This is a genomic window from Micromonospora globispora (genome assembly GCF_003857015.1).
In the GTDB taxonomy this organism is placed as follows: domain Bacteria; phylum Actinomycetota; class Actinomycetes; order Mycobacteriales; family Micromonosporaceae; genus Micromonospora; species Micromonospora globispora.
The window spans coordinates 1-54,565 of record NZ_QGGF01000496.1 but is presented as its reverse complement, the minus strand read 5'-3'; the positions used below and the strand labels follow the sequence as shown (position 1 = coordinate 54,565).

Sequence of the window (54,565 nt, the reverse complement as noted above, 5' to 3'; positions counted from 1 at the left end):
TACAACGCCACCGCGTCGGCCTTGAACTCCGCGGGGTAGTGCTTGTTCACCATCTGTCAGGGACTCCTGATCTCCCCGGACCATCACGATCCAAGGTTCAAGTGTCCAGGACCAGGGGGCAACTCCCGGGATCGTCGGACTGGCCGTTTTGGGGGTGCTCGCCTGGGCAGTTCGACGGCGAGCGCGGCGGTCTCGCGGTGGTGTATGGCTGGCTGCCGGGGTGCTGTCTTTTGGGCTGATGGGTGGGGCGGCTGTCAGTGTGAATGTGGACGCAGCCGTCTCCCCGGACGCTTCCCAGCCAGCGCCGTTTCGAGCCGATCTGCAACAGCTAATACCGACCTGGTACTCCCCAACGCACAGTCTCATCATCGGTGCGGTGATCGTAGGTCTCGCCGTGGCGGTGTTCCTGTTGGCGCGCACCAGCGACCTTGACTTCTATCAGTAGACGGATATCGGACCAACCATGGGGCCGCGGTAACGCCAGGCTTGCTTTGGAGGACAACCAGTTGTGCATCGAGCAACTGCGCAACAGGGGGCGGCAACGGCCAATGGCAGTGTGGGGGTCACGCTTCGCCTGACATCCGCAGCTGACATCAACGGAGCCGAACGCCGGCGAACACTAGCGGACGGATGAGGGGGAGGTCGCGGACGTCCCGAACGACGGCGGACGCCGTGACGATCGCCGGACGCGCCTTACAAGCGAGGGGTCAGAGCGCCGGCTCGGGGCGGGTCGACGAGGACCAGGTCTAGGCCGTCACCGGGCCGTCGGAGGCCGATCGTGAGCGACCAACGACGACCACTGGTGACGACGTCTGCGCAGGTGGCGAGGCGCGCTCGGCCCGATGGCCAGGTCGGCCGGGCCTCCTTACCAGTAGCTGGTGAACTGCATTGATGAGGCCACCCCCAACCCTCGGTTCGCTAGCCGAGCGGCGATCCATTGGCGAGATCGCGGGCGGTTTGCCGGTAGTGGTGGGCCAGGTTCTCATCGATACGCCTGTTGTCGGTGTGGTCGAGAGTCAGCGCGGGCGGGGTGTCGGGTCGGGAGGCGAGCATGCTCGCCCGCAACCCAAGCGGCAGCCGGGTGCCAAGCGGTGAGATCTCCCGTCGTGCGCTCGACCGGCGACGGTGGACACGCTCGTCACCGTCGGCGAGGATCTGCCCTGTGGCGTCCGGCCAGGCGCTCGTCGGCTGATTGGCTCGGGCCAATGCGCGCAGCCGTGGCACCAGCACCTCAGCGGACAGCATCGCGTCGAGCACGTCGATGGTGGAGGCGGTGCCGGCGACCGCCGCAGCTACGGCGTCGGAGAAGTACTCGGTGCGATGCGCGGTTGGTCGCACCAGTGCAGCGCCACACAGCCGCAGCACGGTGAGACCGCTCCGCAGCACTGTGGCCACTGGCATCCAGACGAGTTCGCTTATCCATACCAGGCCGCCGTTGAGATTCAGGCCGAGACCGCCTGTGCCTATGCTCGCTCCCATGCTCGCGGCGACAATTCTCGTGTCGTGAGCGGCGCGTGGCGTACGGGCCGGGCCGGGCGTCAGGACAGCGGTCAGCGCCTCCAGGGTGGCGTCGGTCCCGCCGATGAATGGCCCGTGCAGCAGGTCGCGGGTACGGAACCGGGCGAGCTGGACGGCGAGTAGCGCAACGCGGTGCGGCGGGGTGAGGGCGGCGAGCAGCGGGATGCCGAGAATGAGGTGGCGCCGCCGAAGGGGCCCGTGTGTCACGACGTCCGCGCCGAACCGGTCGTCGACGTGGATGACGTGCGGCGCGGGCGCGCCGAGAGCTGCCGCGATCCGGCCGGCCAGGGCGTACAGGTCGGGTGCCTCCGCACGGTCCAGCGCTGCGGCATACCGGGAGATCCGGGGCGCACGCGGCCATAAGAACACCGCCCCGCCGCACAGGACCAGGCCGGGAATCACATTCAGGCTCGGGAAGTGGCGGGTGCACAGCCAGCCGCCCAGCGTCAGGCACACAGCGAGCCCGAGTCGTACCGCCAGTCCGAACACGGCGGCGGCCACGCAGCCCACGACCCATTCGGGCGCGGCGGGTGGTCCGGCGGCGTAGCGATCGTAGAGCGCGATGGCTTGCCGGTAGCTGCGCCTGCACAGCCAGCCGTCAAGGCGTCGCCATCCGGTGCCAAGTGCCGGTACTTGCTCGGCCATCGCGGCTCTCCCGCTGTTACGTAGGCTGACGCTGGCTCGCTGCTCGCAGCCGACGGGACGAGGACCACGACCTCGGCTGGCCTGCACAGTACAAGCAACGATCTCGCGGCCAGGTACTCTGCCTGGTTGCAATCGTGTGGGTAGACGATGCCGCGAACGCCTGAGCGGTGGCGCCTTCCCTGTGTCCCGGCTAAGCAGCCGACGGGGCAGCCAAGCCGGCGAACAACGGCGGATGTAGGTGGACCCAAGCGTAGGTCGACGAGGACCAGGAGCACGCCGACCAGCAGGCTGCGGCCGACTCGCAATGAGCAGGTCAGCGGCCGATGCGGAGCGGACCGACGGGGTAGAGGTCGTGCGAGTCGCGCGGCCTGGCTGAGGGCCAGGTCGATGCAGGCGGGGTCTGGTCGGAACCGTCGCCGCTGATCTGGGTGTGTCGCATGAGGTCGGTGGCGGTGACGGGTAGGTCAGTGGTGGTCCATGTGCAGTCGTAGATGATGACGCCCTGGGCGCGGCGGGGGTGGGTCATGGTGGGGACTGGTCGACGAGCGCGCCGGCCGGCGCGCCGAGGGCCGGGTGCTGTCGTCTACGCGCAGGTGTCGGCAACCCGTCACCGCTGCTGCTGTTTCGGCCCAGTGACCATCGGCAATGCATCATGCAAACGTGAGTAATGAGCACGAGCGCGTCCGTTCTAGTCATCATCAGTGTTGCGATCGGGTTTCTGGCCGGGCGTGCCTATCAGGTCGCTCACCGGGCCTGGTCGGACTACAAGAAGGCGAAGGCGCTCGTGCCGCAGCTGTTGAAGGCGTTCTGGGCGGCTGTGCGGGGGGCTATCGTGATTCTTGCCGTCGCCCTAGCATGGATGGTTGGTTCCGCATGGGCGGCCGCATCCAGCAACTCGACGGAGGGCCCGTCGCCATCGCCGTCGCCGTCATCGCCAGCTCCGTCGCATGGTCGGTAGAGCGCGGGTGACGCCGCCGACGTGTCGTGCTCCGACATGGGTGGGTGACAGCCGGTTACCCGACCGCGGCCTGCCCGGCGTCTGGCCTGTGCTCTGAGTATTTGGCGGCAGGCAGCGAGACCGCCAGCAGCAGCTGGCCTAACACGTCGACAGGCGGCATCGTGAAGGTAGTCAGGGCCGGCGGTGTTTGCGTCGTGCCCATCGCAGGAACCGGTCCAGGGCGTAGCTGGCCAGGTCGGCGAAGGTAGCGGCGGCCACGCCGGGTCTGAAGTGGGCGCACCAGCCCGCAGCGCCGGGTTGAGGTGGCGGATGAGGGTCTGGAGCGGCTGGTTGACGTTGCGCCGGCAGATCGTCTTCACCTTGACCGTCACCGCTCTGATCGCTTTGCGGGACGGGTATATGTAGATGTGGCCCGGTTGGTGCCTCGTTTGCGGTGGCGCTGGATGCGCCAGCCGAGGAATTCGACCTTCGTCGATGTGGGTGGTCTTCGTTTCCTCCGCCGACAGGCGTAATCCCATCGGGGCCAGGACCGCCGCCGCGTGCTCGCACATCTGCTGCGCGTGCTCGCGGGTTCCCGAGACCATGAGCAGCCAGTCGTCGGCGTAGCGGACGAGCCGATAGTTGCCCAGGGCTTTGCGTCGGCGGGTGGCCCGCTGGCCTTGGGGTGCTGCCCGGCTCGCCGGGAGTCTGGGCGATGTACTCGTCCAGCACCGACAGGGCCAGGTTGCCAGCACGGGGGAGGGGATCCCACCTTGCGGCACGCCGGTGTTGCTGTCGCGCAGCGTCCCGTCCTGGCCGAGGGCGCCGGCCTTGAGGAACGCCGTTACGTCGTTCTGGTCGCCTCGCCGGCGGCCATGACGAACCGGCTCCGCCCGTGGGGACGGGCGGTGGACGCCGCCCACCTTGCTGGCTCGGATGATCTCTGGGACCGGAGGATCGCGAACGCGAGCCGGTGCGCTCGGTGCGCGACGGCGATGGTCGCGACCATCGGCTTCTTGCCGGCGCCGATGAGGCGGCGCTTGGAGGCGGCGAAGTCGGGGTGCAGGGCGATCCCGACGCCTAGGGCGATGATCGCCTGGCGCAGCTCGACCGAGCCGATCTTGCTGATGTAGACCTTGCCGGAGCGTCGCCCGGCCGACTCGTAGCTGGTCGGGGCCAGGCCGTATTGGCGGCCGGGCAACTGGCGCAGGCGAAATGGGACTGGGTGTTTCTGTTCTCTCTTCCGCTCGCGCCGCCCTCCTCTAGGCTTCGTTCAGTTGCCGCAGGTGATAGGCGTGTTGCTGCCCACCGACACCAGCGCGGCGCGGCCTGATGGCCAAGACGATTCACATTGGCCGACCCCGATCCGAGCGGCCGATGGCCACGAACTACGGGGTAGAGGTGTACGCCATGAGCCACCAACCGCGGTCTGCCAAGCTCATCTCCCGCCGCATTGTCCTGGCGGGCATTGGAGCCGCCGCCGCCGTCGCGGGACGAGCCCCACGTGCCGCAGCGGCGACCCGCGATCGGCATCCTGAGGACTTCGATGCGTCCGTTCCGCTCGCCTGGTTCGACCTGGCGCTGGCGCTGACGCGGACGACGCCTGGCTTCACGCCGCCGGTGACGGCGCGCGCGTTGGGCTACGCGGGTGTGACGCTGTACGAGGCCGTCGTTCCCGGATCCCGGCAGTACCGATCGCTCGCCGGGCAGTGGCCGGGTCTACGCGGGCTGCCTCGTGACGAGCGGGGCGGCAACTGGCCGGTCGTGGCCAATGCCGCGCTCGCCGGCATCCTGCGCTCGCTGTACGACAACACGAGTGCGGCCAACCTCGCCGCGATCGACGCATTGGAGGCCGAGCTCAGCGAGCGTGCACGCGGCCGCTCCTCCCATTCGGAGGTCGCCGCGTCGGCGCGGCGCGGTGCGCAGGTGGCGCGCGCGGTGTTCGACTGGTCTCGCGGGGACGGCGGCCACGAGGGCTATCTGCGCAACTTCCCGCCGGACTACGTGCCGCCCTCCGGCCGTGGCCTTTGGGTCCCCACCCCACCGGCGTTCCAGCCCGCGCTGCAGCCGAGATGGGGCGACAACCGCCCTCTGGTGTTGCCCGACGGCCGCAGCTGCGCACCCGACGATCCCACCCTCTACTCCGAGCAGCGACAGTCTGCCTTCTTCGGAGAGGCGCGGGAGGTGTACGACGCGGTCAACAACCGCACGCCGGAGCAGGAGGCGATCGCGCTCTTCTGGTCCGACGACCCGGGTGTGACGGCCAGTCCGCCAGGTCACTCGATCTCGGTAGCGACGCAGGTGCTGCGCCTCGAGGACGCGTCGCTGATGCTCGCCGCGGAGACTTATGCCAAGGTCGGCATGGCCGTGTGCGACGCATTCATCGCCTGCTGGAAGACGAAGTACATCTACAACCTGCTCCGCCCCGTCACATACATCCAGCGGCTCATCGACCCGACCTGGTTGCCGCTGCTGAACACGCCGCCCTTCCCGGAGTACACGTCGGGCCACTCCGTACAGTCCGCCGCCGCGTTCGGTGTGCTCGCCGACCTGTTCGGTGACTCGTACTCTTTCGACGACCACACGCACGACAACCGGGGACTCGCGCCGCGGCGTTTCGACTCGTTCAGTGCGGCCGCTGAAGAGGCGGCGTTATCCCGGTTGTACGGCGGCATTCATTTGCGCCCGGCGATCGAGCGAGGGCTCACGCAGGGACGATGCCTCGCCGAGGCAGTCAACGGGCTGCCCGTGCGCCGCCTGAAGCGGCACGGACTCCGGTTGGGCACCCTGGGAACGCGGCGCGATCGAGCGTAATGGCCGTGAGCGTCTCCGGCGACCATCCGAACCGCCCGATCCCGCAACTCACGCGGATAGGGGACTTCCATGGCATGACTCATCCTCTCAATCGAGTCTCCACCGGGGGTGGTTCACCCAGATGGGGGACCGCCACCTCAACTTCCACGATGACCGGGACACGCTCCACCGGCAGTGCCTATCGTCTGATGGTCGATGAGGGAGGCAGCCATTGGCGGCCACCACGCCGTCCGCTGCAACACCGAAATCGTCCGTGAGTACGCGCAAAAGCTCTACGAACCCCATCTGCACTTTCCCACCACAACGATCGAAGAAGGTAATATGAACATCCGCAGGAAATCGGCTCGCGCGTTCATCTCCATCCCTCTTGCGTTGCTGCTCTCCATTTTGGGCACAGGGGTGGCGCACGCAGCAAGCATGAACGGTGCTGCTGGTCAGATGCCCGCTTTCTACGACGGTACGCAGTTCACCGTCAATATGAAAGAGATGCCGCTCAATGCCTCAGCCGCACTGATCGCGCACAACCCGAGCATCAACATGATCTTTGCATCGAACGACCTGGACGAGGAACAGGATTTCATTCCTGTGATCGATGCCATCCAGGGTGACGGGTTCAACCCCCTGTGGCAGCAAGTCCTCATCGTTTTCAACGCGGGATTCACGCCTCACCAGTTCACCTCCGACGAGGCGGTCCTGGCGGCTGCGGCCGGAGCCCATCCGGAAATCCATCTCGTCGTGACGGACGAGGTGTATCGCTGTTCAGTTGTTGGTCCTGGCCCGAAGAGGCCCTAATAGCGTCGCACAATGAACCTGCCCGCCTCGCAAGCGGCGGGCAGGTTCTGCGGCTCCTTCAGCCTTTGGACGCCACGCCCGTTCCGGCCTTAGGGGATCCAAGGCCCGGAACAGAGGTGTCTCGTTGGTCAGAAACAGTCACCTTGCCGCCGACGTCACCGGCTTCTTCGGCACGGGATTGGAGCACCAGGGAACTGTGGACGAGCCCTCTCCCGTACAGCAGCCGAGTACAGCAACCAACCGCACCGAGCCAGGCCGCGAGCGACCGCAAGGAACCGTGTTGCCTCGCACGAGACCGCATCCGACCCGGTTGCCGGTAGTTCACACCGAAGAGGTCACTGGTTCGATCCCAGTATCGCCCACCATCGATATAGCGCAGAAGAGCCACCCTCGCGCGAGGGTGGCTCTTGCCGATTCCATCGTCAGTTGTCGTTGGGCGTCAGCGAGGCGTCCCGGGCCCTCGTGGTCAGCTCATCGTTGCGGGACCCACGCCACCGCTCCGCGTACCTCCCGAACAGCAGGCGACCGGCGTGCGGATCGACGTACCCACCGCGGGCGATGGCGGCTTCCGTCTCGGCCAGGAAGGACGCTGCCTGCCGGCGGGTCGGAAAGGTCTTGGCCTTTTGCCGGCCGCTGGCGTCACGCCAATTCGCGCGGAAGGTACCCGCTGGCGCCTTGACGATGTGTCCTATCAGGCCCAGCCCTCCGGGCCATGGCGGCTGGGATGATTTCCGGCAATTGTCCACTTTGACGGCCGATGCGGGTTCGATCGTCGCCGGCGTGGTAAATCTTTCTTCAGTCTTGACGATCGCACCGGCATTCTGTTACAGCCGACTTTAGGGCTGTTCAGGAGGCTTGGCGGGCGCTTTCCCATTGTGGTCGGTGTTGGCGGAGTACGAAGAACACGCGCATTCGGCGGGCCCGCCTCATCATCGCGAGCAACGACGATCCGAGACCCTGCGCAGCGAAGCGGAGGAGGTGCAGAGGCGTCACGGGGGAGGGGCTGTGGAGTTTCGGCTCTTGGGAGCGGTGGAGGCCTGGGCGGGGGACCGACAGATCGATCTTGGACCACGCCAACAGCGGCTCGTGCTGGCGATCCTCGCGTTGAACGTGAATCAGCTGGTCCCGCTCGACCGCCTGGTCGACCTGACGTGGCCTGAATCGCCACCCCACACCGCCCGTCATGCGATCCACGTCCGCGTCTCGCAACTGCGCACCATCCTGGCCACGGCCGGCGCGGACCATGGCAACGTGAAGATCAGTACGCGCGGCCCGACCTACGTCCTGCAAGCCGACCCGATGTCGGTGGATGCCCACCGCTTCCGAGCTCTCCTTGCCACGGCCCGCCTTGAGCCGGACGACCTGGAAAGGGCTTCGATGCTGCGGCGCGCGCTCGACCTGTGGCATGGACCCCCGCTGGCCGACGTGGCGACGCCGCGAGTCGAGGAGCTGTGCTGGGGGCTGGAGGAGACGCGGTTGACCGCCCTGGAGGAGTTGTCGGACGCGCAGTTGCGGCTCGGGCGGCACGAGGAGGTTGTCGACGAACTCGCCGAGTACGCCCGGCAGCATCCGTACCGCCAACGACTGCTCGCGCAGCTCATGCTGGCCCTCTACCGCGCCGGCCGCCCCGCCGACGCGCTGATCGCCTACCGGCATGCGCGGAGCCGGCTCGTCGACGAACTCGGGCTCGACCCCTCACCGCAGCTGCAGCAGCTGGAACGAGCGATCCTTCGCGGCGACCCTTCGCTGGACCTGCCATGACTCGCCGGCCCGTGGACCGTGACCGCCGACCCGGCCCCCTGCCGCAGCCCGACCAGGTCAACGACGTGGAGTCGCTGTCGGTCAGCGGTGGGTGGCAGCTTCTCGGCCGGCCCGGGCGGCACGAGAGTGTGCCGGTGTCCGGCGCCGCCCACCTCGCGTACGACACCTTCCGGGTGCCGGCCGGCGCGGTGGCCGTGTTCGAAGTCGGGATGCGGGCCGGGTGGGGCGGGTACGACGGTGGCGGGTTCGCGGACTTCCAGTCCGGCGACTTCCGGGTGGTCTGCTCGCATGTGCAGTTGGAATCCTGACCGCCCCACCGGTGGTGAGTCCCTGACGGTGGGGCGGTCGGCGGCCGGTACGGCTCAGCGCAGGCCGGCGGCGACGAGCTGATTGCCCTCCGGCAGGGCGGGCAGCGCCCGACCGAGGGCCATTGACCTTTGCCGGGAATGTGCGGGGGGCTGGTCGCTGTGGTGATTGGGGCTCTGGTCGTGGGTGCCCACGGTACCCGGACACAGTGAAGGGCCCTCAGAAACGTTCTGAGGGCCCCTACACGGGTGGGCTAGCCGAGCTGCGATACCCCGGCCCCTTGCGCCCCTGGCTCAGTGCTCGCCCATGGTTGTGGTGGTGGGAATTGGGCTGGTTGTGGTCTAGGCGGTTGGTGGCGGGGGACCAGTCAAAACTGTGAAAGGCCCGTTGTCAATGATGGGGTACTCGGATTCGCCTGCCTCCAGACAGTCCGTGCTAAGGCCCGGGGCGGGCCCGCGGCCGGTGCATACCTTCTCGTTCATGTCCACGAAGAGGGTGCTGGTGTGAGTGCCGGGGCGAAGCGGATGAAAGACAGGAGACACGGGTACGACGAAGGGCAGCCCGCGGGTTGCCGGCGGCTGCACATCATCGGGAACGATCCCGGATCGCAAGATTTCCGGGCCCGCCGTGACGGACTGCTCTTGGGGGGTCCCGGCGTCGATCACATAGCGGGCGCTCTTAAAGTTGGTGATGAAAGCTTCCTGTTCGGTCTCCGTCGCCGTGATCCAGGGCGGGACGGCCCGGACCCACTGGTCCCCGACCAGCGCCGTGCGGCAGCCAGGCCCCCCGGGGGGGTCAGCTATATCGTCGGTCGCGGGCGCAGGAGGGCCGATGATCCGTTCGCTGACGCCGTAGCGCTGGTTTAGATCCCGCCATTGCTCGCTCCCTCCAAGGAAAATGGGGCTGATGCACTGGTGGTTGCGGGGTGGCCCTGCCTCCGCGACGCCGGTCACAAGACCCACGCTTAAAAACAGCGTCGTCAGGATTGCCCCCGCTTTTGCGGACCGCAAGACAGCAGTAGTCATGGTTTTACCCCCTGTAACTCGTACGTTGTTTCCCTGTGGTCGTGCGCCTCGGCTGGCGCGTGAGGCACCGGGGGCGGGACCTGGCTTACGCCCGCGCCGCCCGGTTTAGGTGTCTTTGCCCGAAGCTAGCCTGCTGCCGCCTTCCCGCCGAGGATTTCGGGGGCATTCACTCCCGCGAACCGACTCGGATGGCCGCCGCCGAGGCGAGGTGGACAGCGGCCTGGACCTGTCCACCTCACCCTCGCCTGCCTAGGGAATGGTGCCGTCCTGGGTGTCGCCTTCGGCGGCAGTCAGGTCGGTCGCGGTGTCTGTTCCCTTCCCGCCGCTGAAATGGTCCGCGCCGGCGCCGCCGGAGAGCACGTCGTCGCCGTTCGCGCCGTACATCGTGTCGTCGCCGGCGTTGCCGATGAGCTTGTCGTTGCCACTCCCGCCGCACAGCAGGTCGTTTCCGGCTTGGCCGGAGATGGTGTCGTCTCCTTTCTTGCCGAAAATCATGTCGGCGCCGGTCGTGCCGCTGATCGTGTTCGGTTGGTTGCCTCCGGCAGTGACAGTGATGTCAACGGTGCTGGTGGCGAAGCCATCGCTGACCTGCGCGGTCACGATCGCGGTTCCAGTCTGGGCCGGGACCGTGGCGACCGTCAGCGTGCGGTTAGCGTCGGAACCGCCGACGGTGATGTTGGCATCCGGAACCAGTGCCTGGTTCGATGACGTCGCAGTCACGACGAGATCCCCAGGTGGGCTTTCCGCATCGCCCACGGTGAGGTTGATGCTGCCGGACGTGTCAGTCACGCATTGCCCGCCGGCCGCGACGGTGATGGTGGGCGGGGTGTTGGGCGTCGTGGTGTTCAACAACACCGAAACCGTGTTAGCGGTGCGGTTGGCGGTTGCCAGGTCGGGGCGGCCGTCGCTGTTGAAGTCCCCCACCGCCACTGATCTGGGGCCTGCATCGACGGGGAAGTCGGTGCGGTTGGTGAGATTACCATAAACATCGTCCAGCAACACCGACACGGTATTCGCGACATTGTTTCCGGTTACCGCGTCTGGGCGGCCGTCGCTGTTGAAGTCCCCGACCGCGATCGACTGCGGGCTATCGCCGACCGTGTTGCTGGACTGGGTATAGAAGAATCCGCCGCCGAAAGTGAACTGGAGTAACGTCGTCACCGTATTCCTTGGGAAGCTGGCGGTTGCCAGGTCAGGGAGGCCGTCGCTGTTGAAGTCCCCCACCGCCACCGAGTACTGGTCGGAGACGGAGGCGCCGATGTGGTTGGCGAAGCTACCAGAACCGTCGTTGAGCATCACCGTCACCCGATCGATTCCATTGGGGGCTACCAGGTCGGGGTGGCCGTCGCTGTTGAAATCCGCTACTGCCAAGGAGAGCGCGGAAGTGCCGACGCTGATGTCGGTGCGGTTGGCGAAACCACCAGAACCATCGTTCAGAAACACCGACAACACCGAACCAAATGAAGCATAGTTTGTTGCCAGGTCGGGGTGGCCGTCGCCGTTGAAATCCCCCACCACCACCGAGTCCGGGACGCCGCCGAAGGCGGAGAAGTCAGTGCGGTTGGCGAAACCACCAGAACCGTCGTTCAGCAAGACCGACAGTCCCTGGAACCCAAAGGAGACAGCCAGGTCGACGTGGCCGTCGCCGTTGAAATCCCCCACCGCCACGGAGCTTGGGCTGGTGCCGACCGGGAAGTCGGTGCCGTTGGTGAAACCACCAGAACCGTCGTTGGACAACACCGACACAGTATTCGCGGCCTTGTTAGCCGTTACCAGGTCGGGGTGGCCGTCGCCGTTGAAATCCCCCACCGCCACCGAGCGCGGGTCGCCGCCGACGGGGAAGTCGGTCGACGGACTGAAACTCACCCCATCCGATTGTGCCATCGCCACCGACGGCACCATCACCATTAGGCCAGCGAGCACGGCGGACGCCGCACCGCCAGCCCCGCCACACACCAAGCGCTTCCTTAGCATGTGCCACATCCTTTCTACTAGCGAAACGGTGGCCCCGGCCCATGCCCACCCAGCAAATTTCCGATCTTCACGCGGGCGTGATCTCGCCCCCTTCGTCCACCACCGAGCCGCCATTGGTCTGGTCGTCAATGGCCTAGCGCTTGAGCCAGCGCTGTGACAGCTTGGGTAGGACCTCCGCCTACCGTTTCCAAATAATCGACTGCCCGGCGCACGCGTAGTAACGGTCGTCGGTGGCACGGTTGCCACCAATCGCTATCCGTTGCGGGCCGTATTCCCCTCCCAAATCAGGCTCGTCCTGCTATCGGCGTTGCCGCCCGTGCCGCCCGTTGGTTTCCACAAGGCACTGACGAGGATGGCATCCCGCGCTCACAGCTGGCTCATCCCGCGCTCACGCGGGCGCATGGTCGGCTCAAGATTCAGGGGCTTCAGCGGCGGGACTGTGGATTTAACGGTGTTTCCGGCCTGACCGCTGGGCGTGGTGCTTGGCGAGGAGGGTGCCGTGATGACCGCGACACTGAACGATGTGACCCCACGGAAGAGGAAGCCTGAGCCGCCGGCGGAGGAGCAGGCCGCCGCCGAGCTGGGCCGGTTGGCCAAGGAACAGGGCTTGTCGCTGACCCGCCCGGACGGGCTGCTCAAGCAGTTGACCAAGACGGTGCTCGAGACCGCGCTGAATGAGGAGATGACCGAGCACCTGGGCTATGAGAAGTACGATCCGGCCGGCGCGGGGTCGGGCACCATCCGCAACGGCACCCGGTCCAAGACGGTGCTGACCGAGGCGAGTGATCATGTCGAGATCGACGTGCCGCGTAATCGAGCTGGGACGTTCACCCCGCGCGGTCAGGCCGCTACGTCAGCGAGAAGTCAGCAATTGGTTCCCCTTCATGCCTCCCTGGCCGACGTCAAACGCTGGCCGGATCGCACCCGACGGCATTAGATCGCATCGCTTGAAGCACCTCGACGGACGAGATCAACATTCACACCGAAGAGGTCACTGGTTCGATCCCAGTATCGCCCACCACCGATATGGCCAGAAAAGGCACCCTCAGGTGAGGATGCCTTTTGCTGATTGCATCGCTAGTCGTCGCTGGAAGTCAGCGGATCGTCAGCGAACGCCTCGCGGATGCGTTGATCCCGGCCGTCCGATCGGTGCGTGTAGAGGTTGAGGGTGGTCGACGGCTTCTCGTGGCCCATCACCGCCTGGACGTCGTTGACCGGGACGCCGCGCGACACCAACTCCGTCGCGTACGAGTGCCGAAGGTCTGCGACGTCTGGGAAGACTCGATCTCCGGCCGCCGCTGCGGCCGGAGAGATGGTGTCGAGCGTGAGGAATCCGTGGACCATCCCGGCCTCGCACCGGTGCCTGGCAGGAACGTCCGCGGCGGCCAGCCGGGCCGCATACGCGTCGCCCTCATCCCGCAACGGATCGTGCTCCGCGGTGACGACAACGGTGGGCGGCAGACCGCCGAGGTCCGCGGCGAACACCGGACTGACCTCGGGCTCGGCGCGCCGGGACGGGTCCGGAACCCACTGTTCAGCGCCCCACTCGGCATCGTCGGTGGTCAAGCCCCAGCCCGTGGCCTTCGTCTGCGTACTGGGATAGGAGTGCGTCAGATCGGTGTTGGGATACACAAGGACCTGGGCGGCCGGCAGCGGCCCACCCCTCGTCGCATAGGCGCAGGCAGGTGAGCGTGGCAAGGTTCCCGCCAGAGCTGTCGCCCATGACGACGGTAGGTCCTGCGATGCCGAGGCTCGAACCACCGCCGGTTGCCGCCCACCGGACGACGTCCACGCAATCATCGACGGCTGTCGGCCATGGGTGCTCAGCAGCCCGGCGGAAGTCGACGCTCAGCACGACCGTGTCGGTCGTGAGCGCCAATCGGCGGCACGCCCGGTCGTACGACTCAAGGTCGCTGATCGTCCACATCCCACCGTGGAGGAACACCACCAGCGGCCCGGCCGCAGCCGACGGCCGGTAGAGGCGGGCTCCGACGGCTGCCGAAACCGACCGTCAGATCCTCGGCCCAGGCGATCTCCGGGCCCGGGGGGCGGGCTTCGGCACGCAACCGTTGGGCACGCCGTAGCTCTGCTGCTCCCACAGCGCGGGCAGGAGCTCCGGGAGCCTGCCGAGCGGCCTGGATGCAGGCGGGCAGCTCGGCGTCAGCAAGCGAGGGATCGGTCTGTTCGACCATGCGGGCAAGGATGCCATGATCCCTCGCTCCGGACGATTCAGTCTGGAGGTGGGTTCCAAGCTCGGGGGCTTCGTGGCCGTGCCTACCCGACTCCCGCCGATCCACAACATTTGACGATCTCTCTCGTGAAGATCCTGCGCCGCGGCATCCCGCCGAATCGGCTACCCTCCGCCCCGGGGCTGCTGAAGAAGTCAGACGGCACCCCGGATGTCGGCGTACTCGTACGTGCCGAGGTAGGTACGCATGCGCTGACGCCGGCGGGGTCCATTCCGCGCGGCACTTGCTGCTGAAGTCAACGGGCCATGTTGGCATTACGCAGGAAGGCAGTCCGCACAGGACTTCCTTCCCGCAGTGCTACGCGACGCGGGTGGCGACCCGGCCGGCCAGGTCGACGCCGACCACCACGCCGTGCTCGTCGCGGGTGAAGAAGCCGCGCTGCCCCTTCATGCCGCCCTCGGTGATGATGTACTCATCCCCGTCACCGGGCAGCCGGCCGATGGCGGCCGGCGCGTAGCCCGGCGGCAGTTCGGTTACGGCCGCGGCACGGATCTCCGGCTTGATGTCGACCTCCAGCGTCAGTCCCGTCCCGTCGCCGGCGATGGTGACGTACATGGAGTCCATGTCATAGTCCCCGACGACCTCGCGGGCCCACGCGGCGTCGTGCGGGATCGGCTGCGGGTCCCGATCGACGACCCCCACGTGGTGCTCCAGCGCCCACTGGACGACGGCCTGGTTGAAGGGGATGCCGTTGGGGCCGGCGTTGGACAGCGAGACGACGGCGAAGTCACGCTCCGGTACGAGGAGCAGTTCGGCGAACTGGCCGTTGGTCGACCCGCCGTGCCCGACGGTGCGTACGCCGTCCACATCACGCAGGAACCACGCGATGCCGAACGCGTCACCGAGCGAGCTGCCGCGCAGCTCGACGGTCGGCTCCTTCATCCGCTGCAACATCTCGGCGGGCATAACCTCCTCGCCGCTTTCCGTGCGGCCGTCGCCGAGGTGAAACCGGGCCCAGCGCAGCAGGTCGGCCGCCGAGGATTCCAGGCCGCCGCCCGGGTTGTCGCCGCGCCATCGCTTGCGCAGCCGCGCGACGGCCAGCGCGCCATCCTCACCGGGGTTGTGCCCCACCGCGAACCGGCGGCTGAGGACGTCGCTGGCCGGATAGAAGCTGTGTTCCAGGCCGAGCGGCTCGAACAGCAGCGAGGCGACGGCACGTTCGTAGGTCAGGCCGGTGACCTTCTCGATGATCCGCCCGATCAGGTTGAACCCGGCCTGGCTGTAGGAGGCCCGCGCACCGGGCGGGCCGATCAGCTCCAGCTCGGGCAGCTGCGCCACATAACGGGCCAGGGCGTCGTCGCCCTCACCGGTGTCGGCGATGAACCCCAGTCCGAGACCGCCGGTGTGGTTGAGCAGGTTCATCACCGTGATGCTCGCCGCGGTCTGCTCTTCGGCGAGCCGCAGCTCCGGCACGTAGCGGCGTACCGGCGCATCCAGGTCGACCCGCCCCTGCGCGACCAGGCACATCAGCGCGGTCGCCGTGAAGGTCTTCGTGACCGAGCCGAGCACGAACATCGTGTCCCGGTCGACCGGCAGCGGGTTGTCGACGCTCGTCACGCCGTAGCAGGCGTACATCTCCTGGCCGTTGACCCATACCCCGACGGCGACGCCGGGGATTCCGAACTTCGTAGCGGTGGCCTCGACGAACTCGGCCAGCGTGTTCTGTGACATTCCGTTCCCTCCGTGGAACGACTTGAACTGTGTGCAAGTGGAACCTAGCCCACGACCTGAACGCTGTGCAAGTGATTCTTGAACTAAGTTCAAGACCTCGCTATCTTGGACGTATGCCGCGCGACACGCTGAACCGCGACCAGATCGTCAAGACCGCGACCGATCTGCTCGACGCCGAGGGCCTGGACGGCCTGAACATGCGCGCCCTGGGCAAGCGACTCGGCTCGGCGGCCACCGCGGTCTACTGGCACGTGGGCAGCAAGGAGAACCTCATCGCACTCGCCGGCGACCAGGCCTGGAACGAGATCACGCTGCCCGACCTGGCCACGACCGACTGGCGTACGGCCGCCACACAGATGGCCACCGAACTGCACGCGATGTTGACCCGCCACCCCTGGCTGGTGCAGGCTTTCGGCTCCTTCGTGGTGTTCGGCCCCGGCAAGGCCCGCCACGACGACCGCAGCCTCGCCGTCTTCGAAGCGGCCGGCTTCACCGAAGCGCAGGCCGACCAGGCGGCAGCCAGCGTCTTCACCTTCGTGCTCGGCAACGCCCTCGGCCCGGCCGCGGCCGACTCGCTCGCCAAGAGGCTCAGCCGCGACAGCGGCAACGCCGAGGAACTGATGCGCGCCAGCATGGCAAAGGCCCACGAGATCGCGGCGCAGTACCCGCGCTTGCGGGCGCGCCTGGAAACCGCCTCCGCCGAGTACGCCGCGGCACCCGCCGAAACGTTCGAGTTCGGCCTCGCGGCCCTCCTCGATGGCCTCGAAGCCCGGCTCGCCCCGAGCACTTCGGTCCGACCGGGAACCTCCGCAGCCCGCGAAGAATCGTAGACATGTGAACATGTCCCGAAGCCCCACGATCACCCTGGCCGGGGCCGCACTGGCGGCGACCTGCACAGCTGCCTCGGCGCCCACGTCCCCGGCGCAATCGGCCGGACCGGCCTGCGCGCCGCAACCCACCACGATCAGCTGCCCGAGCGGGCGCGCAGTGGTCAGTGTCGGCGGTGTCGGGACGTAGGGGCCGCCAGATCGACTGACCTCACCTTATCCGCATGTGGATCTTGCGCGTTGCCACGTACCTGGCTATGTACGTTGGGCTGTACGCCGACAAGCATCTTCGGTTGCGCCGAAACACGTCTCAAGGCAGGTCCTGACCTCCTCCGAACGCGCCGGGGCCAGCTCGCCGGCAATCATTACAAGTCGTGCACGGATCTGGTAGCCGCGATGAGTGCGGTCATAGTCGATGAGCGGACACCAGTCACGCCTTGGTTTGGGGCGCATCGGGAAGGTTGGCCCAGATCGTGATGGTGGGTGTACGGACAGGTGGTGCTCCCGAGCGCTTGCCGGTGGGGCGGAACCTCGGGCGTCGGCTGGCCCAGCTTCGCTGCTCCTCGGCCGCGTCGAGGGCAGGCGGGAGGCTCGCCGGAAGACGAGCCCCAGGTCGGGTTGTTGATGATGCAGATTGGCTTCCACTGTGGAGTTTTCAACGAACCGCTGCCAAGCGGGATGTACCGGGCACGTCAGGGCCGATTGGTGGGTAGGTGGCATGGCGTGCGGCGCAGCGACGACGCACAGCGGTGTGACAAAGGGAAACGCGAAGGTTCAGCTGCGGCGCGACCCTCCACGGGTGCGCCGCTGACAACTCCACACAGCGGGGCCGCTGACTATGGCGCGTGTCCGCCGCCGACCTGCCTCAACGGGCTCGGTGGGCACCCATACGGACGTCTGGTGCGCCAAGCAAACGACGCGGCAGGCTCGCTGTCCGGTGAGGCGTCGTCGCCGACCGGCCCTCAGGCGGGTGGGCACCCATGCAACGCTGATCCATCAGACGCACAAACCCTGTGTGGGTGTGCAAGGTATTGCTGGTGATGCAAAAGCATCCTTGGATGTAGCGCACCGGAGGATCGCGCCATAGCCGACTGCAGGTTGTGCACGATCGGGCAAAGCCGCGCTAGCTTTGGGAATCCGGCCAAGCCCGAGCTTGAGCGAATCTGTCCGGAGGATTGGGTAATCCGGATGCCGCATCGGACGACGCCACTCGGCAGCCCAAGATCCCCGCCTTCGTCAGTGTCGGGCGAGCCGAGGCAGGTAGGTAGCCCGGGTGACCATGCGCGAACGGCGTTTTCAGCATGCGCCTGACGGCACGAGAATCGGAGGCTTCGGTCACCGGAGTCGGCGTTGCGTAGCCGCGGTTGGTGCCGGCGCCGCACTCAGGGTGCAGGCGTGAATCATGACTGCCGCTGTGTCCGGCGTGGTGGAGTCGGTGTCGATGCGGCGGGAGAAAACGTCATCGGCGGCTCGGAGGCCTGCAAGAGTTTCGTCCCAAACGGTGAGCCGCGCGTCAATGTCGGTCGACCCGCGGGCATGGGCGCGCTGGGCGGTCGACTCTCGGGAACACCAGAGGAGAACGGTGGTCCATGCCACGGGAAACCGGGTAACTGCCGTGACTCCGGCGATCTGGCCCAGGTGAAGGACCGGTACCTGTCCGGTGTCAATAATCGAGGTCAGGTGCGGCACGTCGATGACGTAGGTGTTGCCGTACCGGAGGTTCTCGTACAACACCTGACGTGATGCGCGAAGTCGGATGAGCTGTTCCGGTGTGCCGATGCGGTAGCCGTCGGTCTTGCCTGCGCCGATCTTTAGGCGGCGGAAGGGTGTGTACCGCGCGGCGAGGCGGGTGAGCGCGGCGGTGATGGTGTCCTTGCCGGGGGCTGGCGGGCCGTAGAGGATGACGCCGGTCGGGTTCACTTGCCGATCCACTCCGAGATCCGGCGAGCTTCGTCGGCCAGCCGGACTGCACTGCCCAGCGAGTTGTCGATGAAGAAGTGCGGCAGCGCAGGACGCAGGTCCAGGTTGATCGAGGCGAGGTACTCTTGCCAGTGATTGAGCTTCCAAGCGTCCCGAGCCGCGTCGCGCATCTGAAGGTAGGTGTGCATGGTCTCGACATCAGCGCTGACCCAGACGATTTCCGGGTGGGCGCCTGCGGTGTCGCAGCGGTGGAGCAGCCAGCGTAGCCAGTGCAGGTCGGAGACCTCGGCCAGGAATGGCGCGGTGACCACCGTGGAGATGCCGTTGTCGATGTTGGCAAAGGTGGCGTTGAGCAGGCTTCGGTATTCGACGGGGCGTACCTCAGCCCGGTACAGCTCGCTGTGCCGGTCATTGGGATCGCTCTTGAGGGCAACGAGCATACTCTCAACCATTGGCCGGGTGAGGACGTCCTTGTCCAGCAACGCCCAGCCGGTAACCGCACTGAGGAACTTGGCGAACTCGGTCTTGCCGGAACCGGCGAGCCCTGCGACCAGGATGAGGTTAGTCTCTCGCTGGCCGGTGTGTCGGCGATCCGCCCAGGCCTGACTCACCTGTGACTCGAAGCGGTCCAGGTCGGGCTTGCCGTGATCGGCTACCTCGGCCGGGGTGGCGCGTTCGATGGCGTTCTTCAGCGTCACGGTCATCTCGCCCGGAACGTCGTGGGTGCCGCGGCCGACAACAGAGCCAACCGCGACGGTGGGCTCGTCGATCGGACGTAGGCCGACGCCGATGTAGTCCCGTGGGATGTTGAGGCCGACTGCGACGCGCACGTAGACGTCGTAGTTCTCGATCCTGCGTTTCCCGTTGGCGATTTCACGTACGCGTTGTTCCCCGATGTCGGTGGCTTGCGCGATGGCGCCCCAGCTCCAGCCACGTCTGCGCAGGAACTGGAGGAGCGCCTTGATGTCCCGCTCGGCGAGGACCTGCCGCATGGGCACGCCATCGCTCTGCTCGGTGTCCCACCAAGCCGGATCGATCGCCTGTCGCGTAGCCATGCGGTCCACGTCCTGTAGGTGTCGCTGGCTGATTTCGGGCCATCCTATCGAGGAACGTACCGCCAGCCGAGCATTTTGGACCGTCGGCACATCTACCGATAGCCCGTCCGGCGGCAGTGCGGACCGAAACGAGTGGTCGCCGGACGCGCGGCACTGCCAGCGTGTCGCAGGGCCGCTGTGGGCTTGCTTCGCCGGCGCCATCAGCGGACCTCAATTAGAGAGCGACCGCACTTAAGAAACGTGCGTGCGGCGGGCTGGCTGACGAGGGGCGCATGGGCAGCTACAAGATCAGCAAGGGAGGTGTTGGCGTCCGCCAGGGGCACGGCCACCTGGTCTTTGCCGGGAACCTCAACGACTAACCGCAGGCCGCCGCCGCTGGCGACGCGTCGGACCTGGTTCAGGCTGGGCACGGTCTTGGTGGTCTTCGCGAAGAGTTCGCCCACAGAGGACGCGCCGTGCTCGGCGCGGTCGACCACGGGCAGGTCCGGCGTGTCGGAGAACCGTTTCTGCGAGAACTGGGCCCGGAAGGCGGCGCGGCTGGCGGCGGCGGTGTCGAGGCCGTGAATCGTGCTGGTCACATCCGAGGCGAGCAGCGTCGACGCTTGCGCCGACTCCGGCGAGGAAGGCGGCGCCGACCAGCGCACCGGGCGTCCCGCGCGCTTGTCGTCCAACATCGCGGTCGATGCGACAATCAGCATCCCGTCGACCGAGATCGGCAGCACGTAGGCAACCTCCGGACGGTCGCCGAATTTCAGCGCGACGTGGACCATGTGGCGCCAGGACGACCACGCTGCGATGGACGCCACCGCCACCGTGCTGGCATCCCGTGCGAAGCGAGTCGGGTTCATAGGTTCACCTCCTCTCCGATCCGCTGGCGGATGGTTCGGACCTCGTCCGGGTCGAGCAGGGGACGTCCGCCGATGACCACGCGGGTCTGGACATCGGTCCATCGCTCCCATCGGTGGACTACCTCGTCGGTGTCCAGTCCGGTCGCGGCGGCGATGTCCGCGACGGCAGCACCTACTCGCAGCGCAGTGTGGATCATGGATGGCTGCCACCGACTCCACCACGCCACCACGGCGGCGGACAGCGCCAAATCAGTCAGCGCCTCGTCGCGGGACGGCCGCAGCGGATGCCCTGTCGCGTGGTCGTGGAGGTCGATGAGGGCTTGGAAGGCATTGATCTTCTCGGCGTCGTCGAACCGGGTCGGCGGAGCCGAGGCGAGGGTTACCGGATCTTCCGGCCGGCGGCGGATGGTGTTCATCGGGCACCACCTCGCGCCCGTGACCTGGTCAAATGCGCCGGCAGCGGATCACCGGTGACCGTGATGGGCGGTGTTCGCGGCGACGCGTCCGGCCCACCATGACTCATGAGCTAAGCGGTCCGGCGCTGCGAGGAGGGCTAGCTGCCGCGCTGCCACCAGCGGCGCTTCCTGGGCGGCGGGGCCGGCTCCTCGTCGTCGTCGTCCTGGGCGGCCCGGGCCAACACTGCCGTCGCCAGCGCTCGGTCGTCCGCCCTGCATCCGGGCGTGACGATCATCAGTTGTGCCAGTGACTCCTCGATCGTGACCAGCCGGTTCGCCGCCACAGCCGCGTCGAGCCGGGCCCGGACGAGCTGGCGTACCTCCTCCCGTAGGTCCGGTTCCCGGTACGCGGCGGTGACGAGTGCGAATAGTGCAGCGTCGGCGACCCAGTCCTCGACGCCGAAGGCGAGGTCCACCAGTACCTGGCGCCGGGTCGAGGTTGGCCACGGCTCGTCCTTGGCATGGTGCAGGATGCCGAGGCACACCCACGGCTGCATGAGTCGATACCAGTACGTCGGCGTCGACTTGGCCAGGTGCTGCCAGCGCGCGGTGTCCGGAGGGCCTGGCAGGTGCGCGAGGAGCCCGAGCAGGTCGTCCAGCGGCAGCTCGCCCAGGGGGTCGGCCTTTACGTACCCCGAGAGCGGCGACTGCCACGGCTCGTCCGCGACGTCCTGCAGTAGCCGGACCGCGGCGGCCGACGGCGCTGGCCCTGCGGGCAGGGGCTCCGTGCCGTCGTACCGCCAGACCGCGTACCGGCCGGGCCGTACGGGCGCCCGGATGTCGGGGGGTGGGAACTCGGCGATGCCGATGTCGACTGGGCCGGCGATCCTGCGGCAGGCGGTCATGGCGCTGGCCGGCTCCGCCGAGGACAGCCCGAGACGGGTGACCTTGAGCTGCTCACCGCGAGCGCGGCGGCCGCCGATCTCGTTGGCGACGTTGCTAATCGCCTCGCTCGGCATCGGCACCCAGTTGAGCCAGGGCCGCTTCGATCCCGCCATGGCGAACACCACTTCCGTCATTCCGCACGGGTGCGGATCGTCGTGTACCGCGATCAGTTCCGCCACGTCGCCGGAGGCCCGGAACCGCACCGCGTGCCGGGCGGCATCGTGGTGCGGAAAGGTGGGGTCGTCGGCCAGCTGCCGCAGGTCAGCATCCGCATCGCCGGAGAACATGGCGCGGAGCCTAACAATCAAGACAGTCAGGCAGGGGGCAGAGATCATCGGCCGAGGCCGCCGTTCGGCGACACCTACCCCTTCTCGGGTCTGACTCTCATTGCTTGTACCGGTAGACCTCGAGATCGTCGATCCTGTTGGCGAGGACGTAGACGTGTTCGAGCGCGGGCGCAGGAACTCGCACCCATGTAGCAGCCAGTCTGAGGCAGCCTGACCACAGATGGCGGACACCGTCAGCGGCACCCTCCCTGGTTGACATCCATCGCCGACATCAACTGCCGCAGCCGAGGATGGACGCCCTCGTACATATCAGGAGAGCGACGCCCACGGTACGAACGTCTGCGGACGCAGCCTCATGCTGGGCACGCCTTGTAAGCGAGACGTCTGGGCGAGAGAGGGGTGAAGGAGCGGCCGTCACGGGGGGAACGGCCGCTCTGTCGCGAGAGCTTATTGGACCCGATGCGGCGATGCAGGGCCAGGGCGACGTCCCGCCCTGGCTAGCCCTGCTTGGCGTGGTCGAGCAGTCGGTGAAGGGCGTAGCGGAGGACGCGCGCCTGGCCGAGGTCCAGCAGGCACTGGCACTGTTCCTCGCCCATCCTGATGTCGAGGCCGATACCGATGAGTGGCTCGCCGGGTAGGTCCTGCTGCCACAAGAACGCCTCGACGTCGACCGAGTGGTGGCCTGGCCGTGAGGTGGCCCAGAAGCGAGAGCGGTGGATGCCGTTGCTGTGGCTGACGCACCAGGAGGGATGTCCGGCGGCCATCGGCCCACATGCCTTTCTGGTCATCGTCCGACTTGGACCGGTCGAGCTGCGCGAGGTGGCCGGGGTGGGTTGGGGTGACCCGTTCGGGGAAGCGCCCACCCCGGCCGGTGACCGGCCCGGCAAAGCCGATCGCTCTTGAGGCGACAGTCGGGCAGAGTCCGTTACAGCCAACCCGGAAAGGCCTGAATCGGGTAGCCGCGCGGTCACAGGCATAAAAGCCGCCGACGCCGACCGGACACGTTCACGGTGCAGGGCCGGGCCACGACCAGGCCGAGGCCGGAGGCCGCGACGAGGCAGCAAGGCTTCAATCCCAGAGGGTCACTGGTCCCGTAGCCGTCCGCACGGCCCACGAGTCAGCAGAGAATCAGCGAACCATGCGATACGTGACCGACGCCAATGGTCACAGCCGGCAAGACGCCGAGGGCGGGACCAGAGGAAACGACACAAGCCGAGACCGGCCGACAACACCGATCAGGCTCCCCCCGACGGGGGTCGTCCCTTTCTGGGGGAGGTACTCCGGCGCAGGTCGCAGGCCCTCTTCGTCCTCGTCGAGCGCCCCTTCCGCCGGCGTTTCCCTGCCTGAGTCAGCAGATGATCCGGCCGGCCCGCATACTCACGAGCCGTGCCTCATAGGTCACTCGAACGTCAGTCGTGCGTTCCAGGCGCTGCTCCAGGCACCGCGCCATACCGCCAGTCCGGCGTAGGTGAACACGCATCCCACCCCGATACCCCAGTCGAGGTCATCGGACCAGAGGGCGGGATCGGCCAGCGTATCGCGCAGGCGGCCCACCGCGATGACCGTGAATCCGTCACTGGACGGGTCGGGGTAGCGGCGAACCTCGATCAAGCCGTCGCGGACGAAGGGTGCCAGGGGGGCCAGCTGCCGATCGATCCAGTCCAGGCGCCGTCTGGCGTCGAGCTCAGCTGGCGGGCCGTCCAAGACACCGAACGGCCCCGTCAGCATCCCGCTGGCCTCAGCGGCGCAGACCAGGACCCTGCGCTGATCCAGGCTCAGCTCATCCCATCGGGGGAGGCCGGTGTTGTCCGCCGTCGGGTACGCATCGTCGAACCACCGCTCGTGCACGGTTCGAGGCGCGGACAGCTGGATCTCAGATGGCCGACGCGGTGACCAGACCCAGTTGTCCGCGGTTGCGAGGATCGCGCGCAGGCGGCTGCCGCCCACGCTGGCGTCGGAGCCGGAGGAAACCGCGCCGGCCGAATCGTGGATGGTCAGCAGGCCACGGTCGACCAGATCCGTGGCCACCGCCGCCAGCAGCGGAACCAGTGCGCGCTGCTCGTACTCGGTATAGCTGCGCGGCGGAGGAGCCCCGTCAGCCCCCGCCCACCGCAGATTCACCCCGTAGGCCTGCACCGTCCCGGCGAGCCAGCTGTCCGACATCGCGCGTCGCAGCAGGGTCTGCTCAGCAAGCGTGAACGACTCCCACGACGGCATCAGCCCTCGCCTCCCTTCCTGACCGCCGGCCGGTAGCGTCGACCACCACCCCGCCCGGCTCCTATCCTGCCCGGCCGCAAAGTGCAGGACCTGGCTGACCAGATCACACCTTCTGAGGCATCGTCCTGCACATGCTCAGGTGCAGCGCTGACATCGGTCCTTGCCATCAACGGTGGCGGCCGAGAGCGGACGAGTGCGGACGGGGGTCCCCTCGTAGCCGGACCCGGTGGACGTCGGCGGACACTGCAACTCTTGTCGAAAGCGCCTTGTAAGCGAGATGTCCTAGCCGCCGACCGAGCTCGAGAGAATGGGGCTGACGAGGCCACAGCGGTTGTGGGTCCCGCGGTGAGCTGCTTCGTAGACTCAGGCATGTCCTCCAGCTGGAGTCCGCAGAGTCGATGAGCAACCTCTACGGCGACATCGAAGAGTTTGTCCGCTGCCTGCGGCGAGGCGGCCGGGGGCAGCTTGCGCAGTCGCTGGAGGACGCTGTGCTGTACGGCGCTACCAGTGGTGAGATCCTGACCAACGTCGCGCGCCTGCTTGAGCGGACTCGTCGTGAAAGATTCAGCCTGCCCGAGGAGCTGGCATTGCAACGCGACGAGATTCTCCAGAGGACAGCACGCGCCCTGGGAGATGTTGGACAGCGCTGAGCTTCTCAGCCTGTCAAGAGCAGCCAAGCGAGCAGCCAAACCGGCGGACCGGCACGGACGATGACGGATCTGGACACCATGTGACGCACGGCGAGCCCCCCCGGGAGCACGAGCCGGGGACTGACTCGTAATGCGTGGATCAGCGAGCGCTGCGAATGCCTCTTCGGGATGCTCGCAAGGCATGGTCGCAACTCCAACCCCACCGCCTGGGCGGCGACCTGTCTCCGGCTCCCTACACCCCGCTCGCGCTCGGTCAAGGGTGCCGAGGCCGACAGCAACGCTGACAGCAACGACGCCGAACGGCGACGCACGGATCAGCCCACGGCGGGACGCCGCTCCAAGCAGGCGACCGCACTCGGATGGCTGTGGATTGGATGCACAGAGCTTAAAACGAGGGGTCTGCAACCCGCCGGTCGCGGCCACCGTTCGGGGGCTGTGTCAGGACCCGGATGCGAGACCCGTACGGCGGTGTCGTCGAGACCTGTGGAGCCTCTGAACGAGCACGATGATCGCCGCGACAAGGCCGGCGAAGAGGACGGCCGCGACAGCGCACGCGGCTCCCTCGGCCACATGATCAAAGGTGGCCAGAGGCGGATGGCCGGCGCGGCTGAGGCTGCCCGCGATGACATCGTCGGCGACGTCCACCGACTCCGCGCCGGGCGAGCTGGATGCGAGCAGCACCTGCGGCGGCCCCGCGGCGGCCAGGACAAGGACGCGGGTCCCGAAGACATTGTCGAGATTCTCGACGCCCGACATGTACAGGCCTGTTTGATCGATCCCGGCGTCGCTATGCGGCCGGAAATCGACGATCTGATATGACGGATCCAGGTCGCCCGCCGTCCCCGCGTCATACGTCGCCACCACTGGGCGGCCGGTATGTGTCCAGCCGAGGACCCGGATCGCCACCACGCCATCCACGATGTAGGCCGTGCCCATGGTCGCACCGGTCGACGCGTCGATTGTAGTGAGCGTCCATCGCGCGTCGTACGTCCGCCCACAGCCGCACGGCCGCTCAGCGACCACGGCGAGCGCGCTTCCGTCGCGGGTCCACGCGCCCTTGCCGGCGATGCGGGTGCCGGCGGGAACGGCGAATGCGGCGATCGGGGCGCCCGCCGGGGTAACCACGACGATCCGGTTGCCGGACTGGTACGCGAGCTTCGTGCCGTCGGGTGAAAACGCGGCGAGCCAACCGTCGAAGTTCGCCGTCATGTCGACGTCAGCGATCGTTGTCTCATGCCCGTCGGAGGTGTCAACAACCGACAGCACCGCGTGCGTCACCGGTGACGTCCACGCACCGCGGAACGTCTCGGGCGCCTCGAAGTCCGGCTGCGTGTAGGTCACCGTCGCGAGATACCGGCCGTCCAGTGACCACGCCTCAGGGTGGCGATAGTCGCCGCCGTCCGGCGGCAACCGCGTCGTCGTGCCGGTGGCGAGGTTAACGATCCCGTTCTCGACCGCGAGCTGCGTCCCGTTCGGGGACAGGATCGCCGTAATGCCCGCAGTGGAGTTAAACGACTCCGGTAGCGTCCGGTATGCATCGTTGCGCAAGCCGGTGAGGGCGATGTCGAATTCCGATCCGTCCAGACCCCACGCCCCGCCGGTAAACACGACGCTGGCGGCCCCGATCGGCGTATGACGTGCGTCTGGCGTATAGACGCTGGGCGCACCGAGGCGGCGTGGCAGGGACGGGGACGCGGTCACTGCCGCATCGGTAGAACCAAATAGGACGAAGCTGCCGATGGTCGCCACGGCCAGTAACGCGAGCCCGCCCGCGACCCACCTCGTACGCCAGATACGCCACCATCGGTTCCCGACCATGGCGATGTTCTTATCACCTGTCAGCGGGCCATGCGAATGTCCCCTTCCTGCTGGCCACCGAATGTCCCCACCCCGGTGGCTACCTCGACCAGGTCATCATCGGTGGCCGCAAGCCCGTCTCAGTTCCGCTTCAACGCCTGACGCACCCGGCTAAGTGACCGGCTGGGTGACGACGGACGCGCACAACGAACGGACGCCCGTGGACGCTGTCGCACCGTCCGCGCAGGTCAGGCCCCTTCTTCCCGCAGCTCATCGAGTAGTGATTGTTCCTTGACCCGGAAGATGTCTGCCCGGCCGTACCGGAGCAGCCAGGAGGCAGCGAACGCATCGACAACCGATGGCGACGAACGACACGGAACGCCTAGCTTCCTGCGGCGACGTGTACCGGACGACACCAGCCGTTGGCCGTTGATGTCGGCCAGCCGCGTTCGGGACGAAGAGGGTTCTCACCCTTGTCCCCGTACAGCAGAGAAGTACAGCAACCCATCGCACCGTCACAGCCCTTGATCGGCCGGCCGAGGCTCCCAGCCTGCGAACCGGGCCGTCAGCAACCGGCTCGCAGGTAATCCAAAGGTTCGCGGCAGCGGCAGTAAGGAAATGGCTCATTGAGTTACAGCGCGACTCCGGCTGGCCGCAATGATCGAGGCCGCTACCTCGTCAGCCCGAGTGTGCTTGCCCGTCCACTTGGCAAAGTTGGACTTCTGGACGGCCCACGCGACCTGTGAGACCTCCCGAAGCTGCGCGTTGAGGGTCTCGGTGAGCGGAGCGGCGGCGCCGGTCGAGAATGCGGATCGGATTGAACGGGATCAGCACGGCGACCACCACCAGCCCGACGATGGCGCCCACCACGGCGTCGACGATCCGCGCCCATTCGAGACCTTCCTTGCTCTGCGCCATCGTGGCGATCAGCACGGCGGTACTGCCGGCCTGACCGACCAGCGCGCCGCTCTTCCCGGTCAACAGCAGGGCGACGGCGATGGCGAGCGCCACCACCAAGCCGATCTGCCAGGGCCCGAACCCGATGTAGAGCAGCAGAAGGTCGCCGATGAAGAGGCCCAGCCCGACGCCGAGCAGCAGTTCAGCGGTACGTCGGGCGCGCTGCCCGAGCGCGGCCACGATCGTACCGACGGCCGCGCTGGGCGCGAAGATCGGCGAAGGACGACCCAGTACCTCGTGCGCGAGCCCCCAGGACAACGTAGCGGCGAGCCCGCACTGGGCCGCGACGACCAGGGTGACCTCAAGCTGACGCCGCCGCAGCCTGCCGGCCTCTCCACCGCGCCGGCGGGCGCGCGCTGCGATTTGATCGGCATACTGCATCGCGGTCCCGGGTTACCTCAGACGGTCCGCACAAACCCTCGCGGCCCGGCGCGCTCCCACCGGTTCGACCCGATGTCCGTGGCCGCGCCGCTGATCCTCACGGCATCGTCGTCGCGCGGGCCCGTCGGCGGGACCGCCGGTAACGGGCTTCTTCGCTCTTGCTCATGAAATCGAAGTTGCCGAGCAACCCCGACCTCGACGTGTGCTCGCAGCAGAGGAACCCCTCGGTAGCCCCTCAGTGTGCGCATGCAAATCGGGGTTGACGAGCCGTAACTGCGGCCCGTCAACCCCGACACGTGCAAGCCGTGGTTACCCAGCGCCGCCGGCCCGGAATGCCAGCCAGGCGTCGCTCATCCGGTCCGCCTGTCCTGCGGTGAACATGTTCATGCAGGAGTCCTGGGTGTAGTCCATGAAGTTGTGGATCGGGTCCAGCCCGGGTGCGGTGCAGGTGTGCGCGCCCACCGGGCAGTTGAACTGCGGCGCCGCTTCCCGCGGAGTGTCCGCGACGTAGTCCCCCGAAGCGGAGCACCCGTGCGCGAAGGTGTGCTCCAGCATCAGCCAGTGCCCGACCTCGTGCGTCAGCGTGTCACCCAGGGCGTACTTGCCCGCCGTTCCGCCCGGCATCGACTCGTCGAGCATCACCACGCCGTCGATGTAGTCCCGGCCGTTGTTGTAATCCTTCGGGAAGTACGCCCAGCCGAGGAGCCCGCCACCGATGTTGGCCGCGTACACGTTCAGGGTGCGGGAGTCCCCGGTGTACAACGCCTTCTTCATGTCCCGCTCATTCTCGCCCGGCACGACCGTGTACCAGTCGCTGTTCACCGTCCACGTCGTGTCGACGAGAGAGAACCGGAACGGCGCGTCGGAGGCGTCTGCCGCCGTGCGGCCCGCGAACGAATCGTTGAGTACCGTCATCTGCGCCACGATCAGGGTGTTCCACCTGGTCGTCTCGGCGGCGCTGAGGGGGTGGTCGGAGACCATGTGGAACACCGTGGGCACGGTGATGCTGCCGTTGGGCAGGCGCGGCGAGTCCTTGATCACGCCGTAGGCGTTCGCCTCGTTCTCGGAATACAGCGCGGGCTCCTGTGCGGTGGCGCCCTCGGCCACCCGCGCCGCGCTGGACCCTTCGGCACCCGGCTCACACGCCGCAACACTCTTCGAGGGGGTCACGGACGCTGCCGTAGCCAAGGTCATGTGACGAAGGTGCCGTCCGGGCTCATCAATTCGTCTCGAACCAGCGGTACCAACGCCGACAGGCCGCCATCGTCGACGGCGACCGACAGACGGATTCGACCTTCGCCGTCATCGATGGCGTAGCTGACCACGGTGTACCGCTTGCCGTCTTCGCCGACGACCAGGCGGCACTCCTTGTTGTCGAGCATTTCGCGCCACTCGTCATAGCCGGTGCGTCGCCATTCCGCCAGGCGTGCCTCGGCGAGCTGCGCTGCGATCTCCTTGTCCAGCCCCACGCGCTCACTTTCTCACCCTCGGTGTACAGCAAGGAGATGCAGCAGCCGGCGTTATCGTCGCTGCATGCTCGAGCTGATCCCGCCCACCGTCAGCCTGCACACCGCCTGGCTCGAGGCGCGTGAGGAGTGGGGTCCCGGCGTCCACGAGGACGGTTTCGGGCTGCGGCCCTCCGATGAAGTGGACTCGCCGGCCGGGTTCGCGGCCTGGGTGGCCCGGCTGGCTGAGCAGTCGGACCCGGCGAAGCCCCTGGGCGCGGGGCGCGTGCACTGCACGTACCGATGGATCGTGGAGGATGACCGGGTGCTCGGCGGGATCGCGCTGCGGCACGAGCTCAACCACTTCCTGCTACAGGTCGGCGGTCATATCGGCTACGGCATCCGGCCGTCCGCGCGCCGGCGAGGACTGGCCACCTGGGCGCTGGGGCGGATGCTGGAGGAAGCGCGAGTGCTGGGCCTGGATCGGGTGCTGGTCGCCTGCGAGGCCGGCAACGTCGCCTCGGCGAAGACGATCGAGCGCCAGGGCGGTGTCCTCGAGGATGTCCGGGACACCGAACTCGGCACCGTGCGGCGTTACTGGATCGAGATCTAGCCCACCAGGTTGCCTCACGGCCCGGACGTGCAGGGGAAATCCGTTCGAGAGGATCGTTGCTGGTCTGCCACCCTGGCGGGATGCTGCTCGCGCTGACCGGGTCCAGTTGTTCGGGCAAGTCCACGCTCGCCTTCGCGGTGGCCGACCGGCTCCGCCGGGTTGCCGTGCACGACTTCGACGAGGTCGGCGTACCGGAGGGTGCCGACCGCCGCTGGCGCAACCGGGCGACCGAGCTGTGGGTGCGCCGCGCGCTGGAGTATCAGGGCCGGGGAATCGACCTTCTGCTGACCGGGCAGTCCCCGCTGGGTGAGATCCTGGCCGTCCCGTCCGCACCGCTGCTGGACGGGATCGCGGTGTGTCTGGTCGACGTCGCCGGCGAGGTCCGGCGCGCCCGGCTCGCCGCGCGTGACCAGGGCCGGTGGGACGCCGCGGCGGTGGCCGCCTTCTTGGGCTGGGCCGTCTGGCACCGCGGGCATGCCCATGATCCCCGTCACCGGCCGGACGTCATCATCGACGGCAGTTGGTCGGGAATGGTCTGGGACCGCTGGACAGGGTGGGCCACCGAGGATCCACGGTGGCGAACCCAGGTACTCGACACCACCGATCAGCCGGTCGCGCGATCGGTGGACCAGGTCGAGCAGTGGATCACCGAACAGCGCGAGGCGCACCGATCCGGCCGGCTCCCGCTGATCCGCGGCTGGACCGAGGTCTGCCAGAACCGCCGCCTTCGGCATGGTGACGACGTCGAGCAGATCGCGTCTTGAAGGACGCCGCGCGGCATAGTGAGCCGTTTATGCGGGTAGAAGGACATCACTGCGCCGGCACGGGGTAGGGGCAACGTCGCCCCGGCTGGCTCCACGGGCTCAGCCCCCGGGCCTGCTAGCGGCGCGATGTGCCACACCTTCAGCCAATGGAGAAGGGGGCCGACCATGCCCACTCTGCCCGCGCCCCGGTCGGCGAGCGCCGGCCCGTCAATTCCCCGCGAGTACGTTCGGTATCTGCAGGCCAGACTGCTGGAGGCCGAGGCCAGCCTGGCGGCCATGAACGAGAAGTACGACCGCACCAAGGCGCGCTTCGACCGCTGCTACGCCCGCCGCGGCATCACCCCGGACGCCGACATCGTCAGCTACATCAACGCCAAGACGATGAACCCGGAGCTCAAGTTCTGGTACTCGAAGGTCGAGCATTTCCAGCGCGAGGTCGCCGCCTACGGGGCCGTGCTGACCGGCCTGGAGGCCGCGCGCCGGATGCTCGGCGAGGACCGTGCTCGCGTACCTGTGGAGAGCGCGCGCATCGGCAGCAGCCGGCGCGGCTTCAACCGCGCCGGCTGAGAACCCGCCGCCAGCACCGCGCCGACGGTCGCCGATGGGCCTTGTGGAGGGTGTCCGCGGTCAGCAGGATCGGGATGGCGAGCGCGGCCAGGGCCCAGCCGTACGCGGTGGGCCACGCGCCGCCCAGCAGCTCGGCCAGTCCCGGTACGCCGAGCAACGCCGTCAGCAGTACCAGCTCGGAGGCGACCGCTGCCAGCAGCAGTTGGTTCCGTCGCGGGCAAGGCGCGGGGCAACCCGGGCACGGTCGGCGACGGGGACCGGGACGGCGACGCCGTCGGGCCGCGCGTGGGGGAGGCCGACGGGGAGACGCGGGGCGACCCGGACGGGGACGGCGACGGCGACGGAGACGGAGACAGCGGTTCGGGACGGAGGTCCCGCCGGCAGGGGACCAACCGCCCTGGGGGCCGCTCCGCCGAGCGGAGAGTATGAAGTCAGACGCCCACCGGCGAAGAGGGGAAACCCTCGGGTGGCAGGGAACTGGGACGGCGGTCCACGGATCGCAAGACCCACCATCGCCAAGATGGTTTCCCCCGCCCGGCGCACCGCCCGCCGGTGGGCGTCTTCATGCCGGCACCCCGGACCGTCTCCGCCGAACTCCGGACCGACTTTCGGCCCACCCACCGGTGCCTTTCGGCTCGTGATGCGACGCCCCTTCGCCGCGACGCTTGATGGCAGAGGAGCAGCCCGGCGGTGGAGGAGAGGCGGCGCCACATGTTCGGAGTACGCATTCACGGGCGGGGCGGGCAGGGCGTGGTCACGGCCGCCGAACTGCTGTCCGTCGCCGCCTTCGCCGAGGGCCGGCATGCGCAGGCCTTCCCCAGCTTCGGCTCGGAACGGACCGGTGCACCGGTGAGCGCCTACTGCCGCCTGGACACCCGCCCGATCCGTACCCGTGAGCCGATCGCCGCCGCGGACTGCGTGATCGTGCAGGACCCCACGCTGCTGGGGCACGTTGACGTCCTGACCGGACTCCGCCCGGACGGGTCGGTCCTGGTCAACTGGGCCGGCCCGGTGCACCAGCTCGGCGTGGAGCTGCCCCCGACCACGGTCGCGGTCGCCGCCACGGATCTCGCCCTGCGCCACATCGGCCGGGCGGTGCCCAACGCCGCGCTGCTGGGCGCCTTCGCCGCGCTGACCCGGCAGGTCCGGCTGGAGTCGGTGCTCGACGCGATCCGCCAACGGTTCCCGGGCCCGCTCGCCACCGCCAACGTCGCGGCCGCGCAGGCCGCGTACGAGCTCGTCCGCGCCGAGTGTGAGGAGCGGCAACATGCGTAGCCAGATCGAGGGTTCCCGCGCGGTCGCCGAGGCCGTCGCGCTGTGCCGGCCGCAGGTGATCCCCGCGTACCCGATCTCGCCGCAGACCCACATCGTCGAGGCGCTCAGCGAACGGGTGGCGACGGGCGCGCTCGGGCGCTGCCAGTTCATCAACGCCGAGAGCGAGTTCGGCGCGATGTCACTGGCGATCGGGGCCTCCGCGACCGGCGGTCGCTCCTACACCGCGACGGCGAGCCAGGGGCTGCTGTTCATGGCCGAGACGCTGTACAACGCCGCCGGACTCGGACTGCCCATCGTGATGACGGTGGCCAACCGCGCGATCGGCGCTCCCATCAACATCTGGAACGACCACAGCGACGCGATGAGCCAGCGCGACTCGGGTTGGGTGCAGCTCTACGCGGAGAACAACCAGGAGGCGGTCGACCTGCACCTGCTGGCCTTCCGGCTGGCCGAGGAGCTGTCGCTACCGGTGATGGTGTGCATGGACGGGTTCGTGCTCACCCACGCCGTCGAGGCGGTCGACCTGCCCGACCAGGCCGGCGTGGACGCGTTCCTGCCGCCGTACCAGCCGCGCCAGGTCCTCGACCCGGCCGACCCGGTGTCGATCGGCGCCATGGTCGGCCCGGAGGCGTTCACCGAGGTGCGCTACCTGGCCCACGTCCGGCAGTTGGCGGTGCTCGAGCGGCTGCCGTACCTCGCCGGGGAGCTGGCGGCCCTGACCGGGCGCCGGCTCGACGTCGTCAGCCCGTACCGGTGCGACGGCGCGGACACCGTGGTGGTCGCGCTCGGCTCCGTCCTGGGCACCCTCAAGGACACCGTCGACGAGCTGCGCGACGAGGGCGTACCGGTCGGCGTGCTCGGGGTCACCGCGTTCCGGCCGTTCCCGTTCGAGGCGGTGGCCACCGCGTTGGCCGGTGCCCGCCGGGTGGTCGTGCTGGAACGCGCCTTCACGACCGGCGTCGGCGGGATCGTCAGCGCCGACGTCCGCGCCGCTCGGCCCGGCACCGCGTGCCACACGGTGGTGGCCGGACTGGGCGGTCGCCCGGTCACGTCCGCATCGCTGCGCGGCATGCTGCGCGACGCCGTGACCGACCAGCTCGAACCGTTGACGTTCCTGGATCTCCATCGGGAGGTGGTGGACCGGGAGCTGGCCCGCGCGGCGGCCACCCGCCGGTCCGGACCGACCGCGGAGAACGTCCTGCACGATCTGCGAGGAGGGGCGCGATGAGCGGTCAGCCCGTGTTTTTCTACCAGGTCGGCACGTTCGCCGTCGGCAATCGGCTGCTGGACCCCGCGATGCGCTCCGGCCAGGCCGACCCGGACCGGGCCAACGCGCTGACCTCGGGCCACCGGGCCTGTCAGGGCTGCGGCGAGGCGCTCGGCGCCCGGTACGTGCTCGACGCCGCGATGCGGGCCACCGGCGGCAGGCTCGTCGTGGTGAACGCGACCGGCTGCCTGGAGGTCTTCTCCACTCCGTACCCGGAGACGTCCTGGCGGGTCCCCTGGCTGCACTCGCTCTTCGGCAACGCCCCGGCCGTCGCCGCCGGAGCTGCGGCCGCCCTGCGCGCCCAGGGCCGGGACGAGATCCGGGTCCTCGCGCAGGCCGGCGACGGCGGCACCGTCGACATCGGGCTCGGCTGCCTGTCCGGGATGTTCGAACGCAACGACGACGTGCTCTTCGTCTGCTACGACAACGAGGCGTACATGAACACCGGCGTGCAGCGCTCGGGCGCCACGCCACCCGCCGCCCGCACCGCGACCACCCCCGCCGTCGGCGACCGGCCGGGCAACCGGTTCGGCCAGGGCAAGGACCTGCCCGCGATCGCGATGGCCCACGGCATCCCGTACGTCGCGACGGCGACCGTCGCCGACCTGCGCGACCTGGAGGCCAAGGTGGCGCACGCGATGACCCTGCATGGCGCGCGCTACCTGCACGTGCTGGTGCCGTGCCCGCTCGGCTGGGGAAGCGCGTCCTGCGACACCATCCGGGTCGCCCGGCTGGCCACCGAGAGCGGACTCTTCCCGGTCTTCGAAGCCGAGCACGGCGCGGTCACCGGCGTCCGCCGCATCCGCCGCCGCGCGTCGGTGGAGGAGTACCTGCGGCTCCAGGGCCGCTACCGGCACCTGTTCGAACCGACCCGGCGCGACGACGTGCTCGACGCGATCAACGCCATCGCCGAACACAACATCCACCGGTACGGACTGCTCGCGCACCCGGAGGTGGCGTGATGACCGACAAGCCCTTCGCCATCACGCTCGGCGTCGGATCGAGCCTGGCCAACCACACCGGCACCTGGCGGGTGGACCGTCCGGTGTACGTCACCCGCCGGCCGCCGTGCGCGGACGCCTGCCCGGCGGGGGAGGACCCGCAGCGCTGGCTGTACCGGGTCGAGGAGCGCGGCTACGAGGCGGCCTGGCGAGAGATCATGACCGTCAACCCGTTCCCGGCGGTCATCGGCCGGGTCTGCTACCACCCGTGCCAGAGCGCCTGCAACCGCGGCCGGCTCGATGAGGCGGTCGGCATCAACGCGGTGGAAAGGTTCCTCGGCGACGAGGCGATCCGCCGGGGCTGGACGGTCACCAGCGACGCACCGCCCACCGGGCGCCGGGTGCTCGTCATCGGCGCCGGACCGGCGGGACTGTCCGCCGCGTACCACCTGCGGCTGCTCGGCCACGACGTGACCGTGCGGGACCGTGGCGAGGAACCGGGCGGGATGATGCGGTACGGCATCCCCGCCTACCGGCTGCCCCGCGACGTCCTCGACGCGGAGATCGCCCGCATCGTCGACCTCGGCGTGCGGCTGGACCTGCGCCACACCGTGACCGACCTGCCCGCCGAGGCGGCCGACTTCGACGCGGTGTTCGTCGCCGTCGGCGCGCAGCTCGGCCGGCGGGTCGACATCCCGGCCGGTGACGGCGCCCGGGTGCTCGACGCGGTCACCATGCTGCACCGCGTCGCCGACGGGCAACCGCCACAGCTCGGCCGCCGGGTCGTGGTGTACGGCGGCGGCAACACGGCCATGGACGCGGCCCGCTCGGCCCGCCGGATCGGGGCCACCGACGCAGTCGTCGTCTACCGACGTACCCGGGACCGGATGCCCGCCCACGAGGTGGACCTGTCCCAGGCACTCGACGAAGGCATCACCGTGCGCTGGCTGTCGACGATCACGCAGATCGACGGCGACCGGGTCCGGGTGGAGAAGATGCGCCTGGACGACAGCGGGTTCCCGCAGCCCACCGGCGAGTACGACGATCTGTCCGCCGACGCGGTCGTGCTCGCGGTCGGCCAGGAGGCCGACCTGTCGCTGCTGTCCGGGGTGGACGGCGTCGGACTGGACGGCGGGACCGTCCGGGTCGGCCCGGACCTGATGACGGGCCACGCTGGTGTCTTCGCCGGCGGCGACATCGTGAGCGCGAGGAGTGAGCTTGCGAGCCCCGCAGTCGCGAACAACCGGACTGCCGTCAGGGCCGAGCAGACCGTCACCAACGCGGTCGGGCAGGGCCGCGGTGCCGCATCCGCCATCGACGCGTATCTGAAGGGGCGCGCCTCGCGGCCCGTGCCGCCGTCCGCGCCGGCCGGCTTCGAGCGGCTCAACACCTGGTACTACTGCGACGCGCCCGCCACGGTCGCGCCCGGGCTCACCGCGGCCCGGCGGGTGTCGACCTTCGACGAGGTGGTCGGCGGGCTGGACGAGTCGACCGCGCTGTTCGAGGCGCGTCGTTGTCTGTCGTGCGGCACCTGCTTCGAGTGCGACAACTGCTACGGCGTCTGCCCCGACAACGCGATCCGCAAGCTCGGGCCGGGCCTCGGCTTCGAGATCGACTACGACTACTGCAAGGGCTGCGGGCTGTGTGTCGCGGAGTGCCCGGCGGGTGCCATGGAGATGGTGCCCGAGCAGGCGCGGGCAGTGAGGAGACAGTGGCATGAATCCGCTGACGGTGGGCGTACGCCGGGAGGACGAGCCCGGCGAACGGCGGGTCGCGCTGACCCCCGACGGGGTGGGCCGGCTGGTCGCGGCCGGCATGACGGTGGTGGTGGAATCCGACGCCGGTACAGCCGGCTGGTTCGACAACAACTCCTACGCCGAAGCCGGCGCCGAGGTGGTCACCACCGGTGAGTTGTACGACCGCGCCGACGTGGTGCTGTCGATCGGCCTCGTCCCGCCGGAGCGACTGCGCGCCGGCCAGGCCGTCGTGGGCATGTTCGCACCGTTGCGGCAACCCGGGTACGCCGCCGATCTCGCCGCCCGTGGCGTGACGATGGTCAGTGTGGACGGCGTCCCGCGGACGCTCTCCCGGGCCCAGACGATGGACGCGCTCACCTCGCAGGCGAACATCGCCGGCTACAAGGCCGTGCTGGTCGCGGCCAACGCGTACGAACGGTTCTTCCCGCTGTTGATCACGGCTGCCGGAACCGCGCGACCGGCCGAGGTGCTGGTCCTCGGTGCCGGCGTGGCGGGACTGCAGGCGATCGGTACGGCCCGCCGGCTGGGGGCGGTGGTGCGGGCCTACGACGTGCGCCCCGCCGCTCGCGGTGAGGTGGAATCGCTGGGTGCGGCCTTCGTGGAGCTGGCGTCGGTTGCCGACGCCCGTGGCGAGGGCGGGTACGCCCGCGCCCTGACCGAGGACGAGCAGCAGGCGCAGCAGCGGGAACTCGCCGAGCAGGTGGCCCGCCACGACGTCGTCATCACCACCGCGCAGGTGCCCGGCCGGCGGCCGCCGCTGCTGGTGACCGCCGACGCGGTGAAGGCGATGAAACCGGGCTCGATGGTCGTCGACCTCGCCGCGAGCCCGCTCGGGGGCAACGTGGCCGGCTCCGAGCCCGGCCGGACCGTCGTGACCGGGAACGGGGTCACCGTCATCGGGGCGGACAACCTGCCGGCCACCATGCCCACCGCCGCGTCGGCCGCGTACAGCCGCAACATCACGGCGCTGCTGCTGCACCTCGTACGCGACGGGGCGCTGGCGGTCGACACCGGCGACGAGATCCAGGCGGGGGTGGTCGTCACCCACGGCGGCGCCGTCGTCCATGCGGGCGTCGCCCGTCTGCTGGAGAGGACAACGTCATGACTCCGGAACTCCTGGCCGACCTGAGCATCTTCCTGCTGAGCCTGCTCGTGGGCTTCGAGGTGATCAGCAAGGTGCCGGCGACCCTGCACACGCCGTTGATGTCGGCCGCCAACTCGATCCACGGCATCGTGCTCGTCGGCGCGATGCTGATCGCCGTGACCGCGGACAACCTGCTCGGCTACGTCCTGGGTTTCGTCGCCGCGGCCTTCGCCACGATGAACGTGGTGGGCGGATACGTGGTGACCAACCGGATGCTCGCCATGTTCCGCGCCCCCGCCGCGAAGCAGCCCGCCGAGGAGGAGCGATGAGCACCCTCGACACGGTGATCCGGCTGGTGTATCTGGCCGCGGCCGTCTGCTTCGTGATCGGGCTGCATCTGATGAACTCGCCGCGCACGGCCCGGCGCGGCAACACCGTATCCGCCGCCGGAATGGTGGCCGCCGCCCTGGCCACGCTGGTGCTGCTGGTCGACTCCGGGGCGGTGTCCGCCACCGGCTGGTTGGTGCTGCTCTGCGGAGCGGCGGTCGGCGCGGGCGCCGGCTGGTACTTCGCCCGGACCGTCGCCATGACCGCCATGCCGCAGCTGGTCAGCCTGTTCAACGCGGTCGGCGGTGGTGCCGCCGGGCTGATCGCGGTGCACGACTTCACCCGGGTCGCCGCGGGCGGCGGTGCCCTACCGGCACGGGTCGCCGTGCCGACGGTCCTCGACATCGTGATCGGCGCGGTGACGCTGGCCGGTTCCGTGGTCGCCTCGGGCAAGCTTCAGGGCGTCGTGGCCAGCCGGCCGCTGGTCTTCCCCGGCGCACGGGCGGTCAACGCCACCCTGGCGCTGGTGATGATCGCCGCCGGCGGATACCTGGCCACCGGCGCGGCGAACGTCACCGTGCTCGTGGTGCTCGCCGTCGCCGCCACCGCCTTCGGGGTCACCATGGTGCTGCCGATCGGCGGTGCCGACATGCCTGTCGTCATCTCGCTGCTCAACGCGTTCACCGGCACCGCCGTCGCGATGGCCGGCTTCGTCATCGGCAACACCGTCCTGATCATCGCCGGGGCGCTGGTCGGCGCCTCCGGCGGCATCCTCACCAAGCTGATGGCCGACGCGATGAACCGGTCGATCGCCAACATCATCGTGGGTGGCTTCGGCACCAGCGACGGGCCTGCCGCTGACACCGGTCCGGGAGCGCAGGTCCGCGCCGTCTCGGCCGACGACGCGGCGATCCAGCTCGCGTACGCCAGCAAGGTCGTCATCGTTCCGGGGTACGGTCTGGCGGCCGCGCAGGCCCAGCACGAGGTCCGCGAACTGGCCGACCTCCTGCAGACCCGCGGCATCGAGGTCTCGTACGCCATCCACCCGGTCGCCGGCCGCATGCCGGGACACATGAACGTGCTGCTGGCCGAGGCGAACGTGCCGTACTCGCAGCTCAAAGAGATGGACGACGCCAACCGCGAGCTGGCCCGGGCGGACGTGGCGCTGGTCATCGGCGCCAACGACGTCGTCAACCCCGCCGCCCGCCGGCCCGGCAATCCGGTTTCCGGTATGCCCATCCTCGATGTGGACCACGCCAGGAGCGTCATCGTCATCAAGCGGTCGATGGGGCACGGGTACGCGGGCATCGACAACGAGCTGTACAGCGACCCGAGGACCGGGATGTACTTCGCCGACGCGAAGAAGGGCCTGGCCGAGCTCGCCGCCGCGGTCAAGATGCTGGTCGGATGATCCACCCCGACGCCGACCCCTGCCGCGGAAACGGCAGGGGCCGGCGTCCGGCTGCGGAGGGGGGAACCAGGGTCGCATCCGGTGGCGGTTCAGGTGGTGGGGGACGCCGGCGACCAGGCTGCCCGAGGGGTCACCCGAGAGGGAACGTCACGACTGGCCGATGCGCGGCATGACGGGCCGGACCTCGACGGGTGCGCCCGGGCCGCCACCGCTGCGTGACGCGTACTCGGGAACGCCGACGCAGGTGAAGAGGAGCGTCGCCAGGTCGTCCGGCTCGGACAGCAGGCTCGGGACCTGCGAGTCGATGAAGGTCATTCCGGAGGCGCCCGCGCCGAGGGCGTATGCGGCCAGGTGCAGCCGGCCCTCGACCAGCCCGGCGGCGAGCTGGGCGTCGCGGTAGGTGCGGTCGTCGAGGGTTGCCAGCGGCGTGGCCGCGATGACCACGTACGCCGCGTCGCCGGCGAGCGACTGGTCCAGGCAGATCCGCAGCAGTTCGTCGCGCAGGTCGCCGGCCCGCAGCGGAACCGACAGGTCGGGCCACCGGTAGAGGCCGGGTGCCACGTCGTCGACGCCGTGGACGGCGACCCAGTGCGGCACCTGCACGCCGCGCAGGGCCGCGGCCATGGACCACTCCAGCAGCGGCCGGGGCAGCGTCCGGGACCGGTCCATGCGCCGCTGCGAACCGCGCCGCCGCACGACCTCGTCGAGCGAGTCGGACGGAGGGAAGTCCGGGAGCGTAGGCGCTTCGGGCCAGGGTGCCCCGAGGTCGTCCCGCTCGCCGGCCCGCTGGGCGGCGGTGCACAGTGGCAGCTCCACCGGTGGCAGCTCACCGGCAGCCGCCGGCCCGCTGGGGCCGATCGCCGGCTCGCCGTCCCCGAGGGACAGCAGCGCCAGGGGGTACTCGTGCACCCCGTCCGCGCCGACCAGCCGGCGCACCAGGGCGTCCGGGAAGAGCGACCGGAGCCGTGGGGACAGGCCGGCGCTCGCGGCCGCCGCCGACAGTTGGGAGAGCAGCGTCCCGGCGTCCCAGTAGAGGTGCCGCCACCCGCGCTCGGCGTAACGCCACCCCGTCCGCCACGGCACGCCGGTGACCACGAGCGTGGTGACCGAGCCGGTGGCGGCGGGAGCGACCTGGACGAGGGCGTGCTGCGCCCCGTCGTACCAGTACACGCCGTCCGGGACCCCGGCGACGCCGCGCGTGCTCGCGTAGACCTCCAGCGGGAACCGGGCCCCCGCCGAGCCGGAGGCGCGGTAGAGGAAGCGGCGACCGTTGCGCTGCCCGGTGCGGACCACGCCGGCACCGAGGAAGAGCACCCGGCCGAGCTGCGCCGCGTCGAGCGGCTGCGTCGCAGCCGGCATCCCGGCGAGGACGGCCGTCGCGGGGACCCCGGGGTCGGGGAGATCGCGCGGCAGCGCCAGGACCGCAAGCCCGTCCGGGTAGCCCTTCATCGGCGGCGGCAGGGTCTCCGGGTCGTTCGGAACGAGGTCGCGGCGGATACGCGGGTCGTCCACCCCCACGTCCCACTCACGGTTCGGCACGTACGACGTCAGCCGGTGCAGCAGCCCAGCGCCGGAGTCGAGGTCCATCCGGCCATCCTGCCAGTGCCTCACCGGGTGCCGCTGCCCCTCGAAAATCAGCCGGTGGATGCGCGTCAGCACGACCCGTCAGACGCCCGACGGGTACGTCTCCGGCTCGGCCAGGCTGGTCGGCCGGAGGCGCAGCGGCCGGACCGCCTGGGACTCGTCGATCCAACAGAAGGCGTCGTAGCGTTCGCCGAGCACGGTCGGGACGTAGTTGCCCCAGCTCTCCCGTTCGGGGTGGTAGACGACGCCGATCGCCCGGTGGTCGAGTTCGTCGGTGAGCAGGTCGAGCCGCTCGTCACGGGGGAAGACGAACAGCGCCTGGGCCGGCGCGGCGCCGTGCAGGACCTCCTCCAGCGAGTGCCGTCGGCTGGGTGGCACCGGCATCACCTCCATCGGCGCGCCCCAGGCGTCGCCCGCGACCACGGTGCCGTGGTGCGTGCCGAAGCCGATCAGCACGACCTGGTCGGGGCCGTACCGTTCACGGGCGAGCTGGCCGATGTTGATCTCGCCTGCGTCGGCCATGTCGGTGGCGCGGGCGTCCCCGACGTGGGTGTTGTGCGCCCAGACGACCGCCTTCGCCCCCGGGCCGTAGCGGCGCAGGAGCCGGTCGAGCGTGTCGTCCATGTGCTGGTCGCGGACGTTCCAGGACTCCCGGCCGCCGCGGGCCATCGTCCGGTAGTAGCGCTCGGCGCCGGCGACCACCTCGGCGTTCTGCCACACCCCGAAGCGGCCGTCGCTCTCGGCCGCGGCCCGCTCGCGGAGCCCGACGAGCAGGTCCACCACCTCGTTCTCGCAGTTGGTCGGTACCAGCCGGGTGGCCAGCGCGTACTCTTGCGCGTTCTCCTCGTACGGCTGGAAGCAGCGGTACGCGGCCAGCGCAGCGGGCACCTGCTCCGGATCGTGTTCGCGAAGCCAGATGAGGATCTCGCGCAGCGACTCCCAGAGCGAGTACACGTCGAGGCCGTGGAAGCCGACCCGGGCCGGCTCGTCGACCGACCCGTTGTGGGTGTAAAGCCACCGGGTGAAGTCGACGATCTCCTCGTTGGCCCACATCCAGGTCGGCCAGCGCTCGAACGTGGCGAGCGCGTCGCGCGGATCGTCCGGCGCGTCGGACCGGCGGCGCACGCTGCGGTCCACTCGGTCGCAGTCGGGCCAGTCGCCCTCCACGGCGACGAACGAGAAGCCCTTCTCCTCGATCAACCGCCGGCTGATCGCCGCCCGCCAGGTGTAGAACTCGTGCGTCCCGTGGCTCGCCTCGCCGAGCATCACCACTCGGGCGTCGGCCACGCGGTCCAGCAGCACGTCCAGGTCGCCCGGGTCCACCAGCGGGGCCGCGAGCCCGGTCACCTCGTCGTCGTAGCGTCCCACGGCCCACCCGTACCCGCTGCGGCGCGGGCCATGCGAGCCGCACGAGAGCGGCCTTCCCGGTCATACCGGGAAGGCCGCTGTCGGGTGCTACCAGTTGAAGCCGGCGGCGTAGGAGACCCGGGCCAGCGCTGCCTGTCCACTCGTGCTCGGGTGGAAGTAGTCCCAGCCGGAGACCTGCGACAGGGTGAACCGGTAGTTGAACACCGCGTTGTCGTCGAAGTCGCACTTCGGGCCGTACGCGGCGCAGGCCTCGGCGAGCTGGGTGTTGTACGCGATGACCCGCTGACGTACCCGCTGCCGCCGTGCCTCGTCGGTGCTGGACGTGGACCACGCCCGGTCGAGCATCGACTGGCAGATGCCGTACGTCTCCCAGACCGACAGTGCGGTCAGGTTGGTGTGCCCGATGTACCACAGCCGGTAGATGTCCGGGATGCTGATCACGGCGACCCGGGCGTTCGGCAGACCGGACTTCAAAGTGCGCAAGGCACTGTCGATGTAGGAGCGGTAGGTGGTCACCGGCGTCATCGTGGACTCGGAGCTGGTGCAGGCGTCGTTCGCGCCGATCAGGATCGTGACGTACTGGACCTTCTGCGACACCGCCGTCGAGGCCTGGCCCGGCATGGCCGAGGCCTTCGCGCCGGAGCGGGCGTCGTTGTAGTTGTGGCCGGAGATGGCCGGGTTCTTCGCCAGGATGCGCAGGTAGTGGCTGTTGACCAGGGTGGAGCCACCGGTGCTGAACGACCGGTACGTGCAGTCGGTGTACCAGCCGCAGGCGTTGAACCCGCGGGTGATCGAGTCGCCCGTGCTCGCCATGGAGTCCGGTGCGCTGGCGGCGCTGGCCGGGGCGGGCAGAAGCAGGACGGCGGCCAGGGCGGCAACCAGGACCGACAGGCCACGACGGAAGATGGCGGGGGCAGGTCTCACGCGAGTCACCTCTTTCGCGCGGATGGGGGACACCCGGCCGAGGTGCGGCTTGATGGGGGATCGGGCCGCACACAGACCCCGGGAGGCTTACTGTAAGTCCGGCGGCATGACGCCGCCCGACTACTGATCGACGATCGTCAATAGATGATCGTGCGGTGGTGAGCCGCGGTGACCTGCGCACGCGTTGGCGCCCGTCGGAAGGGTGGGTCGCCGGGCACCGGATGAACCGTTTTGATGACGGTGAGTCTTACGGCCGTACCGACCGCGCTCAACCTCTCCGGTTCCGGGCCCTCCGCTTCCGGCGGGCGTCGCACGTTCATCATGTCCCGCACCCCGGCCGACCAACAGGGCCGCAGGTCCCCCCGTCGGCGGGACCACCGCCCCGTGGACCAGCGGATCTCTCGACAGGCCGCCGGTCCGCGCCCGCAGTGCCGCGGCGGCACGCCGGGCCGGTCAGCTCAGGGCGACGAACCGTTCGACGACGATGATGACGAACGCGACGAGCAGCGGTGCGGCGGCCAGGTCCAGGCCCCGGAGGAGGTTCCGCCGCGCCGGCTCGGCGGCGAGCTGCAGCACGATCCGGGCGATCAGCGCCAGCAGCAGCAGGGCGAGCACGGCCGCCTGGACCGGCCCGGCCCGTACCACGCTCAGCGCGATGGCCGTCATTCCGCCGCCACCCCCCGCCCTCGCCGGTGCTCCCGCACGTCCCGGGCCAGCTCAGTCACGGCGGCCAGCGACGCGATCGTCGTGAGGGTGGAGAGGCCGAGCAGCGGCGACCACCGGTGCAGCTGGATCATGCCCTGCGCGACCAGCACCCCGAGGGCGAGGCTGAGCGCGACGCCGATGACGAACCGGCTGAGGCCGTCCGACATCCGGATCAGGCGCGCGCACGCCAGTCCCGGCACCACGGCGAGGTAGGCGAGGACGCTGACCGCCCGCAGGGCGCTCGGCCCGTCCCAGACGACCAGGGCCAGCACCCCCGGCCCGACGAGGACGATCAGCAGCGCCGGCCAGGGCGGGGGTGGCGGGGAGTCCGCGGCAGCGGGAAGGGCCCGCTGCTCGGGTACGTCGATGCGAGGTTCGGCGATCTCGGTCACCGGTCACCCCCTCGGCTCGCCCCGAGGACGTAGATCCTCGCCTCCGTGCTGGTATAGACCAGCCGGAACTTCCCCGAGTCGACGACCTGGCGTTCCAGGCCCTCGCCCCAGCCGTGCGGCTTGCCCAGGAACGTCTCGGCGAAGACGAACTGGCCCTTCGTGAAGATCAGGTAGGCGCCCTTCGGGTTCCCTCGCATCTCGTCCTCGATCGCGCCGATCGTCGTCGGGCCGAGGTCGTCGCCGATGGGCCGGTACCGGTACCGCTCGACGCCCTCCGTCCGCCACGGCACGTTCGACGTCACCGAGACGAACGAGGTACCCGCCGGCGCGTGGTCGTAGAGCCACTCCACCGCGCGGTGGTCCCCCGGGCGCACCCGCTCGAAGGACTCGTTGCCGTACCGGGCGACGAAGAACGCGCCGATCAGGACGGTGCTCAGCGCGCCCGCCAGCACCGCCGCGGGGACGCGGTGCCGCGCCGGCCAGACCGGGACCAGCAGGCCGGCCAGCAGGACCACCATGAACGGCAGGGCGAAGGCGTACACCCGGAGGAAGATCTCCCCGCCGTAGCTCTGCATTCCCAGCAGGAGGAACGGCGCCCCGGCGAGGGCCAGCAGCCCGAGGTCGCCGTGTCCGCGGCGCATCCGCCGCCACGCCCCGATCGCGGCCAGCCCCCAGACCGCCACGGCGAGGACGAGTCGCAGCAGCACCACCGTCTGGTGCCCCTCGTCGCCCCGTACCCGCTCGACCGCCCCGTGGTTGATCGTGCCGCCGACGTTTCCGAAGGAGCCGAACATGTCGTGCAGGTGCCCCGCCCAGTACGGCACGGCGCCGTAGCTGATGTAGGCCGTCAGCAGGACGGCGAGCAGGACCGGCAGCCTACGGAGGGTGCAGCGGCGGACCAGCACCAACGCCCCGACGCTGACCACGATCGCGATCGGGGTGAGCTGGTGGCTCACCGCGCTGGCCGCGAAGACGGCGAGGACCACCGCGACCAGACCGACCAGCGAGGCCGGACCGGTCGCTTGGGCGATCGGTTCGCGCAGCAGCGGCCTCGGCGGCAGCCGCAGCACCCGCAGCAGCAGGGCGACCGGACTCCTCGGGGGCCGCTCCTGGTGCAGGCCGCCGTACCGGTCCGGGCGGAACCAGCGGAGCAGCACCATCATCAGGACCAGGTAGAAGAGGTAGTTCATCGCCTGCGGGCCGAAGTAGTCCTGCCCCACCCAGTTCGCCGGGAAGAACAGCCAGAGGGCGAGCCACGCCGTCCGCGCGTCCGACGACGTGTCGCGGGCCAGCCGGAACACGGCCGCGCCGAAGAGCAGGTTGAATCCCACGGGCGCCCAGGCGAGCAGCGGCATGGCGTCCGGCAGGCCGGCCGCGCGGGTCGCCATCGCCGTCAGCGCGAAGAACCCCGGCCAACTGAAGCGGGCGTCCAACTGCGGCAACGTCTCCCCGGTCCGGGCGATGTAGTCGGCGAAACCGACGTGCAGCCAACCGGAGATGACCCGGGGCAGCGGCTCGATGATCGGCGCCGCGCCGAAGAGCAGGACGACGAGCACCGCCACGTGCGCGGCGAGCAGCGCGTCGGGTGCCGGGCGGGCACGGAAGACACCGTGCAGGAAGCTCGCCGTCAGCAGCGCGAGCGCGACGTACAGCTCGGGGCGGAGCGCGGTGACCAGGCCGAGCGACCCGATGTCGGCCGCGTCTCCCCGGCGCAGCGCCCAGACCCCCAGGGCGAGCGCCACCGCCGGCGCGGACCACTCGGCGACCGCGCGCAGGCCGTCCCGGACCCGCTGACCGGCGGCCGTGGGGACGGCGGCCAAGGTCGCGTCGCCGCTCACGAGCCGCCCCGCAGTAGCCGCACCATCGACGGCAGGACGGCGGCCGCCACCACGAGCTGCCCGGCGAGGTAGGCGAAACCGACGCCGACCACCCCGAACTCGGCCATCGCGACCACCGCCAGCGAGACGACCAGGGTGCTCGTCGCCGCGTGCACCGCGATGATCCGGCCGACCCGGCGCTGCACCCGGCACGCGGCGACGAAGACGATCAGCATGAGGCGGGGCAGCACCGCGACGGCGAAGAGCCGCAACACACCCGAGCCGGTCGAGGCGTAGTCGCCGCCGAAGAGGGTCAACAGCAGCGGCGCCGACACGCAGAGCAGGACGACCGCCGGTACGAAGAGGAGCAGCCCCCGCCGCAGCACCTGCCGGACGTACGCCGGAAGCCGCGACTCGTCGGCGGAGGACTCCACGGTCAGCGAGGTGCCGAAGTGGTACGCGACCAGCTCCAGCGAGCCGCCCAGCAGCCAGGCGACGTAGAAGACGCCGTTGGCCTCGGCGCCCAGCCGCGCGGTCACCAGCAGCGGCAGGGCGTTCGTGCCCGCTTGGAGGAAGAGGTACCCCACGTAGTCCAGCGCCACGAACCTGGCGAGCACCCGACGACCCGGCAGCGCGACCGCCGTACCCCGCTCCCGCAGTCGGGGCAGCAGCCGGCGGAAGACCAGCACGTTGACGGGAATGAGCGCCACCACGACCGCCAGGTTCCAGGACAGGAAGATGCCCAGGCTGGGCAGGGCGCCGGCGAGCAGCACCAGCAGCGCGATCTTGAGGATGCCGAAGGCGGTGTTCTCGACCGGGACCCAGACCACCCCCCGCAGGGCGGTGAGCACGCTGTCCTGGAGCGTGAAGACGCACCAGCCGGCGACGGAGAGGGCGAACACCACGGCGAGCAGGGGAGTGCGGCTCAGGAAGTCCAGCCGGCCGGCGACCAGGGGGGCGATCAGCAGGAAACCGGCGCTGAGGGCGAGCGCCGCCAGGCAGCTGACCGCGTACGCGTAGCCGACCAGCCGGCCGCCCCGCTCCGCCGCGGTCGGCAGGAAGCGGGCGAGCGCCCCGTTCAGGTTGAGCTGGGAGAGGTTGCTCAGGAACGACATCGTCGACACCATCGCGGCGCCGATGCCCAGCTGGGCCGGTGAGTACAGGCGCGCCGCGAGCGCCCAGTACGCGATGCCGAGCACCGAGCTCATCGCCGTGTTCAGCATCAACGCGTAGACGTTGCCGTTCAGCGGATCGCGCAGGTGCCGGCGCAGCCGTACGCCGATCGGCGCGGTGACCGTGCCGACGCCGGGAGCCGCCGGACTGACCGTCGCGTTCGCGGTTCCGGCACGTGGGGCGCTCACCGGGTCACCTCTCCTTCCGGTCGTTGGTGCTCTCTCTCCCCGCCGTCACGAGGCCGGCTGGCCCTGCCGGGGACGCGCGGCGTGCACCAGATGTCGGGCCCGCCGGTACGCCCGCCAGCCCCGGGTGCGCAGGTGCTCACCCCGCCAGGCCAGCGGCCGGCCGGTGCCGTCGAGCAGCGCGGCGATCCCGTCGACGCCGGTGTCCCGCTCGATCAGCACCCGGGCGATGGCGAAGACGTCGTCCTCGGGATGGCTCAGCGCGTTCTTGACCCCGCAGGCGGAGGAGTAGCCGGCGGCCCGCACCGCGGTCCGCACCGCCGGGCTGTGGTAGCCGTACGGGTAGGCGAACGAGGTGACCCTCGTCCCCAGCCCGTCCTCCAGCACCCGCCGGCTTCCCGTGATCTCCTGCTGCAGCTCCGCCCGGCGGATGCAGTCCAGCGCGCGGTGGCTGCGGCTGTGCGACCCGATCTCCACCCCGTACCCCCGCAGCTCCCGGAGCTGGTCCCAGTCAAGCGACGGGTCGCCGTCCGGCGACGGTGCCACGCCGACCCGGGCGGCGATGACGTACGCGGTCGCCGTCAGCCCGTACCGGCGCAGCACCGGCAGGGCGGCCTCGGCGAGGTCGGGGAAGCCGTCGTCGAAGGTGACCAGCACCGGTCGCGGCGGCAGCGGCGCGAGCCCGCGCAGCACGTCCGCGTACCCGCTCACCGTCATCGGCGTCCGCCGGCGTTCCCGGAGCAGCGCCAGCTGTTCGTCGAAGTCGCCCGGCGACACCGACCAGCGCAGCGTGCCGTCCCGGCGCTCGTCGCCGATGCTGTGATAGCAGAGGACGGGTACGACCATCCTCGGTTGCTGGTTCACCGGCGGCTCCGTCCGGCTCGGGCCGCGGCGGCGGCGTAGTAGGCGGGTCCGAGCGCCATCCCGCAGAGTTCGAGGGCGGTCAGCGAGGCGGGGTAGTCGTCCCGCTTACGGCCGTTCTTCTCGGAACCGGGCCGCACGGCGTAGGCGACGCCGCGGGGCAGCCGCCGGAGCAGCTCCCGCCGGGCGGTGGGGTCGGTGGCCAGGCACTTCGCCAGGACGGCGCCGAGCCCGACCCCGTACCGGTACATGGTCCGGCGCAGCGCCCGCAGCTCACGGCGGTGGGTGTGCCAGACGAGCGCCCCCGGCTCGTACGTCAGCGCGTGCCCGGCGAGCACCGCACGCAGCAGCACGTCGATGTCCTCGCCGGTGCGCAGCCGCGGGTCGAAGCCGCCCAACCGGCGCAGCGCCTCGGTGCGGAACGCCATGTTGCCGCCGGACCCGTACGACCCGGGCAGGTACGGGTAGAGCGACCGCGGGGACGGGTCGACGCGGCGGGCGCCCCCCGCCTCCACCGTGGCGAAGCCGGCCCGGTCGAACCGCCGCCGCTGGCAGCCCTTGCCGTAACCGCCGTACTGCTCCAGCCAGATCTGCGGCGGCGTCTCGAGTTCCCGGGCGAGCACCTGGCCGGTCACCCCGGCCACGTCGTCGTCGGTGAAGCCGTCGACGAGGCTGCTCAGCCACCCCCGGTCGACGATGACGTCGTCGTCGGCGAAGGCGACGATCTCGCCTCGCGCCTCGGTCAGCCCGCGGTTGCGGGCGTGGGCGACGCCGGGTCGCGGCTCGCTGGTGTAGCGGAACCGGCCGTCGTCCGCGGCCCGCTGGGCGAGGATCGCCGCCGTTCCGGGGACCTGCGGCGCGTTGTCGACGACGACGATCTCGTAGCGGGGGTAGTCGAGCGCGCCCAGCGAGTCCAGGGTGGATTCGAGGAGTGGGGTGCGTCCGCAGGTCGGCACGACCACGCTGACGAAGGGGACCGGCTCGGCCGTCGTCGACCGGAAGCGGCAGAAGGCGCGGGCCGCGACCCGGCCGGCCGGGTCGAGGTCCACCTGACCGAGCGGGGGCAGGCCGTCGTGGCGCAGGTGTTCGTCGATGGGCGCGGAGAGCCGTTCCCGGATCGCGGCGACCAGGGCCGGCGCGGCCAGCCCGCCGCCGGGCAACTCGATGTCCACCAGCCCGAGCGGCTGCCCGTGCAGCCGGACCAGGACCTGCGCCGCGCCGTACCGGACGCCGTCCGGGCCGCCGGTGTCCGGCACGTCGGGTACCCCGTCGGAGAGGTCGACGGCGAGCACCCGGACCGGCACCGGCCCGGCCGCACGCCGGGAAGCCGGCTGGCCGACCGCCTGGGAGGTGCGCAGGGCCTGGGCCGAGACGTACCCGGCGGCGGTCACCAGGAGGCCGGCGACGATCGCCCCGGAGCGCAGCAGCCCGCTACGGTCGCCGGCGCGGACTTGGCGCAGCCCGCGGCGCACCCCCGCGGGCAGCGTGCGGCGGGTGTACGTCCGTTCCGTGGCGAGACCGGCGTCGCTGCCGACCAGCCGCGCCACCACGGCCTTCGACCGCCCCTCGGAGAAGCAGCGCTGCCGGAAGTAGCGCCACGTCGCCCGGTCCACCGTCACCCGGTGCCGGACCCGGGCGGCCGGCTCGTAGAGCACCACCCCGTCCGGTTCCAGCTGGCGGACGCGGATGCAGAGCTCGGTCTCCTCGCAGCCGACGGGGGTGCGGCCGACCCGACCGAGCGCGGGATCGAAGCCGTCGGTGCGGTCGAGGACCGATCGGCGGAAGGACATGTTGCAGCCGATGACGTTGCGGACGGGCGCGGCCTCGGTGGGCTGGCCGGTGAAGCTGCACCCGACCACCCAGTCGAACTCGGGTGGCAGCCAGTGCGGCCGGTCCTCCTCCCAGGCCGGTACGGCGTGCCCACCGACCGCGAGCACCCGCTCGTCCCGGTAGTGCGGCAGCAGCCGGGCCAGCCAGTCGGGCTCCGCCTCGGCGTCGTCGTCGAGGAAGGCGACGATCTCTCCGGTCGCCCGGGCCACCCCGGTGTTGCGGGCCGCCGACAGGCCGCGCGGGCCGGTGCTCGGCACGACGGTCAGGTCGGGGAAGGTGGCCCGGACCCGGTCCAGCAGCGCCGGGTTGTGGTCGACGACCACGACGACCTGGGCCGCCGGTACGTCCTGCGCGAGCACCGAGTGGACCGCCCGGACGATCTGCGGCCAGCGTCGCTCGGTGTAGACGCAGATGACCACGGTGACGGTCAGCGCCGACCCGGGCCCGGCGGGCGCCCCGGGGTCGACGGCCGCAACCAGGTCAGACGTTGACGAGGACGCGTTCGACGTTGCCGCGGATCCAGCGTGGATCGTCATGGTCACCTTCCGAGTCGATGAAGAGCAGGATGTGGCGCATCCAGTAGAGGAGCAGGGCCGGCCGCGGCGGGATGCCGTCCAGCCAGGTGGCGGCCTCGTCGGCGGGGACGTCGAGCGTCCGCTCGACGCCGTGCCGCAGCGCGTGGACGACGATCTCCCCGAGCTCGTCGCCGCGGGTCAGCCGGCGGGTGAGGACGTGCAGGTGCAGCAGATCGTGCAGGGGGAGTTGCCGCGCCGAGGCCCGGTCCCAGTCGACGATGCCGGTCACCTGCCCGGGTGGCGTGACGGCCAGCAGGTTGCCCGGCCAGAAGTCGCCGTGGATCCACGAGGTGTGCACGGTGCGGCCGACGAGGGCTGCGAGGAGTTCCTCCCGCAGCCGGCGCAGGGTGTCCCGGAGCCGGTCGCGCTCCGGGTGGGTGGCGGCGTACTCCTCGAGCCGTTGGAGCGGAGCGTCCACCCAGGGCGCCACGGTGGACGGGTGGAGCCGGATCCGCTCCCGGGTGCGCTCGTGCAGGTCGCGGACGACCCGGCTCGCGGAGGCGAGCAGCGCGGCCCGGCGGGTACGGCGCAGCAGCATCCCGCTTGCCGGGCCGCCCCGCAGCGCCCGTTCCACGCAGTAGTAGCGCCCCTCGACCTCGCCCTGCGCCGCGCAGGACGGCAGGACCGGGCGCAGGTCCGGCAGGCGCGGGTCGGCCCGCAGCAGGTCGAGCACCTCGGCCTGCCGCCGCAGCCCGTCGACGGCCTGGTCGGTCCAGGGCACCTTGACGATCCAGCGCTCGCCGGGTCGGCTGCCCCCGACGGTGGCCACGGCGACGGCCGTGCTGGTGAAGGTGACCGTCTCGGTCCGCCACCGGCTGGCGTGGGTGGCGGTCGCCTGGGCGATCAGGCGGGGGGCGACGGTGGCCGTCCAGCCCCGCTCCGGCCGGTGCTGCCAGCAGGCGAGCCGGTTCCGCAGGACCGGCTGCGCCCACTGCACGGCGGCCCTCACCGGGTCGCCCGATCGACGTAGTGCCGCCAGATCCGGCGGAGCGCGTCGGCGAGCACCAACTCCGGCGCCCGGTCGGCGTCCACCCGCTCCAGGTGCGGGATCCGGCGGCGCAGCCGCCGGTACTGCTCGCGTTCGGCCTCGAGGTGCTCGGGGTCGTACTCGCCGGAGCGGTGGTACATGACCGGGCCCGGAACATCCAGCAGCAGCACCACGTCCGGTGCCGGGCACAGGCGGCTCAGCAGCTGGAAGTACGGCCGCTTCAGCCAGACCAACGGCCCGCGCGGCGGCAGCAGGGCGTCGTAGACGTAGCGGTCGAAGACCACGACCCGGCCCAGCGCGCGGTGGCGCAGCGCGGCGAGATAACGCCGCCACACCGTGAACGGCCGCAGCAGGATCCGCACGCCCTGCTCGACGGCGCTGCGCGGCGCCTCGGTCGACGGCCAGAGTCCCATGTAGACCCGGCGCACCGGGAAGTAGGACGCCGACTCGATGCCCTGGGCCAGGGTCGACTTCCCCGAGCCGTCGGGGCCGATCAGGGCGACCCCGACGCCCCGCCGGCTCCACGCCTGCATCGGCCGCTCGACGGCGCGCAGCGCCGCCGAACCGACCAGCCGACCGGCCGTGCTCACCGGGCGGGCCTGCCACCAGGCGGCGAGTAGTTGCCGTCGTACGGCGGGGAGCGCCGCCGGCCGGTCGGCCCGCCAGAACGCCAGCAGCATCCGAGCGGCCTGGCCGGGCAGGGTTCGGGCGAGCGGGGCGTCCAGGGTGGCCCGGTCCTCCAGTTCTCGCAGTCGACGCCGGTGGTGACCCGGGATGGCGCCCTTGTCGAGCACGCAGTGCAGCAGCAACGCCCAGAACTCGTCCGCCGGCGCGAGCACCCGTACGCCGTCCTGCCGGATGCTGCGCCCAAGGCACTCGTCAGCGGCCGCCGTGCGTACCTCGAAGCGCGGCCCGTAGGCGAGCTCCGTCACCAGGTCGAACTCGACCCACGAGCTGGCGCCCGGGTCGAGACCGAGGAAGAACCGGTGGGTGCCCCGGCCGTGGCTGGCCAGGCGGATCAGTCCCTGGGCCTCGATGACGGCCACCGCCCGCGCGAGGTCGGCCGGCGCGACCAGGACGTCCAGGTCGCCGGGGGCGGTGAGCCCCTCCGGCCCACCCCGTAGCAGGCACCAGCGCACGTTCGCCTCGTCGAGGCCGGCGAGCACCGACCGGGTCAGCCGGTGCCCGGCCGGCCCCGATCCCGTCGGCCCCTGCGGTTCCCGGCCGGCGACGGCCGTGGTCGCCGGCACGGTGGTGTCCTCGCTGGTCATCGCGTCTCCGAAAGCTGTGCGGTGGTGTCGCCCAGGTCGAGGCACTGCGCTGTCGGTACGTCGGAGGCGGCGGACCCCGGGTCGACGGGGAAGGTGAACTCCACCGGTGCGTCGGGCGGCAGAGGGACGTACCGCACCTCGTACGGCGCCAGGCGGAGCGGCCGTCCCTGCACCTCCAGGTCGATCGGGCCGTCCTCGGTGTGCACCAGCAGGACGCCCGCCCGGCCCCGCACCAGGCCCAGCTCCGGCACCGGCCAGGAGACCGGGTTGGCTCCGGCCCGGTCCGCGAGCAGCTGCTGCAGCCGGGCGACCGCCTCCGCGTAACCGAGCGGGCGGCCCCCGTCCCGGCGGTCGGTCGAGTTCCACAGCGCCGGCCCGTGCGTGCCGTCATCGTCGCGTTGCGGCTCCCAGATGAGCGCCGTGGCCGCGCCCTGGTCGGCCATGTGCAGCAGCGAGGCGACGGCCCGGGCGGTCAGCTTCGGCTGACCGGCGGCGTCGGCCTGGCCCACGTGGAACTCGCTCCACCAGATCGGCAGCGTCGTCCGTTGGCGCAGCCATCGGGTGAGCGCGCCGAAGAGCGCGCTGCTGGTGGTGGTCGCGGTGATCCTGCCCTGGTCGCGGGTGGAGAGCCCGGCGTCGACGGCGACGAAGTCGGCCCCGTGCTTGTGCCGCAGCCAGTAGTCCAGGGCGTCGAGGCTGCGCTGGTCGACCACCCCGCAGGCGCCGGCGAGGGCGGACGGGTGACTGGCGGTCTTCGGGCTCGCCCAGGTGTCGATGACAACGTACGGGCCGCCGACGGCGAGGGTCGGGTCGACCGCCTTGAGGGCGTCGTACACCGCGTTGTAGAGGGCGGTGTAGGCCTCGTACCGCCACCGGTTGCGGGCGGCGTCCCAGAAGCCCTTCATCTCGTTCCAGACCTGGAAGTGCCGCACGTCGGGATAGCGGCGGGCGACCGCCGCGGCGAGCGCGGCGAAGTCGGCGTAGTGCTCAGGGCGCGGCGCGACGTGCAGCCGGTCCCAATTCGTCTCACCGGCGCGCCCGCCCTTCATCCAGTCGGGCGCACAGCACAACGTGATGACCGGGGTGCCCCCGGTCGACCTGATCAGCGCCATCCGCCGGTCCAGCGAGGACCAGTCGAACTTTCCCGGGCTCGGCTGCGGGTTCTCCGTTCCCCAGCCGAAGATGTGCTGGTTCTGGTAGCTCGCGGTGGCGGTGAGGACGGCCTTGGCGGAGGCGAGGGCGGGCGCGCTGCCCCAGTCGTCGATCGAGTGCTGGGTGTGCGTGACCCCCACGGAGAGCGTGTTCGGGTCCGGGCGCCGGGGCTGCGGTGCGGACCAGTCGAACCCGGCCCCGTCGGAGTCGACCGGGGACGATTCGCGGGGCTCGTCCCGGGTGGGGCGGGCGGAGACGACGACGAGGGCGATCGCGGTCAGCACCGCGGGCACGAGCAGCAGCCAGCGGAGGGTGGGC

The 54,565-nt window shown here is 70.0% G+C and carries 46 protein-coding genes and 2 pseudogenes; 17 read left to right on the top strand and 31 right to left on the bottom strand.

Going from position 1 to position 54,565, the window contains the following annotated elements; translation table 11 throughout:
* Window positions 1-918: 918 nt before the first annotated feature.
* The 3 genes from DKL51_RS26750 to DKL51_RS35870 form a co-directional block, all read right to left on the bottom strand.
* The gene (locus tag DKL51_RS26750) at window positions 919-2,163 is read right to left on the bottom strand and encodes a M48 family metallopeptidase (protein ID WP_123809827.1); all 1,245 of its coding nucleotides are present in this window, start codon (window positions 2,161-2,163) and stop codon (window positions 919-921) included.
* 1,129 nt (window positions 2,164-3,292) lie between these two features.
* Window positions 3,293-3,469 (bottom strand): group II intron maturase-specific domain-containing protein, encoded by a 177-nt coding sequence (locus DKL51_RS37295; RefSeq protein ID WP_369008647.1) that lies wholly within the window; start codon window positions 3,467-3,469, stop codon window positions 3,293-3,295.
* Window positions 3,470-3,944: 475 nt separating this feature from the next.
* Complete coding sequence (locus DKL51_RS35870) at window positions 3,945-4,301, bottom strand: hypothetical protein (protein ID WP_207783860.1); 357 nt, start codon at window positions 4,299-4,301, stop codon at window positions 3,945-3,947.
* 209 nt (window positions 4,302-4,510) lie between these two features.
* On the opposite strand from DKL51_RS35870, the gene DKL51_RS26735 reads away from it, so the two are divergent.
* The 4 genes from DKL51_RS26735 to DKL51_RS26720 all read left to right on the top strand — a co-directional run bounded on the left by DKL51_RS26735 (window position 4,511) and on the right by DKL51_RS26720 (window position 8,775).
* Window positions 4,511-5,914, top strand: a complete 1,404-nt coding sequence (locus DKL51_RS26735) for a vanadium-dependent haloperoxidase (protein WP_165823120.1) — start codon at window positions 4,511-4,513, stop codon at window positions 5,912-5,914.
* 195 nt (window positions 5,915-6,109) lie between these two features.
* Window positions 6,110-6,706, top strand: a complete 597-nt coding sequence (locus DKL51_RS26730; RefSeq protein ID WP_109945032.1) for a hypothetical protein — start codon at window positions 6,110-6,112, stop codon at window positions 6,704-6,706.
* Window positions 6,707-7,711: 1,005 nt separating this feature from the next.
* The gene (locus tag DKL51_RS26725) at window positions 7,712-8,467 is read left to right on the top strand and encodes an AfsR/SARP family transcriptional regulator (protein ID WP_165823119.1); all 756 of its coding nucleotides are present in this window, start codon (window positions 7,712-7,714) and stop codon (window positions 8,465-8,467) included.
* Window positions 8,464-8,775, top strand: a complete 312-nt coding sequence (locus tag DKL51_RS26720) for a hypothetical protein (RefSeq protein ID WP_123809828.1) — start codon at window positions 8,464-8,466, stop codon at window positions 8,773-8,775. Before DKL51_RS26725 ends, DKL51_RS26720 begins: the two co-directional genes overlap by 4 nt.
* Before the next feature lie 1,272 nt (window positions 8,776-10,047).
* On the opposite strand, the gene DKL51_RS26715 is transcribed toward DKL51_RS26720, so the two are convergent.
* Complete coding sequence (locus DKL51_RS26715) at window positions 10,048-11,700, bottom strand: FG-GAP-like repeat-containing protein (RefSeq protein ID WP_165823118.1); 1,653 nt, start codon at window positions 11,698-11,700, stop codon at window positions 10,048-10,050.
* A 574-nt stretch (window positions 11,701-12,274) separates the two neighbouring features.
* On the opposite strand from DKL51_RS26715, the pseudogene DKL51_RS26710 reads away from it, so the two are divergent.
* Window positions 12,275-12,607 (top strand): annotated as a pseudogene (locus tag DKL51_RS26710) (transposase); the annotation flags it as partial.
* Between the two features lie 242 nt (window positions 12,608-12,849).
* On the opposite strand, the gene DKL51_RS26705 reads toward DKL51_RS26710, so the two are convergent.
* The 3 genes from DKL51_RS26705 to DKL51_RS26695 all read right to left on the bottom strand — a co-directional run bounded on the left by DKL51_RS26705 (window position 12,850) and on the right by DKL51_RS26695 (window position 15,692).
* Window positions 12,850-13,404 (bottom strand): alpha/beta hydrolase fold domain-containing protein, encoded by a 555-nt coding sequence (locus DKL51_RS26705; protein WP_207783859.1) that lies wholly within the window; start codon window positions 13,402-13,404, stop codon window positions 12,850-12,852.
* A complete protein-coding gene (locus DKL51_RS37575; protein WP_123827041.1) occupies window positions 13,307-13,699 on the bottom strand; it encodes an alpha/beta hydrolase fold domain-containing protein in 393 nt (130 codons plus the stop codon). Before DKL51_RS37575 ends, DKL51_RS26705 begins: the two co-directional genes overlap by 98 nt.
* A 619-nt stretch (window positions 13,700-14,318) precedes the next feature.
* Window positions 14,319-15,692 carry a serine hydrolase domain-containing protein gene (locus tag DKL51_RS26695; protein ID WP_109945026.1) on the bottom strand — a complete coding sequence of 458 codons (1,374 nt, stop codon included), beginning with the start codon at window positions 15,690-15,692 and terminating at the stop codon, window positions 14,319-14,321.
* Between the two features lie 113 nt (window positions 15,693-15,805).
* Between DKL51_RS26695 and DKL51_RS26690 the strand changes: the two genes are divergently transcribed.
* Complete coding sequence (locus DKL51_RS26690) at window positions 15,806-16,522, top strand: TetR/AcrR family transcriptional regulator (RefSeq protein WP_109945025.1); 717 nt, start codon at window positions 15,806-15,808, stop codon at window positions 16,520-16,522.
* A gap of 1,332 nt (window positions 16,523-17,854) precedes the next feature.
* On the opposite strand, the gene DKL51_RS26685 is transcribed toward DKL51_RS26690, so the two are convergent.
* The 7 genes from DKL51_RS26685 to DKL51_RS26660 all read right to left on the bottom strand — a co-directional run bounded on the left by DKL51_RS26685 (window position 17,855) and on the right by DKL51_RS26660 (window position 24,186).
* The gene (locus DKL51_RS26685) at window positions 17,855-18,439 is read right to left on the bottom strand and encodes a guanylate kinase (protein ID WP_124812624.1); all 585 of its coding nucleotides are present in this window, start codon (window positions 18,437-18,439) and stop codon (window positions 17,855-17,857) included.
* Window positions 18,436-19,494, bottom strand: a complete 1,059-nt coding sequence (locus DKL51_RS26680) for an AAA family ATPase (RefSeq protein WP_165823117.1) — start codon at window positions 19,492-19,494, stop codon at window positions 18,436-18,438. The genes DKL51_RS26685 and DKL51_RS26680 overlap by 4 nt, the downstream gene beginning before the upstream one ends.
* Before the next feature lie 200 nt (window positions 19,495-19,694).
* A complete protein-coding gene (locus DKL51_RS26675) occupies window positions 19,695-20,342 on the bottom strand; it encodes a DUF2637 domain-containing protein (protein WP_109945022.1) in 648 nt (215 codons plus the stop codon).
* Window positions 20,339-20,758, bottom strand: a complete 420-nt coding sequence (locus DKL51_RS26670; protein ID WP_109945021.1) for a hypothetical protein — start codon at window positions 20,756-20,758, stop codon at window positions 20,339-20,341. Before DKL51_RS26670 ends, DKL51_RS26675 begins: the two co-directional genes overlap by 4 nt.
* Before the next feature lie 137 nt (window positions 20,759-20,895).
* Complete coding sequence (locus DKL51_RS26665) at window positions 20,896-21,969, bottom strand: hypothetical protein (protein ID WP_109945020.1); 1,074 nt, start codon at window positions 21,967-21,969, stop codon at window positions 20,896-20,898.
* A 497-nt stretch (window positions 21,970-22,466) separates the two neighbouring features.
* Window positions 22,467-22,733, bottom strand: coding sequence for a hypothetical protein (locus DKL51_RS35205; RefSeq protein WP_185734925.1), 267 nt, complete (start codon window positions 22,731-22,733; stop codon window positions 22,467-22,469).
* A gap of 634 nt (window positions 22,734-23,367) precedes the next feature.
* A complete protein-coding gene (locus tag DKL51_RS26660) occupies window positions 23,368-24,186 on the bottom strand; it encodes a hypothetical protein (protein WP_109945019.1) in 819 nt (272 codons plus the stop codon).
* Window positions 24,187-24,584: 398 nt separating this feature from the next.
* Between DKL51_RS26660 and DKL51_RS26655 the strand changes: the two genes are divergently transcribed.
* A complete protein-coding gene (locus tag DKL51_RS26655; RefSeq protein ID WP_109945018.1) occupies window positions 24,585-24,836 on the top strand; it encodes a hypothetical protein in 252 nt (83 codons plus the stop codon).
* 438 nt (window positions 24,837-25,274) lie between these two features.
* Here DKL51_RS26655 and DKL51_RS26650 read toward each other — a convergent pair whose 3' ends face one another.
* The 4 genes from DKL51_RS26650 to DKL51_RS26635 form a co-directional block, all read right to left on the bottom strand.
* Window positions 25,275-26,585, bottom strand: a complete 1,311-nt coding sequence (locus DKL51_RS26650) for a TolB family protein (protein WP_165823115.1) — start codon at window positions 26,583-26,585, stop codon at window positions 25,275-25,277.
* A gap of 726 nt (window positions 26,586-27,311) precedes the next feature.
* Complete coding sequence (locus DKL51_RS26645; RefSeq protein ID WP_109945016.1) at window positions 27,312-27,971, bottom strand: FUSC family protein; 660 nt, start codon at window positions 27,969-27,971, stop codon at window positions 27,312-27,314.
* A 309-nt stretch (window positions 27,972-28,280) separates the two neighbouring features.
* Window positions 28,281-29,165, bottom strand: a complete 885-nt coding sequence (locus DKL51_RS26640; RefSeq protein ID WP_124812623.1) for a zinc metalloprotease — start codon at window positions 29,163-29,165, stop codon at window positions 28,281-28,283.
* Window positions 29,162-29,440: a hypothetical protein gene (locus tag DKL51_RS26635; protein ID WP_109945014.1), complete on the bottom strand. Its 279-nt coding sequence runs from the start codon at window positions 29,438-29,440 to the stop codon at window positions 29,162-29,164. The genes DKL51_RS26640 and DKL51_RS26635 overlap by 4 nt, the downstream gene beginning before the upstream one ends.
* Before the next feature lie 64 nt (window positions 29,441-29,504).
* On the opposite strand from DKL51_RS26635, the gene DKL51_RS26630 reads away from it, so the two are divergent.
* The 3 genes from DKL51_RS26630 (at window position 29,505) to DKL51_RS26620 (ending at window position 31,360) form a co-directional block, all read left to right on the top strand.
* Window positions 29,505-30,029, top strand: a complete 525-nt coding sequence (locus tag DKL51_RS26630; protein WP_109945013.1) for a GNAT family N-acetyltransferase — start codon at window positions 29,505-29,507, stop codon at window positions 30,027-30,029.
* An 80-nt stretch (window positions 30,030-30,109) separates the two neighbouring features.
* On the top strand, window positions 30,110-30,793 hold the full coding sequence (locus DKL51_RS26625) for a hypothetical protein (RefSeq protein WP_207783858.1): 684 nt from the start codon (window positions 30,110-30,112) through the stop codon (window positions 30,791-30,793).
* A gap of 165 nt (window positions 30,794-30,958) precedes the next feature.
* On the top strand, window positions 30,959-31,360 hold the full coding sequence (locus DKL51_RS26620) for a hypothetical protein (protein WP_123809810.1): 402 nt from the start codon (window positions 30,959-30,961) through the stop codon (window positions 31,358-31,360).
* Here DKL51_RS26620 and DKL51_RS35200 read toward each other — a convergent pair.
* On the bottom strand, window positions 31,344-31,517 hold the full coding sequence (locus tag DKL51_RS35200) for a hypothetical protein (protein ID WP_165823114.1): 174 nt from the start codon (window positions 31,515-31,517) through the stop codon (window positions 31,344-31,346). The genes DKL51_RS26620 and DKL51_RS35200 overlap by 17 nt on opposite strands.
* Window positions 31,518-32,050: 533 nt before the next feature.
* On the opposite strand from DKL51_RS35200, the gene DKL51_RS26610 reads away from it, so the two are divergent.
* The 7 genes and pseudogenes from DKL51_RS26610 (at window position 32,051) to DKL51_RS26580 (ending at window position 39,422) form a co-directional block, all read left to right on the top strand.
* On the top strand, window positions 32,051-32,635 hold the full coding sequence (locus tag DKL51_RS26610) for a 2-oxoacid:acceptor oxidoreductase family protein (protein ID WP_207783857.1): 585 nt from the start codon (window positions 32,051-32,053) through the stop codon (window positions 32,633-32,635).
* Window positions 32,628-33,863 carry a transketolase C-terminal domain-containing protein gene (locus DKL51_RS26605; protein WP_109945011.1) on the top strand — a complete coding sequence of 412 codons (1,236 nt, stop codon included), beginning with the start codon at window positions 32,628-32,630 and terminating at the stop codon, window positions 33,861-33,863. The genes DKL51_RS26610 and DKL51_RS26605 overlap by 8 nt, the downstream gene beginning before the upstream one ends.
* Window positions 33,860-34,864, top strand: a complete 1,005-nt coding sequence (locus tag DKL51_RS26600; protein WP_109945010.1) for a thiamine pyrophosphate-dependent enzyme — start codon at window positions 33,860-33,862, stop codon at window positions 34,862-34,864. The genes DKL51_RS26605 and DKL51_RS26600 overlap by 4 nt, the downstream gene beginning before the upstream one ends.
* Window positions 34,864-36,519 (top strand): annotated as a pseudogene (locus DKL51_RS36710) (NAD(P)-binding protein); the annotation flags it as partial. The gene DKL51_RS26600 and the pseudogene DKL51_RS36710, both read left to right, overlap by 1 nt.
* A gap of 40 nt (window positions 36,520-36,559) precedes the next feature.
* Complete coding sequence (locus DKL51_RS26590; protein ID WP_109945009.1) at window positions 36,560-37,705, top strand: NAD(P) transhydrogenase subunit alpha; 1,146 nt, start codon at window positions 36,560-36,562, stop codon at window positions 37,703-37,705.
* Window positions 37,702-38,013 carry an NAD(P) transhydrogenase subunit alpha part 2 gene (locus DKL51_RS26585; protein ID WP_109945008.1) on the top strand — a complete coding sequence of 104 codons (312 nt, stop codon included), beginning with the start codon at window positions 37,702-37,704 and terminating at the stop codon, window positions 38,011-38,013. The genes DKL51_RS26590 and DKL51_RS26585 overlap by 4 nt, the downstream gene beginning before the upstream one ends.
* Window positions 38,010-39,422, top strand: a complete 1,413-nt coding sequence (locus DKL51_RS26580) for an NAD(P)(+) transhydrogenase (Re/Si-specific) subunit beta (protein WP_109945007.1) — start codon at window positions 38,010-38,012, stop codon at window positions 39,420-39,422. Before DKL51_RS26585 ends, DKL51_RS26580 begins: the two co-directional genes overlap by 4 nt.
* Before the next feature lie 147 nt (window positions 39,423-39,569).
* Here DKL51_RS26580 and DKL51_RS26575 read toward each other — a convergent pair whose 3' ends face one another.
* The 12 genes from DKL51_RS26575 to DKL51_RS26525 all read right to left on the bottom strand — a co-directional run.
* Entirely contained in the window at window positions 39,570-41,009 is a 1,440-nt protein-coding gene (locus tag DKL51_RS26575; RefSeq protein ID WP_123827040.1) for a nitroreductase family protein, read from the bottom strand.
* A gap of 78 nt (window positions 41,010-41,087) precedes the next feature.
* Entirely contained in the window at window positions 41,088-42,374 is a 1,287-nt protein-coding gene (locus DKL51_RS26570; RefSeq protein ID WP_423790657.1) for an erythromycin esterase family protein, read from the bottom strand.
* Window positions 42,375-42,461: 87 nt separating this feature from the next.
* Window positions 42,462-43,298 (bottom strand): SGNH/GDSL hydrolase family protein, encoded by an 837-nt coding sequence (locus DKL51_RS26565; protein WP_243422411.1) that lies wholly within the window; start codon window positions 43,296-43,298, stop codon window positions 42,462-42,464.
* 453 nt (window positions 43,299-43,751) lie between these two features.
* Window positions 43,752-43,964: a hypothetical protein gene (locus DKL51_RS26560; protein WP_109945005.1), complete on the bottom strand. Its 213-nt coding sequence runs from the start codon at window positions 43,962-43,964 to the stop codon at window positions 43,752-43,754.
* On the bottom strand, window positions 43,961-44,395 hold the full coding sequence (locus DKL51_RS26555; protein WP_109945004.1) for a hypothetical protein: 435 nt from the start codon (window positions 44,393-44,395) through the stop codon (window positions 43,961-43,963). The genes DKL51_RS26560 and DKL51_RS26555 overlap by 4 nt, the downstream gene beginning before the upstream one ends.
* Entirely contained in the window at window positions 44,392-46,233 is a 1,842-nt protein-coding gene (locus DKL51_RS26550; RefSeq protein ID WP_124812622.1) for a hypothetical protein, read from the bottom strand. The genes DKL51_RS26555 and DKL51_RS26550 overlap by 4 nt, the downstream gene beginning before the upstream one ends.
* The gene (locus tag DKL51_RS26545; RefSeq protein WP_109945002.1) at window positions 46,230-47,573 is read right to left on the bottom strand and encodes a lipopolysaccharide biosynthesis protein; all 1,344 of its coding nucleotides are present in this window, start codon (window positions 47,571-47,573) and stop codon (window positions 46,230-46,232) included. Before DKL51_RS26545 ends, DKL51_RS26550 begins: the two co-directional genes overlap by 4 nt.
* A 45-nt stretch (window positions 47,574-47,618) precedes the next feature.
* Window positions 47,619-48,434, bottom strand: coding sequence for a polysaccharide deacetylase family protein (locus DKL51_RS26540; protein WP_109945001.1), 816 nt, complete (start codon window positions 48,432-48,434; stop codon window positions 47,619-47,621).
* Window positions 48,431-50,797 (bottom strand): glycosyltransferase family 2 protein, encoded by a 2,367-nt coding sequence (locus tag DKL51_RS35195; RefSeq protein ID WP_109945000.1) that lies wholly within the window; start codon window positions 50,795-50,797, stop codon window positions 48,431-48,433. The genes DKL51_RS26540 and DKL51_RS35195 overlap by 4 nt, the downstream gene beginning before the upstream one ends.
* Window positions 50,742-51,785: a phosphotransferase family protein gene (locus DKL51_RS35190; protein WP_165823113.1), complete on the bottom strand. Its 1,044-nt coding sequence runs from the start codon at window positions 51,783-51,785 to the stop codon at window positions 50,742-50,744. Before DKL51_RS35190 ends, DKL51_RS35195 begins: the two co-directional genes overlap by 56 nt.
* Window positions 51,782-53,095, bottom strand: coding sequence for a hypothetical protein (locus DKL51_RS35185; RefSeq protein WP_165823112.1), 1,314 nt, complete (start codon window positions 53,093-53,095; stop codon window positions 51,782-51,784). Before DKL51_RS35185 ends, DKL51_RS35190 begins: the two co-directional genes overlap by 4 nt.
* Window positions 53,092-54,565: GH39 family glycosyl hydrolase (locus tag DKL51_RS26525; RefSeq protein ID WP_124812621.1), on the bottom strand; the 1,474-nt coding region annotated here is incomplete at its 5' end. The genes DKL51_RS35185 and DKL51_RS26525, both read right to left, overlap by 4 nt.

Coding starts and splice junctions, on each gene's coding strand:
- DKL51_RS26560 (WP_109945005.1), bottom strand. CDS start 43,964: ATGACGGCCATCGCGCTGAGCGTGGTACGGGCCGGGCCGGTCCAGGCG.
- DKL51_RS26640 (WP_124812623.1), bottom strand. CDS start 29,165: ATGACCTTGGCTACGGCAGCGTCCGTGACCCCCTCGAAGAGTGTTGCG.
- DKL51_RS26655 (WP_109945018.1), top strand. CDS start 24,585: ATGAGCAACCTCTACGGCGACATCGAAGAGTTTGTCCGCTGCCTGCGG.
- DKL51_RS37575 (WP_123827041.1), bottom strand. CDS start 13,699: ATGTGGACGATCAGCGACCTTGAGTCGTACGACCGGGCGTGCCGCCGA.
- DKL51_RS26645 (WP_109945016.1), bottom strand. CDS start 27,971: ATGCAGTATGCCGATCAAATCGCAGCGCGCGCCCGCCGGCGCGGTGGA.
- DKL51_RS26675 (WP_109945022.1), bottom strand. CDS start 20,342: ATGAACCCGACTCGCTTCGCACGGGATGCCAGCACGGTGGCGGTGGCG.
- DKL51_RS26720 (WP_123809828.1), top strand. CDS start 8,464: ATGACTCGCCGGCCCGTGGACCGTGACCGCCGACCCGGCCCCCTGCCG.
- DKL51_RS35185 (WP_165823112.1), bottom strand. CDS start 53,095: ATGACCAGCGAGGACACCACCGTGCCGGCGACCACGGCCGTCGCCGGC.
- DKL51_RS26620 (WP_123809810.1), top strand. CDS start 30,959: ATGCCCACTCTGCCCGCGCCCCGGTCGGCGAGCGCCGGCCCGTCAATT.
- DKL51_RS26660 (WP_109945019.1), bottom strand. CDS start 24,186: ATGCCGTCGTGGGAGTCGTTCACGCTTGCTGAGCAGACCCTGCTGCGA.
- DKL51_RS26590 (WP_109945009.1), top strand. CDS start 36,560: ATGAATCCGCTGACGGTGGGCGTACGCCGGGAGGACGAGCCCGGCGAA.
- DKL51_RS26730 (WP_109945032.1), top strand. CDS start 6,110: ATGAGGGAGGCAGCCATTGGCGGCCACCACGCCGTCCGCTGCAACACC.
- DKL51_RS26630 (WP_109945013.1), top strand. CDS start 29,505: ATGCTCGAGCTGATCCCGCCCACCGTCAGCCTGCACACCGCCTGGCTC.
- DKL51_RS26715 (WP_165823118.1), bottom strand. CDS start 11,700: ATGGTGCCGTCGGTGGCGATGGCACAATCGGATGGGGTGAGTTTCAGT.
- DKL51_RS35205 (WP_185734925.1), bottom strand. CDS start 22,733: ATGGCCGCCGGACATCCCTCCTGGTGCGTCAGCCACAGCAACGGCATC.
- DKL51_RS26625 (WP_207783858.1), top strand. CDS start 30,110: ATGCTGCTCGCGCTGACCGGGTCCAGTTGTTCGGGCAAGTCCACGCTC.
- DKL51_RS26695 (WP_109945026.1), bottom strand. CDS start 15,692: ATGTCACAGAACACGCTGGCCGAGTTCGTCGAGGCCACCGCTACGAAG.
- DKL51_RS26665 (WP_109945020.1), bottom strand. CDS start 21,969: ATGTTCTCCGGCGATGCGGATGCTGACCTGCGGCAGCTGGCCGACGAC.
- DKL51_RS26600 (WP_109945010.1), top strand. CDS start 33,860: ATGAGCGGTCAGCCCGTGTTTTTCTACCAGGTCGGCACGTTCGCCGTC.
- DKL51_RS26680 (WP_165823117.1), bottom strand. CDS start 19,494: ATGGCTACGCGACAGGCGATCGATCCGGCTTGGTGGGACACCGAGCAG.
- DKL51_RS26575 (WP_123827040.1), bottom strand. CDS start 41,009: ATGGACCTCGACTCCGGCGCTGGGCTGCTGCACCGGCTGACGTCGTAC.
- DKL51_RS26750 (WP_123809827.1), bottom strand. CDS start 2,163: ATGGCCGAGCAAGTACCGGCACTTGGCACCGGATGGCGACGCCTTGAC.
- DKL51_RS26605 (WP_109945011.1), top strand. CDS start 32,628: ATGCGTAGCCAGATCGAGGGTTCCCGCGCGGTCGCCGAGGCCGTCGCG.
- DKL51_RS35195 (WP_109945000.1), bottom strand. CDS start 50,797: ATGACGATCCACGCTGGATCCGCGGCAACGTCGAACGCGTCCTCGTCA.
- DKL51_RS26670 (WP_109945021.1), bottom strand. CDS start 20,758: ATGAACACCATCCGCCGCCGGCCGGAAGATCCGGTAACCCTCGCCTCG.
- DKL51_RS26690 (WP_109945025.1), top strand. CDS start 15,806: ATGCCGCGCGACACGCTGAACCGCGACCAGATCGTCAAGACCGCGACC.
- DKL51_RS26735 (WP_165823120.1), top strand. CDS start 4,511: ATGAGCCACCAACCGCGGTCTGCCAAGCTCATCTCCCGCCGCATTGTC.
- DKL51_RS26580 (WP_109945007.1), top strand. CDS start 38,010: ATGAGCACCCTCGACACGGTGATCCGGCTGGTGTATCTGGCCGCGGCC.
- DKL51_RS26585 (WP_109945008.1), top strand. CDS start 37,702: ATGACTCCGGAACTCCTGGCCGACCTGAGCATCTTCCTGCTGAGCCTG.